We start from the raw sequence: 57,671 nt of genomic DNA, 5'->3' as shown, positions 1-57,671 counted from the left end.
GCTACACCATCAGATGTGGGCGGAGCGCTAAATGCGTAAGCCAAGTTTTTGTTATTGCTGTTATCTCCAGTCACGATAAACTTGGTAGTCCCTACCTTACCACCAGTATAGACCAAAACTTGCGGATCGGCCAAACTGACCTGGCAATCCATTTTAACCGGAGTTCCCCAGCCATTAATACTTCCGTGCATCCATAAATCCGTCACAGTGGTTGTATAGGGTTGATCCCCCGTCCAGGTCACGGTCTTTGCTGCGAGGGCTTTTGCAGGTGAATAGATTGTTGCCGTGGCTTTCTGCATGTTGACCACGACACGGTACTCTCCAGCAGTTTCTATCTTCCAGGAGAATACAGGTTCTCTCATCTTTATACCCACTGCGTTACCATCGTTTAATGCAGCGCTTCCATCGGCAGTAACCACATAATTGGTCTCCCCGTTAAATTCGACCGGAATTTCTAGTTCGCCCGGCTGTAAATTCAATACATAGGCATACTGATCTAGGTTTTCCAATGTTTTAGGCATCTCCACCTTACTTCCGCTAACCGCACTTCCGCTTAAGAACACCTTATCGGCATCAAAAACAACCGTCTTCATTGGGGTTACTGAAATTCTTACGGTTCGTACTTCAGGTGCCTCAAAAGTAGCGCCCCCCTCCCATTGGGCAACCACCCTAAACTCCAGCGTAAAACTCTTATTTGCCGGTATTCCCCATTTTTCGTTTGCCCAATTTTGCAGCTGTTCGGAGGTAAAGCTTCTACTGAATACATCATCATCCTCATAGTTGAATATGGCTGTACCCGTACCAAAATTATTACCCACGACATCCAACATGGTGCTGTAGCTGACCAAATGATCATCTGACTGTGCCCTGGCGGGCTTCCAGTTAAATGTGACAATATCTTTGGTCATATTGACCTCGTCCAGCGTAATGTTTTCTGACGAAGGCTGAAGTTCCATCGTCTCATTGACTTTGGGTATATCTTGAATTTCCTGTTTGCACGATAACTGGCACATTACCATGCATAAGAAAAATAAAGCTTTGTATAAATAATTGATTATTTTCATTGATTTATGTTTTTACTAACATTTGGATAGTTTCATGCGCCTGACTGGCGCAGTCGCTGTTTGTCATCAGATCGGGAAGCTGGCGAAAATTCAAATGTAATTCATACAGCTTCCCGCTACCATTAATTATACCCCGGATTCTGAGGGAATGGTGCTCCTGTATTTGCATCCCTGATCACCTGCGGAATCGGCCACAGGATATTATTGTCCGTGATTTTATCCTTTATTGCATTATTATACTTTTTGACACGCTCCACCAAAGTATTGGTACGCACCAAGGTGAACCTTCTGCTTTCTTCGCCAACTAATTCGCGGATACGCTCATCGAGCAAGAAATCCATAGTCATCTGTGCGCCCGTAATTTCAGACGCTCCAGCTCTTTTCCGTACCTCATTAACGGCTTGCGCAGCTTTATCAGGCATATTTTGCCCCAAATAGGCTTCGGCAAGCAACAGATAGGTTTCGGCTAAACGGAATTTCATACGATCTTTATAACTGCCGGTCAGGCTTAGATTTTCAGTACGGCCATAAAAGAATTTTGTAATTGCTGGAAACAGGCTCTTTGTCGTAAACCAGGTCTGTTCTGTAATATTGGCTTTTTTGCCATTTAGCGAGGCCTCGTTTGCGTTGTTATAATACCAGTTACGCTTAATATTATAGCCTGAATTACGGATATCATTTGCTTCGAAAATGCCGGCCACATTGCCTGTCGCATTGGTACCTGTGGTACCTACCCACCATTTCATCGGTACTAACTGTGCGATTCCGCGACCACCCAGGGTATCAGCCAGTACAAATCCCGTAATGGTCGAGTAATTGGGTATCCACGCCCTCCGGGTCCAGTCATCCGAATTGGTACCACCGCCGATCGTGTTAAACTGGAATTGTAATACCCAGATACTTTCTTTATTGCCACTTTTTCTATTTTGATTATTTTCCAGAAATAAATCGCTGAATACATCGCCCGGTTTGCTGCCATTGACACCGTACCTGCTTTTCATCAGGTTATAATAACCGCTGTTGATGACCGCCAATGCGGCCTTTTCGGCTTCGGCATGATTGCCCTGCAACAGATATATTTCGCTCAGTAAATGGCTCGCGGCCCATTTGGTCAGCTTCCCTTCTTTGACGCCGTCCGGATTGGTAGGTAGGTTATCCACGGCAAACTTCAGATCGTCGACCATGTGCCCGATAACTTCGGCTTTTGGTGTGCGTGTAAAATTAAGCTGAAAATCATACAGAATGGTTTCCACATAAGGTACATCACCGTAGAGATAAACCAAGGTACGGTAAGCATAAGCCCGAAAGAACCGGGCTTCAGCCTGGAAGCGTGCTTTATCTTCCGGTGTATCCCAATTGGTGTTTTTTTCGGAATAAACCAACATGAGGTTTGCCGATGAAATAAGATTATAAGCCCAGTTCCAGTAAGTTCCTACAAAACGTTCGGAGGCAGTCAATGTAAGGTTGGCAAAAGCCGTCAGCGAGCCGTCACTATTGATGGCATCGGCGATATCTGTAGAGACTTGTAAGGCTTCGTATGGACAGGCACCATTGTGAATAAAGGCACCACCTTCGCCATAGGTATTGTATTCTGAGCGGGTGAGGGTATATAGACCAGCGCTCCCCACCTCGAAACCATAGGTGCTGGTATAGGTATTGGATGGCGCCAGTTCAGTTTTCAGTTCTTCCTCCAGAAACTTCTTACAGCCTCCTAAGGAGAACAATACGATAAGCCCCAAACTTGTTGTGATAATATTTTTCATTTTCATGTCCTATTCGATTAGAAGTTTACATTTAAGCCAAACATATACGATCGTGCCGTTGGATAAGAGGCCATCCAGGTGTTGTCGTAATTGAGTACCTCCCTGATATTAGAAATAGTATTGAGATTGTTGACGCTGACGTTTACATCAATACCATTTACACCTACCTTTTTAGCAATTTTGTGTGGCAACTTATAGCCAAAGGTGATGTTCTTTACCTGTACGTAGCTCACCTTTTTATAATAGCCGTGTCCTAATGGATTGAGATAGCCCGGCGAAACGATCGTCGCATTGGGATTCTCCGGCGTCCAATAATTGGCATCGTGTACATAGTTGGTAATTCCAAAAGTCCAGGCACCTAGATTGGCCATGTGATCATCGCGCCATACATCAAAAACACCGGTAACCAAAGCTGATGCATAAAAATTCTTGTAAGCAAACCGGTTGGCTAAAGAAGCTGTGTAGCGTGGATTTTTAGATCCAATGACTACCCTATCGCTGGCTTCTATCTTGCCGTTGCCATCGCGATCGTACAGTTTGGCGGCTCCGGGCGCTGCCCCATCAACAGTAATGGTTTCACCATTCTGCCATACACCGATCATTTTATAATCGTAGAATACTCTCAATGGCTGACCAATAAACCAGTTATTGGCAATATCATCGATACCATCCCCTCTCAACTCGACAATTTTGTCTCTGTTTAAGGAAAATACAGCCGTGGTATTCCACTGGAAATTTTCTCCTTTAACATTCGCTGAATTTAAGGTGACCTCAATCCCTTTATTTTGAGTCGCACCAATATTGTCCCAAATTCGGTTATACCCGTTCATGATCGGTACAGTACGAGTCATCAGCAAATCTTTCGTCTTAGAGAGATAAGCATCAATAGTACCGCCCAATCTATTATTAAACAACTGAAAGTCCAGCCCCAGATTGGTCGAATAGGTGGTCTCCCATTTCAAATTAGGGTTACCCACACCATCTCCGGCTAAATATGCCGTAGTAACTGCAGCACCATCATCTCCCCAAATATATTTGACGTTGGAATATAGGCGGTCTAAAGTGCGGTAGGGAGTGATCGCCTGGTTACCGTTGGCACCGTAAGAAAGACGGATTTTCAGCATATCCAGCCATTTGACGTTATCTTTCAGAAAACGCTCTTCTCCGATTTGCCATGCCGCCGCCGCAACTGGAAAAAATGCGTATTTATTGTTGACACCAAATACCGAGGCTCCATCTGTACGTCCAGTTAAGGTCAATAGATACTTACCTTTATAGGCATAATTTATCCGGCCCATATACGACAGCATGGCTGATTCCGATAAAGAAGCACTGTTGGAAACAAGGCGGCTGGCCGAACCTATCATAAAATATTCGGTATCATCGGTTACAAAACCGGCTCCGCTCTGCGCCGTCGACCAGCTTTTCGTTTTTTGCATACTGAATAAACCCGTCACATCAAAACGATGATCGCCGATCTGCCGCTCGTATTTGAGCAGGTTCTCCCAGGTATAATCGTTATAATTGGAATTGTTGATAGAAGCACTCCCTCCGGCCTGCGTACCTTGATCCCGGCCTTCAAAAGTGTTGCGTCCGTAATAGGTTCCTGTAAATCCATTCCGATAATTATAACCAAAATTTGATCGTAAGGAGAGACCTTCTACAGGTAACAAAATATTGGCATAGCCCGAAAGAAAGAAGTTGTTATTATACCTATCCTGAATCGCATTGACGTTGCGCATCGGATTAACGATCAATGAATACTCCATGGGCTCGGCCACATACTTTCCCGATTCGTCTTTATAGCTACCATAAGGACTTTGTTTAATAGCATGTTCCAAATTTGGCGTAATACCGCCGTCGCTTTTCCGGGTATACTGCAGGCCTATACCAGTTGTTAGCCATTTATTAAAAGTCTGATCCACATTGGTGGTTATATTTAAACGTGACAACTTGGAATTGTACACCACACCTTCTTGATCCAAAGCGGCTAGGGCAGCCATATATTTTGTATTTTCAGTACCTCCCGAGATGCTCAGTTGATGATCCATGGTCAACGCTTTCCGAAAGACATAATCCTGCCAGTTGTGCGTAATGTCTTTCGCGTAATTGCCACGCTCCGTTACGCTGATAATATCACCTGCAATAGGATCCAACAAAGCGCCTGTGTAACCTTGCCTAATACGTGCAATATCTTGCTGGAAGCGGATATATTCATTTGGCCCCATGACGTTGATGCGCTGCATAGGTTCGGCCATACCGATCAAACCTTTATAGTTTACCTGTGCTCTACCCAACGCACCGCGTTTTGTTTGTATCAGAATAACCCCATTGGCCGCACGCGAACCGTAGATAGCCGAAGCGGAGGCATCTTTTAAGATAGAAAGGTTTTCGACATTGTTTGGATCAATATCTGCCAAGGATCCGCTGTAGGGAATACCGTCCAGAATAATCAAAGGACTATTGTTGGCCGATATTGAATTTTCTCCCCTTATCAACAGCGTTTGTGAGGCTCCCGGAGCAGCTTCACCGGTAGTAATGGAGAAGCCCGCCACCTGTCCCACCAAACGATCCATTAGGTTGGAGGTCGATACCATGCTTAGCTGCTCTTTTCCGACGACAGCCAAGCCACCTGTTAAATCTTTTTTCTTGGCTGTACCGTACCCTACGACCACAACTTGATCCAGGACATTATTTCCTGACATCTTCACATTGATGATTCCTGATGGATTGACCTCTAATTCCTGGTTATTGAAACCGATGTAGGTAAATAATAACGTAGCCGTAGGTGCTGCCTGGATGGTATAGTAACCATTTGCATCTGTCTGCACCCCCTTTTTCGCTCCTTTAATCATGACGGAAACACCCTTAAGTCCCTGTCCCGCATCATTGGTCACCTGACCTTTGACCTGCATCTGATCTGTGGCCTGCGAATAAGCGTAATTCGATGCCACCGACAATAGGGTAGCACTCATTATCCAGCTCCTGAGCCAGATATGTATCTTTTGTATCATTGATTTATATTGGTTAGTTAAAATTTACTTTAGTTCTTTACGTTCCCTTTCTCGTAAAGAATATGAGTTTAAAATAAGTCTGCTTCAATAGGCTTGGATATTAAATTTAACTTCTTGTGATAAATAACATCGCATTGCTGCTAATGCATTTACAATGCTGATGGCAAGACTTCGTTTTCGGACTTATTAACGAAGCATAAAACTCAGCCGTACAATGCCAATGTTTTTTGTAAAGTTCGGATTACCCTGCGTGAGCCTAATCACGTGGTCGGGAGGAATTTTCATACACATATTTTGCTTTTTTAAAATTGGTTAAGACAAAACTATAATCATCACCAATTCATAGGGTTCGTTTTTGTACGAAAATGGTTTGATTTTGTACAAAAGGCAAAAACAAGTGTTTTTCGCGCTACAACGGAGATTAAGTGCGCTTTATTATTCGTTTTTTAAACGTATTACATGATCTAAAATAACCGTATCGCTTGGTTGCACATCGATAGCTTCACCCCGACCTCTGTAAATGATATCTCTGAAACTGGCCTGCGAGATACCTTTCGCTTTTATAGGGTGATGACTGATTAAATTTCGTACAAATAAGCCTTTCACATGCTCGGCATATTCGACCACTAAACCCTGTTGTGCTAGCGGACTGATAACCATATTCTCGATAAAAACATTACTTATACGAAGTTTACCTACAGGCATAATCCGTATGGATCGGTGTGAAATTGAATAGAAGTCCTGCCAGTTCTGAAGATAAATAGTTGAAATGTTGTCGATTTCGCCCCGATATATCGAACCACTGACCACATTGACATTTTCTTCGCCCGCTCCCACCCCGGTGTCTGTTAATCCTATATTAATAAAGTCGTCACCACTTTTACCTTTGCAATTTGCAATAAGAATATTTTTACAGCCAAAACGTACGCCCATGCCGTCCTGGTTTAAGATCTGTTTGTCTGCTCCATCAACAGTGACAGCCTGCCTCACGTTAAAAGTAATATCGCTTACCTTACCGTTTGTACAGCGTTCCAATACCAGTCCATGCCCATGATAATCTTTTAATGTAATGCCGCTCACCTCAAATACATCCGTATGCGCCAATATGATGGCGTGGTTTCGCCATCCGCCTTTTTGGTTCTCTCCGGCTTTGCCAGCATCGGTACCATAAGATTGCCCAAATCCACTGGGGTTAAGGGACAAGGTTTTATTATGGTCACCGGTAGCCCTAGGATGATCAGCTCCTTCCAAAAGGACATTTCCTTTTCCAATAATCCGGATGTTTTTTGAGGGCATGATGTCTTTGATTGCCAGTCCGGCATTTGCCGAACGGATAAAATTATCTCGGCATTTATCCGATAACTTAATGGTACAGTTGTTCAATTCGAGTTCAAAATCACTGGGAAGCAAAATGGCCTGATCAATGAGCCAGACACTTTTTTTCGCTACCGCATCATATTTAGGGATGACCACTTTTCCAGTCGTATTTTTCGCCTCGTTTATGGCTTTCTGTATCCGCTCTGACTGGGAACCAGTGCTGTAATTATTGGGACTGATAGAAGTCTCATCGACTTTCTGGGTGACTGCCGCATCCAGATAAATTACGTTACACAAACAAATAAAATAGGTGAGTAGAAGCGCTTTTCTAAAAATTGTTATTTTCATCATCGTTAGGATTTCAATAATATCTCCTTTTACCTTATTTGAAAGGCGTGATCGGTCAATTATTGGCTATTTTTCTTATTTCTTTCCACTGGAGACCCTTTTCTTAAACTCCGAAGGGCTCAGTTCAAACTGTTTTTTAAAACAGACACTAAAATATTTGGCGTTGTTAAACCCGGTTTTGTAGGCAACCTCTGCTACCGTCAAATCAGATTTCTCCAACAGATAAGCACTTCTCTTCAGGCGCATATTTAGAATAAATTCTTTGATCGACATCCCCACAATATCATGTATTTTTTGATAGAGAATGGTTCTGCCCACATTCATATCAGCCACAAAATCTTCTACAGAATAACTGGCATTGTCAATGTTTTCTTCAATGACCTGAATGGCTTTGACCAGTAGCTCCTCGTCCATGGAGGTGACTGTAACATTGGAGGGATCTACCTGAATATGTTTGCTGTATTTTTCTTTCAGTTCCTGCTGATTCCTTAAAATGGTTTCTATTTGCTGCAGGAGATAGTCGACATGAAAGGGTTTATCAATAAACACATTTGCGCCATATTCCAATGCTTTTATTTTATTCTGATTATCATCTCCCGTACCTGAAATCATGATAATAGGAATATGGCTAGTCTTAAAATTTTGTCGAAGGCTGCGGCAGACTTCCAAACCACTGCGATTTGGCATGATCAGATCGGTAATAATGAGTTGTGGATATATTTTTTCAGCCTTAATTAAGCCTTCTTCTCCGTCACTTGCAGTGTATACATTATATTTTTCGGCCAGACGCTGCTCTAGATAGACCCGAAGCTGTTGGTCATCTTCAATCAGCAGGATATTATCTGTTTTTTTTAGGGAGATAGTCCCTCTTTCAGGCGCTGCAATATCCTGTGTGATAATCTCGTCAATTTCAGAAACGGTATAATCATATACGTTAGACTGCATATCTCCTGAACTGGCCTGCTTTTTTAAAGGTAAGGAAATGGTAAAAGAAATTTTATCGGCCTTATTGACCATCCATATTTTGCCATCCAACACATCCACCAGTTCTTTTACAATGGCAAGCCCAAGTCCTGAACTTTCTTCAAAAGTTGGCCGGTGAGATGATAAGCGGTTGAAAGAAGTATAAAGCGTCGCGATCTGCTCTTCCGAAAAACAATCACCTGTATTTATAACTTCGATGGAGATATATTCGATTTCCGTCGGGTTTAAGGATGAAAAGCGTTCCTTTTCTTCCCCCGTAGCAGGATAGATACGTACACCCACATATCCATTATCGGGTGTATATTTTAAAGCATTAGAAAACAGATTAGTCAATATTTTTTCGATGATATCGTAATCAAAAGCGACATATAAATTGTCCCTATACGCGGAAATATTGGTTTCAACGCCTTTTTTATTGGCATAGAGCTCAAATAGGCTAAATATATCTCTTACAAAATTGATAAAATCGCCAATTTGCGGATTGAGCGTAATTTTTTGGCTTTCGATTTCGCGAAAGCGCAGCAATTGGCTAATCATCCGTTGTATTCTGAATACATTCCGCTCTATTAAATCCATGTAAACCAAAGCTGTGTCATTGGCCGCAATCGTTTCTTTGAGTTGCTTTAGCGGCTGTAATACCAAGGTTAGCGGTGTTTTTAAATCGTGTGAGATATTGGTAAAAAAGTCGGTGCGCGCCTGGTTCAGCGCTTGCATATTCTGTTCTTTTAAGCGCTCGAGCGCCAGCCGCTCCTTAAACACTCTTTTATCGCTATAATATCGCATAATAAAAAAGAGCAAGGCAAACACAATTGCTGCATAGAAACAATAGGCCCACCAAGACAAGAAAAATGGTGGATCTACGTGAATGTACAATCGCGATATTTGATCGCCCCACTGTCCGTCATTGTTGGAAGCCTTGATTTCGAAGGTGTAATCGCCACCCGGAAGATTAAGAAACTGTACGGATTTCTGGTTGGCATGACTAATTTGCCAGTCTTCGCCAAGTCCCAACATCCGATAAGCAAACTGGTTCTTATCTGCTGATAGATAACTATTTGCCGAAAACTTAATTTCGACATTAGACTGGCTACTGGAAAGCCTTATCTTATCTCCTTTTTTATTGGAAAGGCTACCAATATCTTTTGCTAAAATTGATGAACCATCATCTGGTTTCACGAGTTTATTATTGACCAGAAATCCGGTAAAAAAAACCTTTGGTTTTTGCGGATTTTTATTGAGGTATGCAGGATCGAAAAGTAAAAACCCATTGGTACCACCAAATAGCATTTCACCCTTGGAAGTTTTGTAAGCGGCATGAATATAAAATGAGCCAATGTTGTTTTCCTGATAGAATCGGGATTTTTCAAATTTTCGGGATTTCCTATTGAAACAAAAAAGACCTTCACTGGTGCTTAACCAGACATTTTTCGTGGCATCATCTTCTAATATACCAAATACCATTTTTGCCGGGAACCCGTTATTTGCACTAAAATTGATATACGTTCCGTCTTTTTTGAGCACGTTTACTCCTTTTCCTAAGGTGCCCAGCCATACTTCGCCAGTTGCAGTCACGGTATAGCTGCACAGGTAATTTGCAGAATAGGAGACATCTTTGACCATATATTGCTTCAATACCTTTAACGTATGAGGATCGGCGACAAAAAATCCTTGATGACTAACTAAACAGAGCTGATTTTGGTTATTCACATATAGTGCTTCGACTTCCAGATTGATTTTTTTGCCCTGCGCATCAAGGACGTTCACCATCTCTATAGAACCCAGTGGCTTCTTGCGATATAAAAATGATTTATCGGGGTCTGTCATCCACCAGGTACCTTCTTTATCATTTACAAAATCATAAACGGTCAACGGTTGTTGGCTTTCCGGCGACCGGAAATTAAAACTGCTGAAACGCTGATTATTCACATCATAATCGCCAATACCACCGTTATAGGCGGAAATCAATAGACTTTTGCTCGCTCCGTCAAATTTCAGACGTTTAATCATTTGGGGAGTTGACGAATTACCCGCAGATTGTTCGGGCCGAATAAACTGATCTTTTTTTCTATTCCAGTAATTCAGGCTTCCCCCTTCGGTTCCGATCCATATATTTCCCAGATGATCTTCCTGAAAACTACTGACAATGGGGTGATTTAGACCTCCTGGACTGGGCTTAAAGTAACGCACTCTGGAATCGTAAAGCGAGCAATAGGCTATCTTACCACCGTAAGTGCCTATCCAGGCTCCCTGGTCGGGATCAGGATAAATTGTCCATATTGAGTTATTAGGTAATGAATAGGCATCGTTCAGGTTCATCCGTAAGGCACTGCTGCTTTCAGTCGCGGGATCATAAAAAAATAATCCGGCCTGTGTAGCCACCCAGATTACGCCGGTTTGGTCCAGATAAAGTTTTTTGGTTAAAACAGATGAATTTCCCGCTACGCTTACTGGGATGTTCTGCTTAAACACACCTGCCCAATCCGTCACATGGATTCCTCCACGCGGTGTTAGAAAGTAATATAAGTTCCGGTAGGCCACTACATCGTTCACTTGGTTTGCCGTGCCACCAAGATCTGCAAACCGGACCAAGCTTTTCTTAGCCATTTCTACCTTGTGCACGATCGCGCCTTGGGTTAAAAACACATCATCTTTGGCTGTCAATATATTTTGAAAAGGCTTATTTTTGGGTAACAAAAAGCTTTCAATATGTCCATTTTGTGGATTATAGCGAAGTACACTATTGTCCGACAGCATATAAACCTGACCATCGCTATGTACACAAACCGAACGGATCATTCCGGAAACCACCACATGAAAAGAAAACCGTTCGTAATCAAATTTTAATAAGCCCTGTCCCGAAGCTAAAAATAAATTTCCTTTTTTATCCCGGATTAAAGAACCATAGCCCCATTTCTGTTTTGGTCTTTTTGCAGAAACGATATCGTTTAACTGATAGAAGCTATTACCATCGTACATGAAAAGTGCATCGGGCCCAGTGTACCAGACACGTCCTAAACTGTCTTTTGCAATGCTTTGTATACCGCCGTAATACGAAGTTTCGGGCATCAGATGAAACCTGTATCTCGAAAGATCAATACCGAGAACAGATTGCCCAAAAAAAACGATAAAACAAATGATCAGACTGTATTTTTTCATTTACCGATGCTACTAAAGCTGTTTAGATTAATCCAAGATTTTTGCCATGCCATGCTGTTGTCAACGCCGAGCTATTTTTTTTGACAATATTTCTTTTAAGCTACGATTCTCTTTTTATTACGCAAAGAGCTGCGTTAAAATTTCGGCATAAGCTCCTTTTGCGCCGCTCATATCCATTTGAAGCCCAGGGGTCAATTTATTTAAAAACAGGTGTTGGGGACAAACTTATCTTCTTTTGCTGATTGTTTTTGAGTTCAAAGATCACGAGCTCATTTTGACCAGAAATTATATATTCCGAAGGGATTAAAATCGACTGTTGTTTTTCTTCTTCCCAGTAAGACCCCAAATATTTTTGATTTAACCAGACTTCACCCATTCCCCAACCTGTCATATTGAGATATTTGTTTCCGGATGAATTGAGATCAAAACAACCTTGGTAAAAACCGGGACCGCCATTCGATTTACTTTGTTCAAAAACTAGATTCTTCAGTGGATAATTACGTACATCTAAGGGGATCATTTTCCAGTTTTGAAGTTCGTTTCCCCCTAGACTGACAGAGCCAAACAATCCTTTTGAATTGTCTGTAATTTCTGGCCCATAGGTAATCCGCCCAATGTTCTCCACATAAAGTCGGAGTATGTGTTTGCCGGGATTTGCTTTGATCGTTAACGTCTTCCCCTGATCAGTTAGAGTACCCTGTAACTTACCGTCCAAATAGACCACGGCATAATCACGCACATTTTCCAATTCCAGATCTTCGCTTTCAGCATCCGTATTTATCTCAGTCTGATAAAGTACATAGCCAAATTCGATGTCCAAATCGTTAAAAGATAATGCCCTTTCTGCCTCGACAGTTTTTTTATAAACCTGTGATATGGAGGCTTTGCTTTCTACACTAATTTCCTGTGCCATCAGCGTTTGACCTAAAAGAAACGCCATCATCGGAAATACAACTGTTTTTAACATCGTTTAAACCTTTCTTATTTTGTTAAAAATGATTGAATAAAATTCTCATCCACGGCCACTTGCGGCGAAAATTGCGCGCTTTTCACATAGTTATCCATACTGTACAACAATTGTTGCGTGGCCGGACGGTTATCCATATCGGTTTTGGTATCCAATGCCAGTACCAGCAGTTTTCCACCGTTCAGTTTGGCTTCGAAACCTATACCTAGCTTTTGGTTGTTATCATAACTGTCAATGACCTGTATAAAGGGACGCAGTTGTTGTGGTGCATCTTGCATTTCGATTACTTTTGCATGGTTCAAGATATCCCACCACTGCCAATCTGTATGGTAAGAAGTGAGGAAATCATTAAACATGGCCTGTTCATGATGGACCAGGTTGCCGATCGTCATCGGTGCCCAAGCAAACATAATGGGGTTCCAAAAATGATTGTGAAACAGTGATTTCCGTCCTTTTACCTTATCAGGTGAAAGATAAAGCACCACTGTTTTCCCCTGAGCTAACTGCGTTTTTGCAACATCATCGTAAACTTCAGTATACAACACGTTATCTGTAGACTGCATCAGATCTTGATGTTTGGGATATACCCAGATGTCCCAGCTATTTTTAATCGTGTCATTTACTGCGAGATGAACAGTAACCTTTTGGCTACTGATATTTTTTAGCGGAATTGCGAATTCACCGACCGACGATACATTTTCGTTGGCAATGGTTTGCTTTTTCAGCATTCCCTTTTTCAATACGTTGCCAGCGGTATCGGTCAGCCACCATTTAATTTTTGCGTTTTCAAGTGCGGAATTGCTAAAGTTATACACTTCGGCTTTCCCCTTAAATGTTTCGGTATTGAAGTAACTACTTTTGTCGTAACGCAATAAGGCGACAGTTGGAGCGCAAAACTCCCTGAATTTTTCGGCGGTCACCAATCCTTTCGAATCCCAAAAAGGGTCGAAAATTCCTACGGGAGCATAGCCTTGTCCCGGAAAATCGTTCATCGACAACAGCTGAAAACCTGCCGATTTACCCGAGCGCAATAGGGCTTCGATCACGGCTTTGTATTCCAGCACAGTAAGTGCTCCAGAAGCCCTAAAGAAGTCTTTTGCCTGATCCAGCATGCCATTTTTTTGCAACAGGTCCCGAAATACCTCAAAATTGCGTGCTTCTACGGGGCTGTTGGCATATTTCTTTATCTCATCAAAATTTGGGTAGATACAACGTTGTCCCGACTCGTGCGATATAACGGGCACATCGACATCAGATTCCACATTCTTGTCCCAGTCGGTACCCGGTTGACCTTCGTAAACCTTTACAGCCCCTTTATTGGTCTGCTGGGACACATAATATTGATCGGATTTAACCCGGGTTCGTGCTGTAGAACCGCTATACAAATGGCGAGGATCAGTTTTTCTACCTTCGGCGGTCAATTCCTCGATAAAGTCGAAGTTGCCAGTAATTTCATTGCCGTTGCAGTACAGAACAAAAGAAGGATGGTTGCCGTATTCTTTTAAAATAGCTTTTATTTCCCGGCGGAAGAAGTTATATCTGGCTTCGTCGGGTTCGGCATCTCTGCCCCACATAGGCATTTCCACCTCAAAATATATTCCGTGTTTGTCTGCCATACGAAAGGCCGCCGCAGGCGGACACCAGGAATGGAAACGTAAATGGTTCATGCCGTGGTCCTTCATCAGCATCATAATTCGTTCCCATGAGGCATCATCAAGCGGAGCATGTCCCGTTTTTGGAAATACCGCATTTTCGACATTGCCCCTTAAATGGATAGGGTGGTTATTCAGCACTACATGATTTTTTCCCTGTTTTACTTCACGCATACCAAAGGTGGTCGATTTTTCATGCTGATAGCTATTTTTACCGTCGGAAGTATTCAGTTGGCAGCTAATCCGATAAAGATTGGGATTAAACTCATCCCACAGTTTAATGTGTTTACCTAAAGGGATATCAGCCTCTACAAAAGTTACCGAATCGCTACTTACCAATGCAACTTCATGTTTAAGGCTGTATTTTGTCCCGGCGATAGCAAAAGAAACCTTGCCCTTTACCTGTTTTTTAGTCGCATTGTTTACACGTAATTTTACTTTTATGGACTGATCAGTGATATTTGGGTATACCTGAAGGTCTTCTACATAAACTGGATCGATGGCCATCAGTTTCATGTCGCCCAAGATACCGTTCCAGTTAATCTGCGTAAATTCGGTATGTGCATGGTTCCATTTGTGCGTGTTATACTGAAACCGATTATCGATACATATGGTAATACGGTGTGTTTTTCCTGGCTTTACAAATGAGCTCAGGTCGTGGTTGTGGGGTACGCTCACATAATCGACGCTGCTGACTTCTTTGGTATCCACAAAAATTGAACTTAACCAGTGGGTACGTTCAAAATATAGAAATATTTTTTTGCCCTTCCAGTTAGCAGGGATTTCGATATCACGCTGGTACCATGCCGGCCCCATGTATTCGTATTTTCGGGTCAGACGATCGATATATTTATAGGGATTTTGATATCCTATCTGATAATCATCGGTAATTCCCGGAAGTTTAATTGTCTCTTGTAAAATGTGATTATAGCGTGGGGACAGCGACCCTCTGCGAAAATCCATCACATCGGTCTGAAAGCCCCAGGTCCCCGATAAATCGATGGCATCTTGTGCTTTTAACAAGGTTGCTTGCACGAAGAGTCCCAGTACGCATATTATTTTAACATATTTGTATATACTTATCTTGTATTCGTTCATTTTGTATTTCGATTATTTAGTACTTTCATTCTCTTCAGTAACCTATTCTTGCGCGCCAGGCCATATAGTTATTGCTTTGTGAAATCGTCTTTAAGGACTGTTTTCGAAGTGTCAGGATTGAAGTTTTTACTTATTCTCATAATATTCCTTCATCAAAAACCAGGCTTTTTTTCGGTAACCTTGATCAGAGACCAATCCTTTGCGGTTCCAGCCATCTTGGTTGGTCGGATGAAAACGGAATGGCGAACGGAAATCAAATAGTACCCAGGGTGAAGTTCCGCGCAGGTTTGGGATATGCTTAAACATTTCCAGGTTATTTTTATACAAAGTCTCTTGGTAATCTTCACTCCATGAACTGACAACATCCTTTTCGCCCGTTTTGCCATACAAAGCCTCGCCTCCAAATTCAGAAATAATTAAAGGCTGGCCTTTTGCCACATCCCATATGGCTTTATCGGGAGAAACTGGCCAGGAGTGGTACCAGCCTAAATATTTGTTGACAGCTACGACGTCCAATTCTTTAGTAAAAGGATCGTCCATGACAAAGGTCTGTTTCTCCTTATTAAAACGAACCAGATCAAAAGCAGCGATTATAAGCCGGCTAGTGTCAATGGCTCTACATGTTGCAATCAAATGCCTGATAAAAGCATTTCGGGGTTCGGACGGCTGGGTTTCGTTGGCTACCCCCCAAAAGGCGAGCGCGCAACGATTTTTGTCACGATCGACCATTTCACGCATCATTTTGCCTGCTTTCTCTTTGGTCGATTCATTTTCAAAGTCGATGCCTTGCCATATGGGAATCTCTTCCCACAACAGGAAACCCATTTTTTCGGCCATTCGCACGATATATTCATTTTGCGGATAATGCGCCAGGCGAATCATATTACAACCCAAGGCTTTCGCTTCCGAAAGCAGTACCACCGCATCTGCTTGTGAAAAAGCACGGCCTTTCCGTTGGGGTATCTCCTCGTGAAATGAAATGGACTTAAGGAAAATAGGCTGGCCATTCAGAAAGATATCTTCTCCCTTAACCCAAATATTACGAAAGCCTATCTCCTCCTTGATTTGGTCTTCTTGGGTTGAAATCTTCACACTATACAGCTTAGGTGCGGCAGGCGACCAACGTTTAATTTCCGTTGCTATAAATGAAGTTTTTACTTCTCCCTGAGCATCTGTTTTAAGGGTTTGTTTGAGTTGTAGTTCGGGTATCTCAATGGTTACAGGAGAATAAGCTAACTTTTCCGAAAGTTTTACGTTAGCGTTGATTTTATCGGCTTTGGTTTTGTCCAATTGAATAAAATAATCGTCGATAAAAACTTTTGGCGTGCTGACTAGAAAGACATCGCGGGTGATGCCGCCATAGTTCCACCAATCGAAGGCCATGGCCGGAATGGCATCTGCTCGACGGGTATTATTGACCTCAACGGCCAAAAAATTATCATTTTCTTTGGCAACATCCGTTATTTCAACCTGAAATGGGGTGAAACCACCCTCATGCTGTGCAATCTCTTTCCCATTGAGGTATATACGACAGCGGTAGCTTACAGCAGCAAAATACAAAAACAGCCTTTCTTTACTTTCCTTCACGAGATTAAACTTGCGCCCATACCAGATGGTACCTTCATAGTATTTAAGTTCGGGCAGCTGACTATTCCAATCCGAAGGCACATTTAAACGGAGCCCATTCTCGAAGGAATATTCGTAAAAATCGGTCTTGTTTTCCGGCTTTTTATTTAGATAGATTTTGTTTTTTCTGCCCTGGTTATATAAATCTATAATCGCATCCCATTTTCCATTTAATGATTGCACGCGCCTACCATACACATTGGTCATATTTGGCTGTGCAATCAGATCAAAGGTTATCAGATTAAAGAATATAAACAATACCAAAGAGAGATTGATCAGTTTTATCATAATTGGTGTACTTCTTAATAAAATTTGCTATTTTACCTGCAAGGCTGACAACTTTGTCCAGCCCTGAGCCGTTAAATCTTCTTCCAGTGCAAGCTGAATTGCCGGTTTATTTTCCTTTGCCGTATCAACAATGGCGACTGCCCAGCTGTAATTTCCGGTAGGTAAATCTATTTTGGCATTAAGTTCATAACTTGCAGCAGCATCCTTCAACCATTTAGACGGTTCGCTCTGATGATCTACAAAAACCTTCTTCACATTCCCTTTGGCATCTAAAAGCGCAAAAGCGACTTTATATTTGAAATTCCATTGCGGAATATTGTTGGGTAAATAGCCCCAACCCCTATTTTGCCAACGATGAGAAATTAGCGCTACCGAACCGGACTTGATATCCTGAGGCAAATTGATTTGGTCCGGATATACACGGTAGCCCCCTTCCGTATTAAACCGTTGAACCAGATCAAAGGACTTAAACCAGGATTCCGTTTCTCCACCTGCTCTAAAATCCATCATATTGACATGGGCCTCGGCCGACAGGTCGAACTCTCCTTTCCTTACATCCTCATCGTGCCCTTCTCTATATTTCCCGCTCGGGTCTGTCCAATAACGGTGTTTACCTGGAGCGATAATCCAACCGCCCTCCATAATGATCGGACGTTTAAAATTCCATTTTTTGGCAAAATTCTTTTCCCAGTCCTGGTAATAGCCGGTCATACCAAAAGCATCTTGGCGCAGACTATATCCTTTATCAATAGCTTTGTCCAATAAGCGTTCACTGTTTGGGTTCACAGGCCCCCAACTTTCGGGATGCCCCACCAAACGATGGTAGTTAATAACCAGAGGTACCTTGGTAAATGTGTTAGCATACAAACTGGTTACCCAATCCAAAGTTTCTTCTTTTATTTTCTCAGTGCTTTCTGGAGTTGCTTTATTGGGGTCTTCATAGACTACGTAATGCGCTTCACCCCATTTTCCCAATCCATAGGCGTCAATAAAAGAGATCTTTTCAGGATCATTAAATTCTTTGGCCAAGGCTGTGATAAATTTGCTGTAGTATTTTCTAAATACGGTATCCTGCGGATAGGGTGTTTTCCTATCGGGATGTTTTTCATTTTCCAAATAATATTTGGCACCATGGTCAAATACAAATTTGGGGGTATTTTGACCTTGGTCGCGACCGTCAACCACAATACGCAGTGCAATGGGCAGTCCTCTCATTTCCGCACCTTTAATGAGCTTTCCTATTTTAGAGTTTGGATCATCCCAGGCATAAACACCATCACTGGGATTCAGAGAAGACCAGCTGGTGCGTACATAACAAGCCGAAGCATAATCGATAACCTTTACCTTTTTGCCCAATGCTGGAACAAAGTATTCGATATCCCAATATGTATCGTCTGCGTTGCGGGGTGCATACATTACCCAGCCATTTAAAGGGTTGCGCAAGACCGAATGATCATCGTATTTTGGCTTCAATAAGACATACCCTAAGTTGCTGGAACCGCCTCGGCCTTTATTTTTTTGAGTAAAGCCAAGTAACGGAGAGGTACAAAATAAGAGGATAAAAACATTTTTGATTATCCTATTTGATATTAGCTGTTTGTTTATCATTTGGTATCTGAACATATTCTTAAGTCTATTGCCCTTTGGTTACTGTATTCACGTTTCATCAGCGGCTTTATAGTTTATAAATTATTGGTCTTAATTAAATCAAATTGATTTACTGGAATACGACACAAAAATAGCCGCAGCAGGTCTCCGCTATGGTATTGATTTGTTCAGAAATGGTTCGTTTTTGTACAGAATTAGGTGTAATGGCTCTAAACTAGCTGGGATCAGAGAAATCCATCCCTTGAGGAGACTAAGGGTTAAATGCAGGGAAACGTAAAAAGCCCGAATTCTCGGGCTTTTAAAATATAGATTCTATTATTTTTTTATTTGATAGCATTGAAAAGTTCCATCACTATTTTTCGTACGGATCTTCCAAACTGTTACTTTAATTTCTGTAAGCGCTCCTTTGCCGATGGAACGATATCATCGTTTTTGTCATAATTATCAATCACACTTTTCAATGTACTCTTCGCCTGGAAAGTATTGCCTTTGCGCGCATAGGCATCTGCTAGTAAAATGAAACTCTTGGCCACCCAGTATTCTTGTGCCTGCCTGTTGTTGATCACATCAAAGGCTGTTTCCAGCGTTTTATCATATTCTTTGTTCTCATACTGCAATAACGCCACGCGGTACCGTGCCTCTGCACCTACCGCCGATTGGCTCTTCAGCGCAGCCAGGTTGAACTCCTTCATAGCGGATGCTATATTCTTTTCTTTCAATAAAGCTTTTCCACTGTACAAATGTGCCTTAGCAATTTCTTCTTCGGTTGCTCCGCTATAATTCTTGATCAGGCTCGCGTACTTGGCCATTTGTTCCATATCACCGAGTTCGAAATAACAAATCATCAGGTTTGTCACTGCGTAGCCATAGTTCTTTTTATATTCTTCATTGAGCTCTAATTTTTTGAGGTGTACAATAGCCTCATTATATTCTTTGAGGTCCAGGTACAGCGCAGCCACTGTGAGCAGGGTATTCTCGGAATACTTACTTGTCCAGTCATTTAGGATGATATTCAGATCATGCAGTGCTTCCTGCGGATGCCCTGTACGGTACGAACTCACCCCACGGATGTAACGAGCGAATTTTTCTTGTTTGGGCTTCGGAAATTTGTCAAAATAGGCGTTGATCGCTTCCACAGCCGCTCCGTATTCTCCCCGGGCAAACAGGGAATGAGCTGCCTGGAAAGCCATGTCATCCTGCTCCGCAGGACTCAGATTGCCAACATTGGTTTCGACAGCGTAACGAATATAGCTCGAAGCATCCCCCTGATCGAGGTAGATGTTTTCGATAAAACGCATTGCCTGCTCGGCCTCAGCGGTTCTAGCATATTTCTCCACTACCGTCTGGAAAGTGGCCTTCGCTGCTTCGGGCTCATCGTTGTTGTACTGCACAAGCCCTATGGTCATTAAAGCACGGGGAATATAACTGCTACGGGGGTACTTTTCGATCATCCCTTGCAGACCTTTAAGTGCATTATCATAATCCCCCATTGTGAAATAGGTATAGGGGATTTCAAAAGCTGCGTCATCGGCATAGTTCGAAGATGGAAATTGTTTCAGAACGGACCGTAGGGTACTGAGCTTGGTTTCATTATCACCCTGCAAACCAAAGATCACACCGCGCTGGAAGAAGGCATAATCCTGATTAGGAGCCTTGCCATTGATCAGCTGATCATAGTATTTGTTTGCCCGACTGTAGTTGCGCAAGCACAGGTACGAATCGCCCAGACGTGCAATGACGTCGTACCGTATATTTTGATCCACCGTACTTCCCCCAGCAGCTAGAAAGCGTTCAAAATAATCGGCTGCCAGTTCAAAACGGTTATTTCGATAAGCCGCATAAGCTAAGCCATAATTGGCATAATTATATACGTCGCTGTTCCTTGCGGCAGGCAAACCCAGGAACCGGGAGAAGTTTTCTACCGCTTCTCCGAATTTGCGGACTTCATACATTGCCTCCGCTTTCCAGTAGGTGGCGAGAGCTGCCATTTCGGCATTGATCGGAAACTTTTCCGATCGCATAAACATAGATATGCTATTTTCGAAAGCGCGCTCGTTGTAAAACTCAAGTCCGCGGTAGTAAGTTACCTTTTGATAGATCGCATCGACTTCCCGGCCGCGCTCCTTTAACGATTCCAGCATGCTGACCCCAGCATGGAAGTTGGTTGTCCCCCGCAGGATTTCAGCCGATAGTGTTTCCGGACTTTCCTGTCTTTTTACACCCGGATCGATAGGTTTTACTTCCTGGGCGATATACTTCTCTAGGACTTTTTGTGCAGCTTGAGTGGAGTCCATGGCGAGCAGGACTTTAGCATAATTAAATAGCGCGTCGGCTTTCACTTGCCGGTCGAGATCCAGTTTTGTCGCTTTGACAAAGGCATTGCGTGCGGCTTGCTTATCACCGCTTTCCAGGGCGATGTGTGCCAACGTCATGACCGCTCCCTGATAAAAGGCGTCCGAAGGTTTAATCGACTCCAACATACCACTCGCTCTTTTATACTCACCGGCTCCATAAGCCAGATAGCCGATTCGGTAATTATCGATATTACTTTGCGAAGCGTCCGGATGGCGTTTCATCAGTTCATGGTAGTAAGCCTGCTTATATTTTTGCTGTGCTAAAAAAGTAGTGGTTGCGATCTGACGTAGCTCCGTCTCGATAGCGTCGCGGTTGATACGTTGCATATCCGGGCTCCGGCGCACCTTGACGGCATCGGCTAGCATAGGCCGGTAGTCACGTACAACATCGATGGAATCCATAGTTTGAACCTGTCCCCTACTTCCCTGCTCAATATGTTGCTGCTCTTTCTTATCTTGCTGTTCTTTCTTATCCTTCTGCTGTTTCTGAACTTCCTGCCCATACCCTGTAGCCAGCAAAGCCGAAAGCGTCCCCGTAAACAGGTATTTCAGGTAGTTGTGGCCGATTCTTTCTTTCAATATCATTGTTCGTCCGTATTTTTTGAGTTTTCCAAACGTTTTTTTGCCGAGGAGGCAATAGTGTAATCTTAACCTAATCAGTATAGCCAAAACTAAAGAATTCCAACCACATTAGGTAAATCGCAAAGAAAAAACTTATCCATCTCATTTCCGCGATTTAAAATAAAGGATCCCCTATTGTCCTGCTCCCTATAAAAAACTGACTTAATACAATAATGGAGCCAAGAAGAGAATAGGGGATAAATTAGAAATGGGCTCCTTGTTCCATTAGTTTCATCGAAAAGTGCGCTATTGAAGAATAGTGCTTAAAAAAGCCACATCGAGGAATATGGCTTTTCAACTTATATATTTTGAGGAATTGCTCCTATTGATAAGAATGGATAGACTTGGACACCTGCCAGATGCCGTTCTCGTAAACCAAGGTCACCAGATCAGTCATGCTAAAGCTGTCAAATTTCAATACAATTTTTGCAATCATATAATCTGCAGATTTTTCGACTATCCTGATATTGGTTTTACAGTTCATAATTTCTCCCCGCTGTTTTCTTAAAGATTCAATTACTGCCCGGCGTCCGTAAGTATGCAAATTGGAAGCCTGAATCTTTTGATTGAAATCTTGGGAAAATAACTGCTCTAGGCCTGCAGATCCTCCGGCTGTCGTTACCGCAACATAATGCTGCAAAGCAAAGTCTGCTGTGGAGAGATTAATGCTAACTTTTTCTGGTTTTGATACCGGTCTTTCAATTGCTATAGCAAATGACGATAAAGCAATTAAAGCTGCTGCTGTGAATGATTTTACGAATACTTTCATAATGTCTTTTGTTCTATTGTGTTAGTTTATATATCCTTACTTTTCGATTCAAAACTACGCTTCAATAGGTCACTAGCCTATGGACTTTAGACCAACGATCGTCGGAACTCGGTGAATAGCGGAAATGAAAAGGTAAGTTTTCATTTGCTATCCCGAAAAGTTTCTATACTAAGGCGTAAATAAAGAATGCAAGAACTATTTTAGCAGCTGCATGCCAAATACTATACCAGTGGGTATAATAAGCATATTTACGCTTACCAGCTCCCATAAGGGCATTTTTTAGATCTTCTTCTAAAAAATGAAATGTGCGCATACGAACAGTTTCGAAATAGATTGTCCGCATGCGCACACCGCATAGATAGCCATACAAAAGATTAATTATTCGTTGATTGTTGACCTATTTGGTTTTCTTTATCGGCATTTCATCTAGACTTTCTAAACTGAAGAAAACACCTTAACGTATTGAAAACAAAAAATAATGTTACCATAACAACTGAGAAAGTATCGGGATGATTTATAGTAGCATCTAAGCTATAAAGACCGGCAATGCTGATAAATATTGAAAAGATAATATCCATTTTGAGACTCAATCTCCTTTTGATTATATAAAAAGAATTTAACACTACTTTTACACTGATTGTGATATAAATAACAGCTAATAGTGCTGTAAATGCTAAGGGCCAAATCGATGAAAAATTATTAGGATCTATGCAAAAAACAAGTTGAAATAAAGCGATAAATAATAACATAAAAAAAAGTAACGTAACCTTTTCATTCGGTAAGGGCAAAAGCAAAAGTAGTATTATCGTAATGATATTAATTAGACCCCGATATTGTATGAGTTTTCTCTCTAAATAATTGTAGATCTCCATAAGTGTATATGTTAATATTCAAAGCTACCCCTCTTTTAAGATCAAAAATTTGACAAAAGGCAAAAAAAAGCCACATCTCTCGATGTGGCTCTACAACATATATATACTTGTTTGAAATGGCTCTTATTTATACGAATTGATAGATTTGGAAACTTTCCATTCTTTACCGTCGCGGATCAAAGTCACCAGGTCAGTCTTCGTAAAATCTTCAAATTTCAAAGTCACCCTGGCAACCATATAATCGGCAGACTCTTCGAGAATGTCAGTACTTACTGTACAGTTTAGCTTCTCGCCCTTTTGTTTTTTCAAAGATTTAACCACGTCCCCACGGCTATTGCTTTTTAAATTGGAAGCCTGGATCTTTTGGCTGAAATCTTCAGCAAATAGCTGCTCTACACCTGCTGATTCTCCTTCAGTCGTTACTGCAACATAATGGGTTAAGGCGAAATCTGCTGTTGACAGGTTAACATTTGTTTTTGCTGCTTTTGAGCCGGGTCCCTCAGCTGCCATAGCAAATGTGGATACTGCGATTAGGGCTGCTGCTGCGATTGTTTTTACTAGCGTTTTCATAATGTCTTTTGTTTATATTATCGTTTTATCTTCTTATTTGTTGACTCAAAACTAGGATTCTCTATGCCTCTAGGCTAACGGATTTAGATCAACACCCAACAAAACTCGGTGGATGGCAGAAATCGAAAGGTGAAAGTCAGTATACATAAAGAACTTATCCATTTTATTAGCAGCGTGCCAAATACTATACCAGTTGTCCATAGAGTTTAATTATGCCCTTTATGGCACCATAAAGCCCAACTGGTGTATTTTTCAAAAGAAGGGAATGTACGGATGCGAACAGTTTATAGTGATATTGTTCACATGCGTACATCTTATTAAATAAAAACTTCACACAGTTTCTTGCTTTTAATACCATCCAGAAAACTACTAGATAGCCTTGCAGATGTTTAATACATTATCGATGGATAGTATGGACGATAGAACAAAATCCATTTTTTAGAACTACATTCTACTTAACATGCTTTAGTAGGCAATTATGATAGTTCAAGATATTATGGAGACCAACAATATGTGGAGGTCCTATTGTATTCCATTCTGTACATACTGACAAACCGCCCCCTGGCGAAGATGAATAACTAAGGAGTTTTCATTTTTTACTTAACTATAAATTGATCAACCAATTAGATATTTCCATATTTTGGGCACGAACATTCTCCGTCCGCAAGCGAACAATATTGTTACAAGAATTCGCCTATCGTATTACAGTAAGCTGGTGGATACTTGCCGGCGCAGGAGTCATCGCTCTGCTAATCGCCATTCTCACACTATGTACAAGAGCAATAGCTGCCGCTCGAGCTAATCCTGTCAAAAGTTTAAAAGTGGAATAGACTTAAAGTGCTGGCATTGCTCGCTGTTTCCCATAAAACAATGAAGGACAATTAAAAAAGTAAGATATTAACCCTTAAGTCTTAAAATCGGGCTGTGGCATGAATAAGGTGGGTATAAAGCAGGATATTAATTGTAAAGCAAGTCTCTTTAAATAAACGTACAATATACATTTATATTAAAAAACAATCGTATCTTTATTTCTATAAATCTTTAGATTGACTGTTACCTTCACAAAAAGTCGTTTTTAAGATAATAACCTATGATGGATGAGGAATCGATAACTTTATCTGATATCGGAAATACTATATAAATATAGCTACTAACATGCCTAGTTTCACCAGACTCCTATATTCTCGTCAGGCCTTTTTCCTGGGATTGATTCTTATTTTTGTCCACAATAGTCTGCTAACTTTTGCACAATTCCGCAAGGATATAAACAAAGGTTTGTCCAACAGCTCTGTGAAATCTATCTTTCAGGATAGTCAGGGCTTTATGTGGTTTGGTACCTTCGACGGATTAAACAGATTCGACGGTTATAACATAAAAACATATAGAAATCAGTTAAATAACGACAACAGCATTCCGCATAATTATATCTATTGTATAGCAGAAGACCACAACAAAAAATTATGGATAGGAACTGGGCAAGGTATTGGAATTTACGACCGAAATTTTGACACCTTCTCCCGCTTAGATTACATAGATCAAAAATCAAAAAAAACATACCACCTCAATGCAGATACGAAATCTATTCAAATAGATATCGATAATAATATTTATATAGGTACAAACGGCTGGGGGCTATTTTACAAAAGCAATAAAGAAGCATACGCCAGACAGATCTCTTTTAAAGATTATAAATCTAACCTTTCCACCTTATACTACCATGTATCCGCTACGCATATCGATGCAACAGGCCAGTTATGGGTTTTTATAGAGGGTAGTGGGCTTTATACCTTCAATAAAAAAACATTACAGCTCTATCTTGTATCAAAAGCAATGACAAGCGCAACAAGTATGGTCAGCACAAATAACGGTGATCTTTTTATCAGCAACTATCAGGGGTTATATGTTTGGAAGATTAAAGACCGCCTACTTTCATCCTTACATCAACAGGTGCTTAAATCAAGCCAGATCAATAAACTGACGCTGGAAGGACAACATAAACTTTGGTTAGCTACACAAAACAATGGTGTTTTTATCATTAACCTTTCTGATGGAAAAGTGGAAAATAATAGAGATATCCAGGCCGTTCAGTCTTCACTAAACAGCAATATCATTTATGCAGTCTACATTGACTACCAACGTAAGATATGGATCGGTACCGGAAAGAGTGGTGTAGAAACTATTGATTACAATGGCTATAAATTCAACTATTTACAACAGAAACGTTATGGGGGATTTAATTTGCATCAAAAATTTATACGTTCTTTCGGAGAATATGACGGCAAGATCTGGATAGGTACCGAAGGAAATGGTCTCTATATATGGGATGCTAAGACCAGTCAGGTTCAATCTTTTCAAAAACAACCACAGCAATTACCAGACAATACTGTCAACAATATATTGACTGGAAATAATAATGATCTGTGGATAGCTACCGAAGGGGGTATCGCACGATACACCAAGGAATCAGGTTTTAAATACTATGCTTGCAGTAGCTCTAGTGGATATCTAAACAACAGTGTACAAGTACTTTTTAAGGATCAGGATAAAAAAATCTGGGCAGCGACATTTTCCGAAGGAAGAGTATATACCTATAATTCGACAGTCGACCGATTTGAAGTCTTCAGCGAAGATATCTATGATATCAATTGTATGATTGACGATTCAAAAGGTAATATCTGGATGGGGAATTACAATGAAATCATACAGGTTAACAAACGGACAAAAAAAAGCGCCAGATATATCATTGGAAAACCTGTTCGTGCCATTCACATTGGAAAAAATAACAACCTCTGGTTGGGAACAGAAGGCAAAGGACTGTTGTCATTTGATATACGTTCAAAAAAAATTGTCGAGAACTACTCCACCAATGAGGGATTGAGCAACAATGCTATACTTAATATTCTCGAAGATAACAAAGGAAGATTGTGGTTAAGTACCTTTAATGGCCTTTCGAAGTTCGATCCCTCCACTAGAAAATTTGTGAGGTACGAAGAGACCGACGGTCTCCAAAGCAACGAGTTTTCCTATGGAGCCGCTTTTAAGCTCAAAGACGGGCATCTTATTTTTGGAGGAAACAATGGCTTTAATATTTTCAACCCAGATAGCATCAACCTGAAAATTTATGAACCGGCTTTAGCGATTACGAACCTGAAAATTAACAATAGAAAGGTTGCTGATTTAACCGAGCTGGTCACGATTGGAAAAGAGAATACCATTCAGAAACTAACTCTTCCCTACAATCAATCAACATTCTCCCTGGAATTTGTAGCCCTCGAGTTTGATTCTCCACAAAAGATAAAATACAGATATCGATTAGAAGGTTTAGACAAAGTATGGAATGATGCTGGGGCTACCCGATCAATAAACTATAATGGCCTCCATGAGGGAAACTATATCCTACACGTTCAATCTACCAACTCCGAGGGCAATTGGACAAATAAACAGATCAAACTAGAAGTTGAGATTCTTCCACCTTGGTATAGAAGCTGGTGGGCCTATTTGTTCTATATCTCCGCTATTGCCTATCTTGGACTATGGTATCTACGCTATCGGAAAAAGCAAATCGCACTAAATTACGAGATACAGCTTTCAAAATTTACGATTCAAAAAGAAAGAGAGCTTAATGAGAAAAGGCATGCATTTTTCACAAATATATCACATGAATTTAGAACTCCGCTCACTTTAATTATTAATCCGATTAAAGATATTTTAAAGGCCAATAAGGAAGCAGAAGACAGATCTTCCCTTCAGGTGGTCCATAGAAATGCCAAAAGACTATTGAGTTTGGTGGATCAACTACTCGTATTCCGAAAAACCGAAGACGGTGCTGAACATCTCAAAACTAGCATTTTTGATATTCAAGGCTTTATCAAGGAAATATTTTTATATTTTTCTGCACAGGCAAAATTGCAAAAGATAGACTACCAGTTCTACCAAAATACAGATCCGATCTTTGTTAATGCCGATAAAGAAAAAATTGAAATCATCTTATGCAATCTCATATCAAACGCTTTTAAATTTACACCCACAAATGGAGCTATCCATATTTCCCTATCGCAACAAGGGAAAGAAATAATCATCCAGATCAAGGATTCGGGAAAAGGTATTCCCAATCATCTTGGAGATAGGATATTTGACAAATATTTTTCCGACCCACTTAATGGTCCAAAAAAACAAACAGGATTCGGTATTGGTATGTACCTTGCTAAAACTTTTGTTGAAATGCACGCTGGAACAATACGTTATAGCAGTTCAGCAATCGCGGGAACAACATTCGACCTCGCTTTGCCTATTTTGGCGCAACAAACCCTAGCTGAAGAACCATTGGCCGATCTCAATCACAGCGGCGAATCGGGGATTCAAATACTATACGATTCACAAATATTGGAGCCAACTATTCCCCAATTCCCAACCTCCATATCCAGCAAACAATTCAGTATTTTATTAGTTGACGACGACGACGCCATACGAAGCTATCTTGCCGACATTTTTAAGGTAGAATATACGGTTTATAGTGCCCACGATGGTGCTCAAGCACTTGATATGATCCAAGAAAAACAGCCCGACCTGGTGATAAGTGATATTATAATGGAAGAAATGGATGGACTGTCACTTTGCAAAGCGATAAAGTCCAATGCTTTGCTGAATCATATCCAAGTGATCCTACTCACTTCAAGCACCTCTGATAGCACCAAATTGGCCGGAATACAATATGGTGCCGATGACTATATTCATAAACCTTTTGATTCTGAAATACTGCTGCTCCGCGTCAGAACATTACTACAGAACAAAAAGAACTTACAGGATTTCTTCTTTAATGCGATCACTTTGCAGTCCAACGAACTAAAGATTTCAATTACAGATAAACTATTGATAGAACGGTGCATAGAACTTATTGAAGAAAATCTACTGGAAGAACTGACTGTAATAAGCCTTGCCGAAAAGGCAGGAATGAGCCATTCAACGCTCTATAAAAAAATTAAATCGATTTCAGGAAAATCGATCAATGAATTCATCAGGTCGGTACGGCTCAAAAAAGCAGCAGAAATGCTGATATTGACAGACTCAAAAATTAATGAAGTTGCCAACTTAACAGGATTTTATGACCAGCGTTACTTTAGACAGCAGTTCAGCAAATTATTTGGACATACGCCATCCGAATATGTCAAAAAGTACCGAAAAGCATTTCAGAATGAATTCCATGTCGATCGTCCATAGTTGGAATTACAGGAATTGTAATGCCTCAAGTCCTTCCGCCAAAATAATAGAAATAAAAGCAATAACTGCTAGGAGCTTCTGATTATTCGATAGGTTTTATAACAAATGAAAATGAATAATCTTTATAGGGCAGCGTATATTCCTTAATCGGCCATGCTCCCCAGCTGTTTATACCGCCAACCCCCATTTGCCGGAAGTCGATATTGATCTGTGTTTGCTTTCTTTTGACCAGATCGGCAGCATGACGCTGCCGCCGTTTAGGGCCATCATCCAAATCCCGGTCAAAATAGTGCAGAGCACTCATACTAAATGTGGAATCCGCTGTGAACAGCAAGCCTCGGCCATGTTTATTTTTCAATTCCATCCACCTGACATCGGTCTTATTACCTGTCTCCTGAGGCATCACATAAGGGAAATACTGTTGATCGACCGTTTGCTGATAGAATCCGATATGTGACGAAAAATTACGGTCTATATAGTTCTCCACTGGTCCCCTGCCGTAGTAATTGATTTCATCAAAGCCCGGTGGCGTGATCCATTGCATACCGAAACGAGGCAAGACCGCGACGTTTTTTGAGGTATCGGCTTTGAATACCTGGGAAATGCGCATTTCACCCGATTGATTAATACAATATACCATTTCTAACTGCCCATATACTTGAGGCATTTTATACGTCGCATGTATGTAGGCCAGATTATCGACAAATTCTGATTTAATTTCCAATAGGTCAATTGAATCGGTAACCTGCTTCCAAGATTTGAGCTTTTCAGGTGTATTTGCACCAAAATCATTATCATTTGGTGCCCGCCAGAAATTAGCCTTAAACAAAGATTGTTCATCGATAAAATCCTGTCCCTTGTAGTTATATTTTGTCAGCCACCCTGATTTAAGGTCAAACTCAATCAGTAGCTGCTTTGCAGCGACTATAAGATTTCCTTTTTTTCGTTCCGTATTTATTTTCCCATTCGCTAAAATTGTCGTGTTGGGCTGGAAAACTCCTCCCAGGGACAGTTGCTCAGTTGCAACAATATGTCGTATGGGAAGTAAGGCATCGGCCTTTTTCAACCGATAAGTCAGATTCAAAAATTTTTCTCCCGGCAAATCTGTTTCATAGGGAATAGATATTTTAACTGACTCTTGTGGCAATACTTTCAAATTATTGATCAAACCAGATTGCACATTCTTTCCATCAACAACAAGCTCCCATTGAAGTTCAACATTTTCAAGTCCAGTGAAAAAACGTTCATTGTAAATCTGTACTGTTTTGTCGCTCAAGAGAACGCTATGAATGTCCTGGTAGACTTTCTTCATCTCCCAAGCATGAGGATAAGGTGTTCTATTCGCATAAAAAATTCCCTTGGAAGCATAGTTCCAATCCGTAATAGCCTCTTTAGGTTCATAATCACCGCCATAGGTATAAACCGTATCGCCTTTAGCATTGATCTTAATAAAACATTGATCGACAAAATCCCAGATATATCCGCCTTGAAATATTCCTTTATTTGCCCGAATGATATCCCAATAATCCTTAAAGTTGCCCAGCGAGTTTCCCATAGCATGTGCATACTCACATTGAATAAAAGGACGCTGAGGTTTAGGATTTCGTGCCGCATAATTTTTCATCGCTGATGGACTTGCATACATCGGCACAATAAGATCTGTATTCCAGTCAAACCTTAATTCACCGTAATTGTTTACCGCTCTTTCATATTGTACGGGCCTACTTTGATCCAGCTCTTTCATACGGAGATAAGTCCGATAGAAGTTGTAACCATTCCCCGCTTCATTACCCATACTCCAAATAATGACACTAGGATGATTTCGGTCGCGCTGTATAAGACGTTCGGCACGTGCAACATGTGCCTTTTCCCATGTCGGTCTATTCGCCATCGTATAAGACAGATCATAGCCCATACCATGAGACTCAATATTAGCCTCATCAACAACATAAAGACCATATTGATCACAGAGCTGCAACCAATATTCTGTATTGGGATAATGACTGGTACGTACCGAATTAATATTGAATTTTTTCATTAACTGCACATCACGCAACATCGCTTCCTTCGAAATCACATGTCCAGTTACCGGGTCCGTTTCATGTCTGTTTATTCCCTTAATAAGTATAGCTTTTCCATTAACGAGCAGCTGCCCATCTTTGATCTCAACTCTACGGAAGCCCACACGTTGCGGAATAACCTCAATTATTTTCCCCTTATAATCTTTTAAGGTAACAATTACCTGATATAAATTTGGCCGCTCGGCAGACCATAAAGCAGGTCTATCAATGTGCATCGCCATATTCATTTCCTGCCCTCTCAGTTGTGTAGATTCCCTTGTGATAAGCCTGTCATTTCTATACAGCGCAATCTCTGCAGTGAGATCGCTCTTACTAACTTGATTTAAGATCAGCCTTGTCTTTAAAATCCCTTGATCAAATGAATCGTTGACTGTGGGCGACAATTGAATATCGCTTACATGTATCGGCTCTCTTACCGTCAGATAACAGTCGCGTGTTATCCCGCTTAAACGCCACATATCTTGATCTTCCAAATAATTCGCTACTCCCCAGCGCATCACACGCATGGTAATCAGATTTTTTCCTTTTCTCAAGTACTTTGTCACTTCAAACTCGGAAGGTAGTTTGCTATCTTCTCCGTAGCCGACATACTGACCATTTACCCAAACAGATAAATTCGATTTGGCCGCACCAATATGGAGAATAACAGGTCTTCCATTCCAATTTTCAGGTATGGCCACTTGTCGACGGTAAACAGCTGTCGGATTGAAATTCATCGGGACTACCGGGGGATTTGGTTTTCCGATCAAATAAGTAAATTCAAATCCTGAGGTTGTATACATCGGAAAACCATAGCCATTGAGCTCCCAGTTTGCAGGCACCTGAAAATTGTCCCAGTTTCGATCATCATAAGTCAATGCTTCAAAGTTAGCAGGCAACTCTGAAGGACTATTTGCCCATTTAAATTTCCAAGAACCATTCAAACTCATATAGGCCGAAGATTCGCGCCAATCAATGTTACTGATTTCAGTTGCATTTGGAAAAGTGACAAAATCCGTATGCATGGGAAGCCTATTTTCTTCGGTAATCGTTTCATCCAACCAGGGAATGCCTTTTCGGACGACAGTATCCTGCTGATACTTTTTACTTTCCTCATGTGTTAATGTAACACTGGACTGCGCATGCAGCAATGCGAAGACAAAACTAGACAACAGCAGCAACACAGATTTAGTCACTATTTGCATTTTTTATATTTTTTATGAATAGATAATCAATTCGAAAAAGCATCCAAATCCCATTGATCCTTCCAATTTATCTGTACTTTTCCATTCTCAAGATCAATAGGTAGCCAGATATACCGACTATCCTTAAGATCTTTGGGGTTCCAGCGGTCCGCCATGAAAATAAAAGAATCCTTTTTTCCAGCAATAGGAAGTACATATGTGGACTGGCCTCCAAAGGTTAAAGCCGAATTTGGTCCCTTCATCGGATCCCCAAGAGATTTCCAAGGGCCAAAAAGGTCATCAGCGACATGGATCTCCGCACGATTTGGTGCCCATCCGGTACATCCGCTGGTTATCAGGTAATACTTATCTCTATGTTTGAACAATGCTGGTGCTTCCCTATGATTCCGAAAGAGTAAGGAATCTTTCGCTGTCACATGGAGATAATCATCAGTCAATTGAACCATGCGTAAGGCATAGTTTTCGTCGGATGAATAGATTTGATAGGCCTTACCATCAGTGTCTACAAATAAGCCCATGTCCCTTGACATATTGGTGTTGGGCCTAAAACTATGGACAAATTGAAATGGACCAATAGGAGACTCACTTATGGCGACGGCTGCCCTTGCTGCTGCATACCCCTGTCCTTTCAACTCCAGATGAAACCACATCACATATTTCTTCAGTTGCTCATGGTAGATAACCTTGGGCCGTTCCATGATACAGCCCCAAGCAATATCACTTGTGGAATCCACACTCGGCACCAACGCTAGCCCTTCAAACTTCCACTTATGCAAATCATTGGATGAATAAACATTCACTCCCTGTGACGTCGTTCCGCCTCTTTTTTCACCGTACCAATAATAAGTTCCATTTTGATAGAGCACTCCTCCTCCATGTGCATTGATCACGTCGCCGGATTGGTCCTTCCATAGTTCTCCTGGTTTAAAACTTCCAATCACTTCGGATTTCTTTTTTTGGTAAACCCTTACATAATCAATTTCATATTTTGCAGGAAGTAGGTTGGGATCTATCTTGCCACCATTGATACCGCCGAGTGCCAAATTTAAAAGCAGATAATGGGGTTGGGTAAAAGGATTGAATCCAGTACCATCCCGATTGACCAACTGGTCCATGGAAACGCGGATCATTTCTATATCATCTACATAAAGCGCAACTGCCTCTTCATCCCAAACCATTCGCCAAATGTGGAACTGTTCGGCCCAAGCTTTCCCACCGAGATCTTTGACCGCTTTTGTCTTACCAAACCAATGGGCTTTCCAACGCTGGTCGGTGCCGGTCGCAATATTAGCCAATATGTTACCGCGGTAATACTCCATGATATCAATCTCACCATTGGATGGCCATTCTTTGCTTGTACCTAAGGTCCAGAATGCAGGCCATAGGCCTTCACCTACAGGTATACGCGCCCGGATCTCAAAAATCCCATATTTCCAGCTTTGCTTTCCCAACGTATTGATCGAAGCCGACGTATATTTTATGTTTTTACGGCTGGTAATCCAATCCTTACTACCCTTTAGAAATCCAGGATGATCACGCTGTTCCTTTTTGGCTTCAATAATCAACAATCCATTTCGACAATATGCATTATCCCTCTGATACCATTGTTCCTCGCGGTTACGTTTAAAACCCAGTTCGTAGCTCCATTTATTGGTATCGAGAGCACCAGTATAATTAAATTCATCCGACCAGACTAATTCATATTTCGATGGGATGGGCTGTTGACCGCTTGCAGCAAAATAACTTGACAGCAAACTAAGACAGATAAATAAAAGTTTTTTCATTATTCATTTTAGTTTCTTTGAGCTAATATCTTTTTGATTATCTATAACAAAAATATCCCCCTTTTTTATAGAAATCGAGGGGGATATTGAGTAAAAAAGAGGGATATATTCGTATTTGTGTAATAATGAGATGACACATATCCTATTTAATCTTTCCTAAAGACCAGTTGGAGCAGTTCCACTGACGAGTGACCATCCGGGATTTTGATAAATAACGGAATTTTCTGCCGTTCCATCATCCGAAGCCAACTGAAAATGTTCTGTAGCAATCGGCGAAAGGTAATGTGCCATGGCGAATTTCACGCCTGCATAAGACAATGCATTGCTTCGGATTTCCAACGGTCTGAGGTATTCACTCCTTGCAGGATCTGAAACGACAGACTTATCGTTGGTCGCGCCATAAATTAACTGACCCGATGTATACCAATCTTTCATCGGTCCCCAGAGTTTAAAGCCTTCAAAATGATCCGCTGTTGTTATCAGTTGGTCCATCGCGCGCCAGCGCTTGAGATCCATCCAACGTAAACCTTCTGCCATGAGTTCGCTTCTGCGTTCGCGACGTATATTATACAACGTAGGCGATATAAACTGTCCGGCAGAATAAGCCCCCCAATCTTTCTTCTCCTTATCCATCTGTGTTGCTGCAATGGTCGCATTGAAATCTGGATTGACCTTTGCCCGTGTACGCAAAGAGCGCCAATAGGCTTGTGCCTTCGTATCTAAATTCTGATTCTTTTCATAGCAGGCTTCCATATAATTCAGGTAAGCTTCCGTCGCTCTGAAAGTAATGCTACCGGTAAATCCCTGTCCGTTGAGGGTTTGCAGACCATCGTAAGAAATACCTTTACGAATCGTATAACCTGTTGTGTAACGCCGTTCCCAATCGGTATCGTACACAGTCGGCGTGGGCTCTATAAGTGTATAATGTGTACCTTGACCAATATTGACCAATACATTCTTTTGACCAGGTTCTTTTAAAAATAATTGCAAGCGACCATCACGATTTTTTCGAACATCCGCAATATAATTATCTCCTGCATAGCCACTGCCCGAAGCGTAAATAGGCAGTCCATTAGACATAAGAAAACTTTCTACGAGTCCACGGGTCAATCCGACTGCATAATTTCCGCGCTGTGCATAAACGGGTACATTGTGAGTTACCAGACTTTGATTATATTGGCGCCACAGCAATACCTCACCATAACTGGACATATCCACAGCACCGAACATACTGAAATAAGGATTTTCATTGTTGGCAGATTCTATAATTCCTGTATTATTTTCCAATTGAACATTGTCAGCAACAGCAGAAGCCGATTCCATCGCCTGGGTCAAAAAATAATCGATTTCTCCAGCAATACTTCCTGTCGGAAATGCGTAGTTGCTATTATATGATTTTGCTGCACCCGGCCAGTCTGGTCCTTTCGGAACAAATGCCGTCCCACTAAAATATTTGAGCCAAGTACCTTCATACAAAGCAACCCGTGATTTGAATAGCTGAGCAACATTTTTTGATATCCGCTGTTTTTTACCGTCAGGAGAATTTTGGTTCAGCAATGTGATGGCTGAGTCCAGGTCTGAAAGAATAAAACGTGCAACTTCGTTTCTTGGCGATCGCTTGCTGGCTTCTACTAAAATATTTTTGTCCTTATCCGACATCACATTGCGGATAATCGGAAAATCGCCCAAAGCTTGCAATTTTCCAAAATACACGTAGGCTCTTAAAAAATAAGCTTCACCGATATAATGCGAGATATTACTTGAATTTCCCAAAATGCGATTTTCCTTCCATTTTGGGACAACAGTATTTATAAAATAATTCATTTGATAAATACTTGAAAAATCCCAGTCGCCGCCACTTGACCCAACGCGCCATTGGCCTGGAATAAATTTGTTATCCAGGTTAGGAATGGCCATATTGTCTGTGTTTCCATCAATGCCGAAAGTACCGAATGACCAGTTTCCATGTGAAGGAAATAGCCCCGCATATTGATTTACCGTATAGGCAGCCAATTGTGACTCCTCATCCAGATAAGCTTCGGGTATAATGGACGATGGAGGAGCAATATCCAAGTATTTATTGCAGGAAACTAGACTTATCAGAGCAACAACCCCCAGTTGCATCAATCTAAAAATATTATTGTTGAATTTCATAATTAATCGACTTAAAATGTAACACTTAAACCTGCAGACCAAACCTTAGTCAATGGATAGACAGTTCCATTGCTTCCACCATCGATAGTTTCGGGATCAAACATACCTGCTACGCTAGAACCTGTCCAGATATTTTCTCCTGACACGTATACACGTAAACGCTCCACACAAAAACGTTTGGTTGTCGTTTTTGGTAAAGTATAGCCCAATTGAATATTTTTTATACGGATATAGGCCGCGTTCTGCAAAAATCGTGTCTGTGGCTGTTGGTTTTTGGAGGTACCAAAAACGGGACGAGCATAGTAAGCATCAAGATTTTCACCCAACGGATTGTCTGCCGTACGGAAATAATCAAGATGATCTACTAAGCCCGTGGACCACCACTTTGAAGTCGCTCCCCAAAAATAGTAGCCCCCTTGCCAGTAGTCACGTTTCATGACACCTTGCATGAAAATACTAAAGTCAAAATTTTTGTAATCCGCATTGAGATTCAATCCAAAGGAATAACGCGGTGTACTGTTTCCAATCACACGACGATCTCCTGGGTCAGCCTCGGTGTTGCTTCCACCATCTATTTTTCCATCGCCATTAAGATCCGCATACATGATATCTCCGCCACTCCATTGCGTTCCTAAGGCATTTTGCCCTCCATTAGGCAATGTTGCCAAATGTTGACTCATCTGTTCTTCGGACTGTGCTATTCCTATTGTTTGATAGCCCCATATCTCACCCAATTTTTGACCTTCTCGATAAGTTGACAATGAACCTATTGCATTGGGATATCTTGTTACTGTTGTAGAATAATCTGACAAAAGGAACTTTGCTCCATATGCAAAACCACTCGCTGTACGATCGTTCCAGCCTAAGGTAGCTTCAAACCCTCTTGTTTTTAAATCCGTATTATTGGTTTGGGGAACAGTAGTGCCCAACGTAATTGGCAACTGCGGAGCGGGCCCTACCATATCAAATGTTTTTCGTTCGAAGACCTCAAAAGATCCAGAAAGTCGATTATTTAAAAAGGCAAAATCGACTCCTAAGTTCTTGGTATTGATGGATTCCCAGGTCAACAAAGCACTTACCAGACCTGGAGCCGAAGCCGAATTTGGTCGCGCGTTATTAATCAGCCAAGCACCGTTGGCGGTTCCCGTTGGTTGCGTAACATAGGTCGGATACCAGACATCGGTATTTTGATTTCCCAACTCTCCATAAGAAGCTCTCAGTTTTAACAGGTTGATAAATGGAGCCGACTCTTTAAGGAAGTTTTCCTTGGCGATGTTCCATCCCGCAGAAACGGAAGGAAACCAACCCCAGCGGCTATCGCTGCGGAAACGTGATGAGCCATCATAGCGTAAATTTGCTTCTAGCAGATATTTTTCAGCATAATTGTAATTCAATCGACCAAAGAAACCTGCTGTAGCCCATTTTTGATATTCACCGGACACAGAAGGTACAACAGGTTTTCCATTGATATCTGTTCCGGAGGTCAAGTTCAATACCGGTTGATCTGGGATAATTATCCCATCACGTTGTACACCAAGATTGCGATAAGCTGTATGTTCAATCTGTCCACCGACCATAACCTTGAAATGATGGTCACCCCAGCTCTTATCGTAATCTGAAAAAATATTGATGTTATAGTAGTTTTCTTTTAAACCAAATTCGTACACATTTGACGAGTTTTTATACAGATAGGGATCGCCATTCACGTCATGGTTGTAAAGGCGCTGCGAGTCCCAATGACGGAATTGTGTCGTGGTTCTATAGTTAAAATTACCCGTCGTGCGCCATCCTTTAATTGGTTCTAGTATCAGTTGTAATTGTTGGTAGATATAGTCCTTACTTGATTTGTCCTGGCCCCCTTCTTTCATGGCAAGTGCAGGTGAGGGAGAACTGAATAGGTATCCATTCGGATCATAAAGTGGTAAGGTCGGCCATCCCTGTCTACCCAGATCGTCATAAAAGCTACTAGTTAATGCCGCAGGACGATCGTAGTCTTCACGCACCAATCGCGCGTTGTAATTAACCTGAAAGATCTCAGATACTTTAGAATTGATTTTAGCGGCAACCGAATAACGATCATAATGATCCGTATTAAAGGCCATTAACCCTTGCTGTTTCATTAAATTACCTGAGAGGTAATAGGTTGTTTTTTCAGTCCCTCCATTGAGGCTAAGGTTATGTTCATGGGCAAAAGCCTGATCACGATACATCACATCAAACCAATCGTTATTGTCGTTGCCATAGGCATATCCTTCAGCCCAATACAACTTATTATTAGGATCGACAATGGTCGAATTTTTTAGTGTTCCATTTTGGTAATCCAAGATACGTTGGAGATGCTCAGCTGAGAAATGCGGCGATCCCCCTGCATTGACTTCTGCCTGATTGAAGTATTGAGCAAAGGTATAGGAATCCATCATCTTAGGCATCAATGTGGGAGCATTCATTCGAAAGCTATTGTTATAATTTACCGAGGTACGTCCTGCCTTCCCAGATTTTGTGGTGACCAAAATAACGCCAAAAGCAGCTCTAGAGCCATAAATTGATGCAGCACCCGCATCTTTTAATACAGACACACTTTCGATATCTTGAGGATTTAGTGCGGCCAATGATCCTTCTGAGCCATCAATTAGAATTAATGGCGCCGACGATGAAGTTCCAATTGTACCTGTTCCTCTAATATTGATTGATGGATTAGTTTCCATGGTTCCCGAATTTTGGGAAATATTTAGACCAGGTGCCAATCCTTGTAGTGCTTGAATAGCATTCCTTACAGGCCTATTTTCCAATTGTTTGGCATCCACAACTGCAACAGAACCGGTCAGGTTTGTTTTTTTCTGGGACCCAAAACCAACCACGACCACTTCATCTAAAACATCCCCATCCGAAATATTTAGCTGTACATTAAGTTCATAGTTTCCCTTGCTGGTCTCTTTTAGCTGGTTGAATTCAAAACGCTGCTTGGCATAACCAATAAAGGTAAATTCTAAAGCCGTAACTGTGGTAGCGCTTAGGATATATTTTCCCTGCTTATCTGTTTGCGTTTGTATTGTAGAGCCGATACTTTTAATGGTTACCCCTGCCAATGGCTTGCTATTTTCGGTGACCTGCCCCCGTATAATTATTGACTGTGCATAAGCCTGCTGTAAGCCTAATAGTAAAAAGCAAATACAACATAGCCAGCACTGGTGTAATAATGTTTTCCTTTTCATAAGTAAAAACTGTTTAGTAATTAAATAATATTTTGATGAAGAGTATCATTGCAATATCAGATGGAAATATTGCGTTTCATAGGGAATTCAAGGATCAAATAATCCACATTTCACTGGTAAATTCATCATAATTAAAGTTGGTTATTTAGCTCTTTTGAGCTTTACCGGCTTACTTTTCTCGCACATATTATTTAATGCACTTAACAGAAACTATTATTGTAATCAGGCAAACGCTCTTGGTTATTAAAAACATAGTCAATACAATAAAATGTCGTATTGACACTTGCAATATTATCAAAAACGTTACATAGAAAAGGGGGTAAAATCTTCTTTTTTTAAGGGGTAAATTCGTCAAATTAGGCTCTTTGACAGCATGAGCGTATATTTCGGTTTAGACTGACAGGTTATTTGATAGATGATGAGCATCAAACCATAGTATAAAGAAAACTCGGTGAATGATTGAAAATAGAGTATAAAATATCAAACAAAAAAGCGGATAACATAATTGCTATCCGCTTTATCACAAATACTCACGGTTATGAGTCTACCCCAATTACAAATCATTCAACCACTTGTTGACCTCATCCTGAGTTTTACCAGTTTTCTTTTGAAGTTTACCGACCAGTTCGTCTTCTTTACCTTCGGCATATAAGAGATCATCGTCAGTTAGATCTGCGTATTGTTGTTTTACTTTACCTTTGATTTCATTCCAACGGCCTTTCCATGTCAATTCACTCATAATATTTTTCCTTTCTTTGTTTAATATTAGAACACTGTCACTTTAACAATCGTTTAAAAAATAATGTTATAAAATGTTAATTTTCCAGCATGATTGCATTCTGCATGGCGAAGGATTTGCATATGATTATTTACGTTGACAATTAGCTGTCCATGCCTTACCATCTTTGGTATATCCGATTGTCAATTTACCAGCATCAATTCGTATAACGCCTGTACCAGCGGAACCAATGTTGACCAAAACATTATCTTTCTTTTCGAAATCTACACCGTTCAGATTAGGAATCCCATTTCCAAAAGCGAAATTATAAGTATCCCCAACTTTCGTAACTGTAACTGTTCCTTCGGCAGCGGCAACATCATTCTCATTGTTACTTAAATCGTCAAAGGCAATATTGCCCTCATATTTCCCGATAAAAAGATCATTGTCCGAAGGATCGTCATCTTTACTACAAGAAGTAAAACCGATGACTACGGTTAAAATTAGCATACCTAATCCTAATGTTTGAATTAATTTTCTCATACGTTGATGTGTTAATGTGAATAAACATTTTTATAAAGCTGAGTAAAATTCAAACTTTATGCCATTTCATACATAACGATGAACACATAGGTATCCGCCCTTCAATAAAGGGTATAAATACACAACGAGGGTATTTATACAAAAAATAGTTGCTTTTTTAATCTTATCACGAATAACGATGAATTTTAGTAGTTTTGGGCAATACAACCATTACGTCTTTATTGATTATGAAATTGTTTTCCGTATTTCTATTTTTTGCTCATCTTACAGTCCTGTACTATACAAAATATAGGAACGAAAGAAAAAAATTCCCTCTATATCAATACATCTATTCCAGCTCGGACTTCGCTGGCTATATCAACCGAAGATGCAAGTCAATATTCCATTGAGGCGACAGAGAAATCGAACAGCAGTCTAAAGCTCCAAACCGAAACTCAGAATATCAAGATGGAAAAGAATAAAAAATATAGCTTGAATATTGCTGAAAAAGAAAGTATAAATATCATCAATCAATCAGACCAACTAGCTAAAATTCAATTAAGGGTATTTAATCATAGCTCCAAAATCATTCAGAAAACAGATCAGATTAAATAAGATACTATCAAAATTTTCCTCACTTGGACTGCACGGGCTTTATCGCTATATTCATTTATTCCAAGCCTACACTATGGAAATCAATTATGTGCCTCATAAAAACCCAATCACCTTATCTGGCTAAGGAAACAGTAGTATAATGTTTTTTTTTTACTTTGTCCTATTTTATATAACCTCCTCTATATAGTTTGTTCTTCGTATCATCTCAATAACTTCAAAATTGGCTCCTAAATGCTATTCATGTAAAAAGCCACATCTTTCAATGAGGCTCCTATTTATATATTTAGTTGAAAAAGCTCTTATTTCAATTTTTCCTTAGCAAAGGATGCAATTTATCGTAGTCACCCCAATCACCGAAACCTGCAAAATTAAGTTTTTCACTCCATGAAACCATCGTTTTGCAGTCAAAACAAATCTTAGCAACTCCAATACATTGTTTATTTTTATAAAAAACGAGGATATCCCTAAACTCATGTATACATGAACTTTCAACATTGTCCTTTCGAACCTTTAAAAAAAATAAAGAGTCTATAGGTCTATAAAGGGACTTATCAACTAAATTGCTCGCATATCCAATTTCCTTCAAATGGGACAACAATGAAATATTGACCTGATTATCCGACAATACAGATAACAAAAGTTGTTCTTTTTCAGATTTATTATTTTTGTCTTCCAATTCACCTATTTTAAACAGATCAATATCGATTGAATAATGTTCTAGTGAATCAAAAGCAGCCAATTTGGAGATTCGATTGTCGTCTTTACTTCCATTTGCAGAATCGGTGCGCTCCATGCAACCTTGAAACCCCGTAAAACTAAAAGTTAGGCTTCCTACTATAAAAAATAGTATTCTTTTCATATCGATAAAGGTTACACTGATGTTCAATTTCTAAAAATAGACAATTACACTCTTAATAATATCTCATATTACCGAAAACTAATAATTTAATCTGTCACTCTGAACATTGCAGGGATAGCTTAATCATACTCTTGTTTAATCGCGATTCCTATTTACTGTAAAGTCATTCCTTATGCACAGATTCTAAAGATTAATTCTGTATCAATTAAATCAGTATCGAAAAACCTTATTTTAGCTGCATCTTTAATCAAAATGCGCCAAAGTACGATGGATATTTTTTCAAAAAACAGTATTGATATCTTCTATGATGTAACGAATAGCGAGTTTGAGTATTTAAAAAACTTCTTTCATTATAAAAAATATAAGAAAGGAGATTTTATCATCAAGCAAGATGAGCTTGTTACCGAAGTATATTTTATTGTATCTGGGCTCGTCAAATTATTTTACTCCGACAGGCAGGCGAAAGAGTTTATAATATCATTTGCCTTCGAAAACTGGTGGGAAACCGACTTTTCAGCATTTTACAATCAATCTAAAGCTGTTTTAAATCTTCAGTGTATTGAAAGTACCACAGTATACGGTTTACATTATGCCGATTATTTACAGATGCTGGATAGCTGCCCGCAATTAATTAGGTACTTTCATAACAAATCTATAAATGGCCACATTGCCAATCAAAAAAGAATATTATCACTGCTTGAACTATCTCCGAGGATTAAATATGAACAGTTTATAAGCGCCTACCCACAATTAGTACAAAGAATTCCCAAATCTATATTGTCCTCCTATCTGGGCGTCTCACGCGAGACGTTAAGCAGATTATATAACAATAGAGATAAAAAGTGATTTGAATCACAGCAATCATTCAAACGGGAATGAGACTTTTGTATCAGAAACATTCAGGCAATAGTTTTAAACAATTAAAAGATGGAAAAACAGACAATTAATCCCTGGACTTGGCAAGAAGCCCGAAATTATGCCCAGGCAGTTGAAGTAAAAAACGTAACCGGAACCTTATATGTCTCCGGTCAAACCGCAATAGACAAACTTGGCGTATCGAGCATAGCTAATATGCGGTCACAATTAACTGATGCAATACAGAATACCGAAAAAGTAATTCAACAAGCTGGTTATGAACTGGAAAATATCGTACGCTTAAATATTTATACCACCTCGACAGCCGAACTCTTTGAAAATTTTGATATCCTTCAAAACTGGATTACCAAAAATAGAATCAAACAGTCCTCCACAGTATTGGAAGTCAAAGCATTATTTGAAACACTAAAGGTTGAACTCGAAGCAACTGTAGTTAAATAAGAATAACTTTTGCACAATAGAAAAAACAAAAAATTATAATTTAGATACAACTAAGGCAAGAGAAAACGATGCGGGCTTCCAATCTGCCCTATGCACAAAAACGTTTATAGAAGCATATAGGCGTATAAGTTACGGACCTGGACAAATAACAAATATTGCGCAATCGTGTGCGCTTAAACAAAAAGGGAATAGATTTGCTCAACTATCCATTGTTTACTAATATTGTCCATTAATCATGTACAAAACGCAAACAATAGAGGAGAGAGAACTGCTGCAAGAGCTACAGGAGGGAAACGCCATAGCTTTTCAGAAACTCTATAACAATTATTTTGCACTATTATACCTTCATGCAACCCGTAAACTACAAGATCGCGAGGCTGCTAAAGATATAGTACATGACTTATTTACTTCAATTTGGCAAAACAGGTATACGCTCTCAATCCATGGAGAAATATCCGCCTATCTTTATAGTGCCATACGATATCGTGTAATCGACTATATGGCCAAAGAACAGTCGAGAACCAGCTATCTGGCGTCCTTACCTCCAGTCACTGCACATCACACCGGAGATACTGACCATTCCCTACGGGAGAAATTACTCCGGGAACAAATAGAAAACGTACTTCACAAGCTATCTCCACGTGTGAGGGAGGTTTTCGAACTTAGTAGAAAGCACTATCTCAGTCACAAAGATATCGCCAAAAGGCTCAATCTATCAGAACATAGCGTCCGCAGTTATATGAAAGAAGCTTTACGCCTTCTTCGCAGTAAATTAGGAAGCTTACTATGGATAGGCTTCCTATTTTTTTGCAAAAATTTTTAATTCCCCCCCCCTCCCCCCTCCGTTCGTCCGTCATATAGAAGTAACCAAATTATTGCATCATGACGAACCAAAGGAATTCAGATGGATCTTCTTTGCTAAAGAAATACCTGGAAGGAAAATGTACAGCACAAGAAAAAGCATTGGTTGAAGAATGGTACCTCAACCTCGGTGATCATAAAGTTCCAGCGGACAATGAGATGATTGCTGATCTAGCGGAACTGCAAAAGAGATTAAAACGAATAACTGCAAATCAACCTTATGCTAAGGGTTATATCATAGCTCTTGCAGCAGCTATCCTTGCCTTTTTTACAATTGGAGTAATTATATATTCACAACGGAATAATGATCAGCAAAACAAACATGAGCTTTTTGTGGACGATATCACACCCGGTAGCAACAAAGCGCTGTTGTCAATCGATGGTCAACCAGCAATTGCACTAGATGGAAAAAATGGCGGTATTGTTTCAAAAGATAATTCGGTAGGATATAACAACGGAACTACAATCACTGAAACAGAACATGTTAAAACAATTACACTTTCGACGCCAGCAGCGGGACAATTTGAGGTGATACTTTCAGATGGAACCAAAGCATGGTTGAATGCATTATCGTCCATCACTTATCCAGCAACTTTTACCGGTCACGAAAGACAGATTCAACTGACCGGCGAAGTTTACCTAGAGGTCGCTAAAAATGCACAGAAACCATTCGTCATCCATACAGCACAACAGCGGATTGAAGTTCTGGGTACAAGTTTTAATGTTAACACCTATAACGACAATGGCTACACCTATACGACATTAGTCAATGGAAGTCTACGTGTGACGGATACAAAGACAAGACATCAAGTCCTCTTAAGTCCGGGCCAACAGGCAATTGTTAATGGAAAGGACGCTATCGAAGTTTCCACCAACGGTATTGAAGATAGCTACACTTGGAAGGATGGTCTTTATGTGCTACATGAAGAGACTTTAAGTCAATATGCGCTAAAAATCGAACGTTGGTATGATGTTGAAGTCGACATGGGGCCTTATGGCAATCGGAGGTTCTCAGCGATTATTCCCAGAGATGCCAAATTATCAGAAGTATTACAAGCTATTGAATTAAAGTCAAATGTAAAATTCTCAAGAGAAGGAAGGAGGATTGTAGCGATGCGATAATATGCAAAAAAAAGAGCTCATTCTTCGAAAATTCGAGAAGGACTTCAGAACCAATTATAATGAGTTTGTCCCATCAATACCTGGGATAAAAACCTATAACCGCCAATGCAAAATTGACATACATAGCTTCTTCTTCCAAAAGCTATTTATGCGCCAACATGCACTGTTTATTAAACTTAAAAGAATATGAAAAAAGATAATCCAAGGCATTATTACCGATACCTGAAATCTTACAAGACACATCTGTCTATGAAACTAACCTTTGTTCTACTGTTAGCTTCCATTATGGTTGCTATGGGAAACGTTCGTGCACAACGCATCAATCTCAATCAGAATAAGGCCCAGCTGAAAAATATACTGATTGAGATCAGCAGACAGTCTGGCTACACGTTTATTTACGACGAGAATGACCTAAAAAATATAAAACCAATTACAATCAATGCAAATAACAAAACAATAACGACTTTATTGGATGAGCTCCTCTCCGAAGAATCTTTAGGTTATCAGATAAAAGGCCGGTCGATTGCCATTGAGCGTAAAACCATTGCACAGGCTGTTATTAAAAATACCGATGACAGAATTCAAAAAAGAACAATAACCGGTCGTGTGACAAATGAAAATGGACAGGCGCTTCCCGGGATCAATATTCTTATCAAAGGAAGTACGGTCGGTACAAGCACCAACGCAAAGGGAGAATTTTCTCTTCTCGTTCCAGAAGCGAATAGCTTATTAGTTATCAGTTCCGTTGGATATGCAACAGCAGAAATACCCACACAAGGAAAAAATGAAGTCAATGTTGTCCTAAAAGCAGCAAACAGTAACCTCGAAGAAGTCGTTGTTGTCGGATTTGGTACACAAAAGAAGGAGAATCTAACGGGAGCGGTCTCAACAGTGAGTGCTAAACGCCTTGCAGACCGCCCAATTGCAAATCTAGGGCAAGGCTTACAGGGGTTAGTACCGAATTTAAACATTACTTCCGCAAATGGTAAACCGGGAACGGGATCCCAATTCAACATACGCGGCACCGGATCAATTAATGGCGGCACAGCGGGTCCACTGATCTTGGTGGACGGTGTACAACGTGATCCGAATTCTATTGATCCTTCGGATGTGGAAAATGTAACGGTGCTAAAAGATGCCGCCGCAGCAGCTATTTATGGCGGTAGAGCGGCTTATGGTGTTATCTTGATTCAGACAAAGAACCCCAAAAGTCAAAATCCTCAAATCAATTACTCCGGTGAATATACTATCTCCAGACCGACCAAAATGGCGAAATATATCAATTCGATTGATTACATCAGAATGCATCGCGAAGCAAATCGCAACGGACAAGACGGTGGAACTACAGCAACGGAATCCTTTACAGAGCAAGATTCCATTCTTGCTAATGCCTATTTCAACGATCCTGCCAACAACCTACCTGTTTATGTAGATCCGGCCAATCCTGCAAAGTATCGTTATGTGGGAAATACAGACTGGATCAAAGAGCAATATCCAGGCTGGGCCCCTATGCAGCGACACAATCTCTCGTTACAGGGTGGCCGTGGTGCAACATCAGTAATCACCTCCCTAGGTTATCTCCAGCAAAAAGGATTATTTAAAGAGGCCGGTCAAAAATATCAACGCCTGAATCCATCCATGAAAGTCAATTCCGAAATTACTGATTGGCTAACCTTAACAGGAAACTTTGCGCTCACACATATCGACGATAAAGAAACAGCAGGTGTAGTCACAGGAGGGACATCATCCGGATGGATCTCCGGCGACTTAAGGCCTACCATGCCTATTCGACATCCCGACGGAAACTTTTCAGGACAGGGAAGCTTTACCAATCCTTTTGCTGTAGCCGCTAACAACGGAAAACGAAAAAGATATTCCAATGACTTATGGCTAACCGGAGGAGTGAAAATCAAACCTATCGAACATGTTTCGGTCGTCGCTGATTATACCTGGAATGCTTATAACAACTTTCTGCAAAGCCATCAGATTCCGTTTAAGGAATATGGTGTAAATGGAATTTTGCTGGGTACGTTTCCTTGGACGAATCCTTCATCCGTATCAGAAACTACTGACAACCATAATTATTTTGCCTTAAATGCTTTTGCAACCTACGAAAACACCTTTGCCGAAAAGCATTATTTTAAAGCAATGGCCGGTATTAATCGCGAAAGCAGTCGATATAAACGATTAGGCATATTTGCAAACAATCTCGTAGACCCCACCAAACCCGCAATAAATCTAAACAACGATCCCCGGCCAAGTGTGACTGGAGCAGAGAATGAGTGGGCGCTCTTTGGAACAGTATTCAGACTGAATTACATTTTTGACAAGAAATATCTATTGGAAATAAACGGACGCTATGACGGATCTTCCCGTTTTTCCGCAGATAAAAGATATGTCTTCACGCCTTCTGTTTCGGCTGGCTGGAGAATTTCCGAAGAAAATTTTATGGCGGGAATCAAGAATGTTGTCAACGATTTAAAATTTAGAGGATCCTACGGTGAATTGCCTAATCAGGGCTTTAATAGCGATGATTTATATTCCGCATCTAATTTCTATCCTTACTTGCCAACGATGCCAGTGAATAATAGTGTCGGTTATATTTTTGGCAATCAGACTGGGGTGAGCGTAGGTGCCCCTGGACTTGTCAGCACAAATTTTACTTGGGAAAAATCCGCTACAACAAACTTCGGACTTGATTTCGCCTTACTTAAAAATCGTCTGACAGGTAGTTTTGATATTTATGAAAGACGAACAAGAGATATGCTGGTTGCAGGCGTTCCACTCCCTGCAGTATTGGGAACTGCTGCACCAAGCCAAAATGCAGGTACATTGGTGACTAAAGGTTGGGAACTTAGCGTAGGCTGGAATGACCGCATAGGTGATGATCTTTCCTATGACGTAATGCTTTCACTAGCAGATAACCATGCCAAGTTAACCAAATACCCGCTCAATACGACCAAAATATTCAACAATTGGTATGAAGGTAAATTGGATGGTGAAATCTGGGGATTTGAAACACAAGGATATTTCCAAAGCCAAGAGGAAATCGATGCGGCACCAAAACAGACCCAAGTCTGGGGTGGAACCTGGAGACCCGGAGATATACGTTATGCAGATCTGAATAATGATGGTAAAATAGACTTTGGCAACAATACGGTAGATAATCCAGGAGATCGAAAAATCATCGGTAACTCTACGCCTCGCTATTCCTTTGGACTTAATATGGGCTTAAATTATAAGAACTTTGATTTTTCGGCTTTCTTACAAGGTATTGGCAAGCGGGATACCTGGATCAGTAATAGTGCTTTCTGGGGATTCACCAGCGAATGGAACGTTCCTTTTATTTATGCAACAGATTACTGGACACCACAAAACAGAGATGCATATTTTCCGAGATTACGCTTTGGCAATGGAGGAAACTCGCAACAGCAGACAAAATACATCCAAAATGCAGCTTATCTACGGGTAAAACAGCTTACCCTCGGTTATTCATTACCAAAAAATTGGACAGAGAAAGCCAAACTCGGACGTGCTCGTATCTATGTCTCAGGACAGAATCTGCTCACATTTACGAGCTTATTTGATGCCTTCGATCCCGAAGTGCTCAATTTTCAAGACGCTCCACAAAGTAAATCGGTAGCATTTGGATTACAACTTGGATTTTAATTGATAAGATTTTAGATTATGAAAATTTTAAAAACACTACTCATACTTGGTTCACTGGCTTTTATTGCTTCTTGTAAAAAAGACAGCTATCTGGACAGATTACCTTTGTCCTCTATCACCGAACCAACGTTCTTTAAGAACGAAAATGACCTGATGCTCTATGCCAATCAGTTTTATACCTCCCTCCCTGCCCAAAACTTTATCCAAGACAATCAGTCTGATGATAAAGTCCCCAGCAGTATTAACACCTTTTTGGCAGGACAATATGTAGTTCCCAATACCGATGCCAATTATAATTGGACAAACATCCGCAACGTAAATTATTTCTTACAGCGGTACAATAATGCCGACGCAAGTCCTGCTATTAAAAATCAATATGCGGGAGAAGTTCGCTTTTTCCGTGCACTCTTTTATTGGGGGCTTTCCAAGCGTTATGGTGACGTCGCTTGGTACAGCAAAGATTTGACCGAAACAAGTGAAGAACTATATGCTCCAAGGACACCGCGTAACATCGTCATGGACTCTATCTTAGCAGATCTAAATTTCGCTCTTGAAAATATTCCTGCCGATAACGTAGCCGCTGGACGCCTCCACAAATACGCTGCTGCCGCCCTAAAAGCTAGAATATGCTTGTGGGAAGGAACCCGAAGAAAATATTTTGGTATCGAAGGAAGCGAAAAATATCTTCGCGAAGCACTCAGTGCGTCCGAACTTATTATGGACTCAAATAAATATTCGTTATACTCCACCGGTAATCCAGCAACGGATTACTACAACCTCTTTATCCAACAGGAACTCAATGGAAATACCGAATCTATTCTCGGAAGACGCTACCTCCAAAGCATCCTAATGAATGGTATCAGCAGAACTTTAGGTGAAGCTGGAACAGGATACAGTAAGGATTTCGTCCAGAACTACTTGTGTTCTGATGGGTTACCTACAGCGCTTAGTACCAAATATAAAGGCGACAACAGTCCTGAGGATGAATTTGCCGACCGAGACCCACGGGCTAAACAGACCATCGCAACCAAGGGCTTTGTCTTACTGCAAAATAGCGACGGCTCCAAAGATATTATTGATCTACCGAGAATTGGAACAAATACCGCCAATACTGGATATCAATTAATCAAAGGCAGAAGCGCAGACCCAGCGATGTGGCAAGCCAATCAATCGACATTAGACTTCTTCATCTTCCGCTATGCTGAAATACTGTTGATCTATGCCGAAGCGAAAGCGGAATTGGGTGATATCCAACAGGCCGATATTAACAAGAGTATCAATCTGCTAAGAAGACGAGTGGGTATGCCGGATATGGTCATTGCGTCCCTAAAAAGAGACCCAAATTCAGCATTTCCGGAAGTACCGATCCTGATCGACGAAATTAGAAGAGAACGAAGGGTCGAACTCGCCGATGAAGGGTTTAGGTTTGACGATCTATTACGCTGGAAAGCTGGAAAGAGAATCGAACGGCCCGAAACAATATTGGGCATGAAACTTACACCAACCTTGAGAGCCAAATATCCAGCAACTCAAGTAAGTGGTATAACTGTCAATAGCGATCTCTATATTCGGATCTATACCGCCCTGGAAAAAAGAATATGGAATGATAAAATGTATTTATTCCCGATTCCTTTAGAGGAAATAAGTTTAAATCCGGCCTTAGGACAAAATACTGGATGGCAATAATTATGATGAAAATGCAGAAATATATATTAATGATCAACTTCTTTTTGTTGGGCTTCCTTTGTGAAGCTCAACAAAAAGAAGTTGTTCCTTCTCCAGCCCATGTAGCATGGGCAGAAGCAGAGATCGGTGTGATTTTTCACTTTGATGTCGTGAACTATGTACCTAACTACAATTGGCAGCAATGGGGCTCTCACCCTCCAGCTTCGGTCTTTAATCCTAGCAAATTAGACACAGATCAATGGATCCAAGCAGCCAAAGCTGCTGGCGCAAAATATGCGGTTCTCGTTGCAAAGCATTGTTCGGGCTTCAGCTTATGGCCAACTAAAGCACACGACTACAACATCAGCAAATCACCCTGGAAAGACGGAAAAGGCGATATTGTAAAGGACTTTATCCAGTCTTGCCAAAAATATGGCATCAAACCGGGTATCTATGCCAGCGCTTCAGCCAATGGATATTTACATGTAAACAATCCGGGCAAGGTTCAACCTGGAGGTCCTCTTACCCAGCAGCAATACAATGAAGTTGTGAAAACGCAGCTATCCGAATTATGGTCGAATTATGGTAAGCTTTTTGAAATCTGGTTTGATGGCGGCGTATTACCCATAAAAGATGGCGGGCCAGATATTGCTCCGCTGCTAAAAAAATTACAGCCTGATGCAGTGGTTTTCCAAGGTCCAAGTGATGCCAAAAATCTAATCCGATGGATAGGAAACGAAGAAGGCAGGGCCCCATATCCCAATTGGAGCCGTTCAGATTTCACAACTTCGGCTACAGGGACTATTGTTATTGACGGCTTGAATGGCGATCCCAATGGTTCAATATGGTGTCCTGGAGAAGCCGATTTCCCAATGCGTACAGGCTGGCAAGGTGGTTGGTTTTGGAAGGAAAATGAACAGAGACTTCTTTCGGTGGATCAGCTGGTAGATGCATACTATACCAGTGTAGGTAGAAACTCCAACATGCTGCTCGGCATTGTAGTCGATACGAGCGGTTTGGTACCAAAAGAAGATGCTGATAGATTGGCAGAGTTTGGTAAGGAATTGTCTAAAGCTACATCACATCCAATCGCATCTATTAAAAATATAGCAGAAAAAGAATTTACCTTGGAGCTGAATACAAATCAGGCAGTTAATCAAGTTATTTTTGCCGAAATGATACAGAAAGGAGAACGTATTCGAAAATACCGAATAGATGCCTGGATCGACAATCATTGGATAGAAATAGCGGCAGGTGAATCCGTCGGGAATAAAAGGATACATAAGTTTAAAGAGATTAAAACATCTAAAATTAGGTTAAATATCATTGAATCAACAGGCACTCCACTAATTAAAAATTTTGCAGTTTATAATATTTAAAAGCGAGCGAACACCCAATAGATATCCTATGAATCTCCAAATGCAAAATGGTCTGATGTACATCAGGCCATTTTTTCGCTATAATAAATTCCGTTCTAGCGATTTATAGAATATTTTTTTTCTAACAAAACGCAAAAACCGATCTAGTGTAGTAGAAAAATAACTACAATCTAATAAAATTTAATTTTGAAAAAACTTAACTACAAGATTTTTGGTTTACTTTTGAGACAGATATATAATATTATGAAAATGAAATTTTACCTGCCACTTCTAGCATTGACTTTGACTGCTTTTATCAGCTGTAATAAGAATAAGGATGATATCGACAATCCCAAGAACCAGTCTGTGGTCATCGACAATAATTCAAGTCAATTAAATGCACGTTTAGATCACCAAAATGCGGGCTTATTACCATTAGCTAACCTGATGGCGACGGGTAAACGGGCGGCCAATAACGCAACAGTCACCGCAACTCAAAATCCAGACTTTTCTCTTGCTCTTGTCGCACAGATTGCCCCTCCTGATTATGAAGGAAATAAACTACGGGCGACCCATGTAGCTGTTTCCGGCAATTACGCTTATGTAAGCTACAATACCGAAGGGGATCGTTATCTTGGAGGCGTAGATGTCATCGACATTGCCGACATCAATAATCCTCGCCTTATCGTGAATGCTAAATTACCGAATATCGATATTAGTTCTTTGGCGGTTGACGGGAGTAATTTATTGTTGGCAGGCGCAGCAGATGAAGGTGTATTGGCAAATATAAAATCTCCTGCGGTGCTTATTGTTTTACCTCTTCAGAACGGCCTTCCTACGGACGCTTATCGCTATACAGGTTTACCTAGTTATGTGGCAACCGATGTAGCAGTTAATAGCGAAAGTCATTATGCTGTTTCGGGTAACTCAGGTTCAGTTTCTAAGATCAACAAGTCTTCTGGAGCAATTGAAAAATCGGTAAATATTGCTGATCTATTATCCGTTAGAACCTACCAAAATCAGGTTTATGTACTTTCGGGAACACAGGGGATAAAAGTTGTGTCAAACAACCTTGATCCAGTTAAAACAATCAATGTAAGTCAAAATCCAACTTCGGCAAAGCGCACAATCGATTTTTATAGCAACTATCTTTTAGCTTCTGAGGGCGCACAAGGATTGGGGATATATAATATTAACACAGGAGCATTGGATAAACGTGTAAGTATTCCAATAAGCCCAGATGATAGCAGCATAGATCCGGAAGATGTTGTCACCAATGCCGTATCAGCAAACGACAAGCGTGTATTTGTTGCCAATGGTGGTGCGGGTATCGCAGCTTATCAATTCGATACTCAAAACAACTTTTCCTATATTGGAAGCGCAAGCTTTAATGCCATTGACGCCAGTTCAAGCAATTTTGTTATCAGTAGGGATAACTATGTATTTGTTGCAACTGGAAAAGGTGGCCTAAAAATTTTAAAGCTTATCGAGCTGAAACCCACTACTCCAACCTGTAATGGTACTTATCCAGCTTTCACGGGCAGCACACAGGGAGATCTTAATGTAAACAATGAAGCGAGCTACTCGGATACAAAAACATTTGCCTCAAATGTCAATATCAACCGTAATTTTAACTGGTGTGGAACCCTTAATATCAACGGAAATTCTGTCAACATAAACAGTGGTGTATTCAATATGTATGGTTCCATTGCTTTGAAGCAGAACATCAACGTTAATACTACAATGAACTTAGTTGGTTCGGGTGTTATCGGCGGAACCTTTACTGTTAATGGAAATGGTATCTTCAGTATAATGGGTTCACTTTCTCAGGGAACGGTCGGGTCTAAGGCAACCTCGTTTATCAATGGTAAGATGATCATTGACGGTGAAGTAGTCGTCTATGGCAACCTGACGATCAACGGTAGCGGAAAAGTAGAATTTGCCAACAATAAGTCGAAATTAATTGTCTATGGAAGTCTTACCAACTGGGGTAGTGTAAGCAACGGAACCATTACACAAGTCAAATAAGACATTTTCAATGCATTAAATAACCTCAAAAGGGCCTGATTAATTTCAGGTCCTTTTGTCATAATAAGACTTTCCCTTAGCTTTAGACCTCATTTATTCCGAGCCTGACCCGTAACATCTGATACCTATACAGTCAATTCTTCAACGGATGTGTTTCAACCAACTATTTCATCCGCTTATTTTCTGAGGACGAAGGCCAATTTCTTTATGCCAAATTTAATCGATTATTAGACGTTAGTATTTATAAAAAAGTCTACAGTTAAAACAGTACCTAAGCTATGATAAGGAAGTTAACTTAAAGGGACTTGATACGGACTTAATAGGGAGCTAATAGGGACCTCATTCGGATGAAAGCGTATAAAGTACGAATAATCTACGGTTCATATAAGCTTAAAACATGTAGATGGGCACAACCTGTCTACTGCCTGTCTCCTAAAAGAAGGGGTATTGGTAAAAAAAAAGCCACATCGAACGATGTGGCTTTAAACATATTTCGTTAAAACCGCAGACTGAGCTGTACGGCAAAATTGCGCGGCATCTGAGCCACGATGACCCCTTGTCCTGCAAAATATTCGCTATTGGTCAGATTATTCATCCGCACAGCGAATCGATATTTGTCTCTTTCTAGAAAAACTGATGTATTGACGAGCGTATATGCCGGGAAGGTGAATCGACCTGTCGCTTCCTGATCCACGGTAATCTGCTCACCGACGCGGTTAACTCCCACTCCTATCCCCAATCCATGAAGCACTCTATTTTGAAATACATAACTAAGCCATGAGTTAAAGACATTTCCCGGTCCAGCCGATGCGGGTCTTCGTCCTTCAACAGAAGCATCCGCTTTCTGGAATTTACTATCATTGTACGTATATCCGGCCATAACATTAAGCCCTCTTACAGGATTGGCGATCAACTCGAATTCAACACCTTTACTACGCTGCTCACCATCTTGTATAGTGACAAGAGCAGATTGCCCATCCTGCGTAACCTCGATATCTCTGCTCATATTATTCACGGTTATATCATAATAAGAAGCTGTCATGTTGAAGCGATTTTTCCATAGATTGGCTTTTATCCCAGCTTCCCATTGTCCGGCCATCTGAGGTTTTAAAACATTACTATAACCTACGATGCCTTTGTTGTCTACAGGAGCAACATTGCTAAATCCATTCATGTAATTGGCATAAGCCGAAAGCTGCTCTTTGACGAACTGATAAACCATACCGAATTTAGGTGATAATGCGGTTTGTTTATATTCACCGTCACGTACGTTGGTGTTCAGATTTAATTGTCCTCTTGAATCAAAATGGTCTACGCGTAGACTTAATAGTGTTGTCCAGCGATCGGTCAAGTAGACTACATCTGAAATATATGCACCATATACATTATTGGAGGCATAAGTTCGAATCATACTGCCTTTTGATTTCTGAATACTGGCTGTTGCCAATTCTCTGGAAATAAAACCATAACCGCTTGTCAGATTCTGGGCATTTACAGTATCGTATTTCACAATAGGTGAATGGTTGTTGCGCAATGATTGATTTAGATAATCAATCCCAATAAGCAGTTTATTTTTGATACTTCCCAATTGAAATGTGCCATTGAGATTATGCTGTATGCTTGTAGAAGCGGCCTCAGAATTGTTCCATTGTATATTACGTTCAAGCAATGCATCGCTGGAATTCCCTCTGATAAACTGATATTGATAAAGTCCTTCAGTTTTTCGAAAATTTCTAGAAATAATAGTTTGTGAAGACCAGGAGTCAGATATGCGGTAATTTATCTCACCTTTAATATTAATTGCCGGAGCTTTCAGTGTCATGTCATTATTGGAGTAAGACCTTGTCCAGTCAAAACCTAATTCTTTAGGTGTTCTCGCAAAAAACTGACGATTTCTGCTCAAAAAGATAATCGGGGTATTGGTACCTTCGTAATTATAGATTTGTGCACCAAGATTAAATGTAAGACGGTCACTGACCTGATAGCTAAAAGTTGGTGCAACAAAAAATGATTTTCTGAATTCGGAGTCTCTGAATCCATTCTGGTACTGATAGGCACTATTCAATCGAAAAAGCGTCTTTCTATTCCGATCCACAGGACCATAAACGTCGGCTGTAAGTCTATTTAAATTAAAACTGCCAAATGTATAGGCTACTTCACCGCCAAAGTAATCGCGCGGTTTCTTAGTCGTCACATTGATTAATCCCCCAAAGGATGTCACAGCACCTCCATACAAAGTTCCCGCAGGACCTTTAATAACCTCTAACCGTTCGATATCAGCCGGATCAATTTCTCCATTGGTCGTAGCCGGCACACCGTCCACCATGGAAACTTTAGTTGGAAATCCCCGCAAACTGTAATAAAAACTACCGTCACCACTACCACGCCCCGGACTGCCTTGCATTTTGATCATACCCGGTACGTTGCGCAAAGCATCCGAAAGATCCGTCGTCAATTGTTCCTTCAGAATCGTCTGGTTGATACTGGTATAGGCTTGTGGATTTTCCATATAAGACAAAGGCATCTTAGCAATCATACTGGTATCCTGATCCAGAAATTTGTTTCTCTTATACCCATATACGGTCACCCCATCCAAATTATTCATTTTCTTGATAACATAAATAACAGGAAGGCTTGCCATCTCTTCGTTAATTTGGATGTTTTCCCGAATGATTTCTACATCATTAACAGCGGCTTGAAGAATGTACTGTCCGGGAGGCACATCGCTAAAATAAAACTCTCCCGATGCATTGGTCCTCGTCTGAAAGGCGGTATTTAAGAGCCTTAATAACGCATCTTTTGCAGGAATGCTTTCAGACATCATAATCTTTCCTTTAACCCTATCCGGTTTTTGCGCCATGGCAACAAAGGATAAAAGGCAACATAAGAAAATTGATAAAATTGACTTCATATCAAAAAAATAAAAAACATTAATAATATATGTACAACAATAAATATTTACACGAAACGAAAACACAGGACAATAAGATTCCCCATACTGTCAAAAAACAGCACCTTAAGTATTCGATAATTATTTTACGACTATCTGATACGGCCTATATAGATACCACTTCCGCCAAGGGCTTCTGTTGTTGCTTTGAAAACCTGGTCATCGTCCTGTTCAAAAAAATGATAAGTCCCATCTTTTGCACCGAAATTTGCAAAATATTGTTTACCATCTAACTCTCCCACTGGATAGATCGTACCATAGTGATCCAAAAGTGGGGTATTTTT

32 protein-coding genes (2 of these 32 cut by a window edge) are annotated in these 57,671 nt (G+C 40.6%); 10 read left to right on the top strand and 22 right to left on the bottom strand.

The features are described 5' to 3' along the window. From B3C94_RS14235 to B3C94_RS14175, 13 genes are all read right to left on the bottom strand, one after another. Window positions 1-1,064, bottom strand: partial view of a SusE domain-containing protein gene (locus B3C94_RS14235; RefSeq protein WP_293904774.1) — the 5' portion only. The gene continues 151 nt to the left of window position 1, outside the view; the window shows 1,064 of its 1,215 coding nt (coding positions 1-1,064); its start codon is at window positions 1,062-1,064; the stop codon falls past the left edge of the window. A 122-nt stretch (window positions 1,065-1,186) separates the two neighbouring features. Beyond that, window positions 1,187-2,827: a RagB/SusD family nutrient uptake outer membrane protein gene (locus B3C94_RS14230; RefSeq protein ID WP_293904772.1), complete on the bottom strand. Its 1,641-nt coding sequence runs from the start codon at window positions 2,825-2,827 to the stop codon at window positions 1,187-1,189. Between the two features lie 17 nt (window positions 2,828-2,844). Continuing rightward, window positions 2,845-5,841 carry a SusC/RagA family TonB-linked outer membrane protein gene (locus B3C94_RS14225; RefSeq protein WP_293904770.1) on the bottom strand — a complete coding sequence of 999 codons (2,997 nt, stop codon included), beginning with the start codon at window positions 5,839-5,841 and terminating at the stop codon, window positions 2,845-2,847. A 435-nt stretch (window positions 5,842-6,276) separates the two neighbouring features. Further along, entirely contained in the window at window positions 6,277-7,509 is a 1,233-nt protein-coding gene (locus B3C94_RS14220; RefSeq protein ID WP_293904768.1) for a glycosyl hydrolase family 28 protein, read from the bottom strand. A 72-nt stretch (window positions 7,510-7,581) separates the two neighbouring features. Further along, the gene (locus B3C94_RS14215) at window positions 7,582-11,646 is read right to left on the bottom strand and encodes a hybrid sensor histidine kinase/response regulator transcription factor (protein WP_293904766.1); all 4,065 of its coding nucleotides are present in this window, start codon (window positions 11,644-11,646) and stop codon (window positions 7,582-7,584) included. 196 nt (window positions 11,647-11,842) lie between these two features. Further along, window positions 11,843-12,613, bottom strand: coding sequence for a hypothetical protein (locus tag B3C94_RS14210; protein WP_293904764.1), 771 nt, complete (start codon window positions 12,611-12,613; stop codon window positions 11,843-11,845). Window positions 12,614-12,627: 14 nt separating this feature from the next. Next, window positions 12,628-15,363 (bottom strand): sugar-binding domain-containing protein, encoded by a 2,736-nt coding sequence (locus B3C94_RS14205; protein ID WP_293904762.1) that lies wholly within the window; start codon window positions 15,361-15,363, stop codon window positions 12,628-12,630. Window positions 15,364-15,489: 126 nt separating this feature from the next. Next, window positions 15,490-17,277, bottom strand: coding sequence for a glycoside hydrolase family 2 protein (locus B3C94_RS14200; RefSeq protein ID WP_293904760.1), 1,788 nt, complete (start codon window positions 17,275-17,277; stop codon window positions 15,490-15,492). A 27-nt stretch (window positions 17,278-17,304) separates the two neighbouring features. Continuing rightward, window positions 17,305-18,750, bottom strand: a complete 1,446-nt coding sequence (locus B3C94_RS14195) for a DUF4832 domain-containing protein (RefSeq protein ID WP_293904758.1) — start codon at window positions 18,748-18,750, stop codon at window positions 17,305-17,307. A gap of 515 nt (window positions 18,751-19,265) precedes the next feature. Further along, complete coding sequence (locus tag B3C94_RS14190; protein ID WP_293904756.1) at window positions 19,266-21,824, bottom strand: tetratricopeptide repeat protein; 2,559 nt, start codon at window positions 21,822-21,824, stop codon at window positions 19,266-19,268. 358 nt (window positions 21,825-22,182) lie between these two features. Continuing rightward, on the bottom strand, window positions 22,183-22,629 hold the full coding sequence (locus B3C94_RS14185; RefSeq protein ID WP_293904754.1) for a nuclear transport factor 2 family protein: 447 nt from the start codon (window positions 22,627-22,629) through the stop codon (window positions 22,183-22,185). Window positions 22,630-22,792: 163 nt separating this feature from the next. Beyond that, window positions 22,793-22,972: a hypothetical protein gene (locus B3C94_RS14180; protein WP_293904752.1), complete on the bottom strand. Its 180-nt coding sequence runs from the start codon at window positions 22,970-22,972 to the stop codon at window positions 22,793-22,795. Between the two features lie 652 nt (window positions 22,973-23,624). Further along, window positions 23,625-24,071 (bottom strand): nuclear transport factor 2 family protein, encoded by a 447-nt coding sequence (locus B3C94_RS14175; protein ID WP_293904750.1) that lies wholly within the window; start codon window positions 24,069-24,071, stop codon window positions 23,625-23,627. 1,155 nt (window positions 24,072-25,226) lie between these two features. Here B3C94_RS14175 and B3C94_RS14170 point away from each other — a divergent pair. Beyond that, a complete protein-coding gene (locus tag B3C94_RS14170; protein ID WP_293904748.1) occupies window positions 25,227-29,288 on the top strand; it encodes a two-component regulator propeller domain-containing protein in 4,062 nt (1,353 codons plus the stop codon). Between the two features lie 82 nt (window positions 29,289-29,370). On the opposite strand, the gene B3C94_RS14165 is transcribed toward B3C94_RS14170, so the two are convergent. The 6 genes from B3C94_RS14165 to B3C94_RS14140 form a co-directional block, all read right to left on the bottom strand. Further along, on the bottom strand, window positions 29,371-32,553 hold the full coding sequence (locus tag B3C94_RS14165; RefSeq protein WP_293904746.1) for a glycoside hydrolase family 2 TIM barrel-domain containing protein: 3,183 nt from the start codon (window positions 32,551-32,553) through the stop codon (window positions 29,371-29,373). 26 nt (window positions 32,554-32,579) lie between these two features. Then, the gene (locus B3C94_RS14160; RefSeq protein WP_293904744.1) at window positions 32,580-34,337 is read right to left on the bottom strand and encodes a family 43 glycosylhydrolase; all 1,758 of its coding nucleotides are present in this window, start codon (window positions 34,335-34,337) and stop codon (window positions 32,580-32,582) included. Window positions 34,338-34,493: 156 nt separating this feature from the next. Further along, a complete protein-coding gene (locus tag B3C94_RS14155; RefSeq protein WP_293904742.1) occupies window positions 34,494-36,491 on the bottom strand; it encodes a RagB/SusD family nutrient uptake outer membrane protein in 1,998 nt (665 codons plus the stop codon). Window positions 36,492-36,502: 11 nt separating this feature from the next. Beyond that, window positions 36,503-39,703, bottom strand: coding sequence for a SusC/RagA family TonB-linked outer membrane protein (locus tag B3C94_RS14150; RefSeq protein ID WP_293904740.1), 3,201 nt, complete (start codon window positions 39,701-39,703; stop codon window positions 36,503-36,505). Between the two features lie 553 nt (window positions 39,704-40,256). Next, window positions 40,257-40,442, bottom strand: coding sequence for a CsbD family protein (locus B3C94_RS14145; protein WP_046672091.1), 186 nt, complete (start codon window positions 40,440-40,442; stop codon window positions 40,257-40,259). A 126-nt stretch (window positions 40,443-40,568) separates the two neighbouring features. Then, window positions 40,569-40,964 carry a hypothetical protein gene (locus B3C94_RS14140; protein WP_293904735.1) on the bottom strand — a complete coding sequence of 132 codons (396 nt, stop codon included), beginning with the start codon at window positions 40,962-40,964 and terminating at the stop codon, window positions 40,569-40,571. A gap of 447 nt (window positions 40,965-41,411) precedes the next feature. Between B3C94_RS14140 and B3C94_RS14135 the strand changes: the two genes are divergently transcribed. Then, entirely contained in the window at window positions 41,412-41,558 is a 147-nt protein-coding gene (locus B3C94_RS14135; protein ID WP_293904733.1) for a hypothetical protein, read from the top strand. Between the two features lie 304 nt (window positions 41,559-41,862). Here the strand turns inward: B3C94_RS14135 and B3C94_RS14130 are convergent, their stop codons facing one another. Further along, window positions 41,863-42,417, bottom strand: coding sequence for a hypothetical protein (locus tag B3C94_RS14130; RefSeq protein ID WP_293904731.1), 555 nt, complete (start codon window positions 42,415-42,417; stop codon window positions 41,863-41,865). A gap of 267 nt (window positions 42,418-42,684) precedes the next feature. Here B3C94_RS14130 and B3C94_RS14125 point away from each other — a divergent pair, with 267 nt between their 5' ends. The 8 genes from B3C94_RS14125 (at window position 42,685) to B3C94_RS14090 (ending at window position 54,437) form a co-directional block, all read left to right on the top strand. Then, entirely contained in the window at window positions 42,685-43,263 is a 579-nt protein-coding gene (locus B3C94_RS14125; RefSeq protein WP_293904729.1) for a Crp/Fnr family transcriptional regulator, read from the top strand. An 81-nt stretch (window positions 43,264-43,344) separates the two neighbouring features. Continuing rightward, entirely contained in the window at window positions 43,345-43,734 is a 390-nt protein-coding gene (locus tag B3C94_RS14120; RefSeq protein ID WP_293904727.1) for a RidA family protein, read from the top strand. Between the two features lie 235 nt (window positions 43,735-43,969). Beyond that, window positions 43,970-44,557 (top strand): RNA polymerase sigma factor, encoded by a 588-nt coding sequence (locus B3C94_RS14115; RefSeq protein ID WP_293904725.1) that lies wholly within the window; start codon window positions 43,970-43,972, stop codon window positions 44,555-44,557. Window positions 44,558-44,616: 59 nt separating this feature from the next. Further along, window positions 44,617-45,717 carry a FecR family protein gene (locus B3C94_RS14110; protein ID WP_293904723.1) on the top strand — a complete coding sequence of 367 codons (1,101 nt, stop codon included), beginning with the start codon at window positions 44,617-44,619 and terminating at the stop codon, window positions 45,715-45,717. A 186-nt stretch (window positions 45,718-45,903) separates the two neighbouring features. Beyond that, window positions 45,904-49,386 (top strand): TonB-dependent receptor, encoded by a 3,483-nt coding sequence (locus B3C94_RS14105; protein WP_293904721.1) that lies wholly within the window; start codon window positions 45,904-45,906, stop codon window positions 49,384-49,386. An 18-nt stretch (window positions 49,387-49,404) separates the two neighbouring features. Beyond that, window positions 49,405-51,072, top strand: coding sequence for a RagB/SusD family nutrient uptake outer membrane protein (locus tag B3C94_RS14100; RefSeq protein ID WP_293904719.1), 1,668 nt, complete (start codon window positions 49,405-49,407; stop codon window positions 51,070-51,072). 11 nt (window positions 51,073-51,083) lie between these two features. Next, window positions 51,084-52,430, top strand: a complete 1,347-nt coding sequence (locus B3C94_RS14095) for an alpha-L-fucosidase (protein ID WP_293904717.1) — start codon at window positions 51,084-51,086, stop codon at window positions 52,428-52,430. A 243-nt stretch (window positions 52,431-52,673) separates the two neighbouring features. Further along, window positions 52,674-54,437: a hypothetical protein gene (locus B3C94_RS14090; RefSeq protein ID WP_293904715.1), complete on the top strand. Its 1,764-nt coding sequence runs from the start codon at window positions 52,674-52,676 to the stop codon at window positions 54,435-54,437. 496 nt (window positions 54,438-54,933) lie between these two features. Here the strand turns inward: B3C94_RS14090 and B3C94_RS14085 are convergent, their stop codons facing one another. Then, window positions 54,934-57,348, bottom strand: a complete 2,415-nt coding sequence (locus B3C94_RS14085) for a TonB-dependent receptor (RefSeq protein WP_293904713.1) — start codon at window positions 57,346-57,348, stop codon at window positions 54,934-54,936. A gap of 131 nt (window positions 57,349-57,479) precedes the next feature. Continuing rightward, window positions 57,480-57,671: the 3' portion of a hypothetical protein gene (locus B3C94_RS14080; protein WP_293904711.1), read on the bottom strand. Its footprint extends 1,026 nt past the window's final position; only the last 192 of its 1,218 coding nucleotides appear in the window; the start codon falls outside the window, past its right edge — the gene reads right to left on this strand; its stop codon occupies window positions 57,480-57,482.

The organism is Sphingobacterium sp. UBA5670, assembly GCF_002420705.1.
Taxonomy (GTDB): Bacteria; Bacteroidota; Bacteroidia; order Sphingobacteriales; family Sphingobacteriaceae; genus Sphingobacterium.
The sequence above is the reverse complement of the archived record's forward strand: the minus strand, read 5'-3'. Positions and strand labels throughout refer to the sequence as shown.

What these genes read in the sequence shown, in the direction of transcription:
- B3C94_RS14230 (WP_293904772.1), bottom strand. Translation starts at nt 2,827, where the DNA reads ATGAAAAATATTATCACAACAAGTTTGGGGCTTATCGTATTGTTCTCC.
- B3C94_RS14225 (WP_293904770.1), bottom strand. Translation starts at nt 5,841, where the DNA reads ATGATACAAAAGATACATATCTGGCTCAGGAGCTGGATAATGAGTGCT.
- B3C94_RS14220 (WP_293904768.1), bottom strand. Translation starts at nt 7,509, where the DNA reads ATGATGAAAATAACAATTTTTAGAAAAGCGCTTCTACTCACCTATTTT.
- B3C94_RS14215 (WP_293904766.1), bottom strand. Translation starts at nt 11,646, where the DNA reads ATGAAAAAATACAGTCTGATCATTTGTTTTATCGTTTTTTTTGGGCAA.
- B3C94_RS14210 (WP_293904764.1), bottom strand. Translation starts at nt 12,613, where the DNA reads ATGTTAAAAACAGTTGTATTTCCGATGATGGCGTTTCTTTTAGGTCAA.
- B3C94_RS14205 (WP_293904762.1), bottom strand. Translation starts at nt 15,363, where the DNA reads ATGAACGAATACAAGATAAGTATATACAAATATGTTAAAATAATATGC.
- B3C94_RS14200 (WP_293904760.1), bottom strand. Translation starts at nt 17,277, where the DNA reads ATGATAAAACTGATCAATCTCTCTTTGGTATTGTTTATATTCTTTAAT.
- B3C94_RS14190 (WP_293904756.1), bottom strand. Translation starts at nt 21,824, where the DNA reads ATGATATTGAAAGAAAGAATCGGCCACAACTACCTGAAATACCTGTTT.
- B3C94_RS14185 (WP_293904754.1), bottom strand. Translation starts at nt 22,629, where the DNA reads ATGAAAGTATTCGTAAAATCATTCACAGCAGCAGCTTTAATTGCTTTA.
- B3C94_RS14180 (WP_293904752.1), bottom strand. Translation starts at nt 22,972, where the DNA reads ATGCGGACAATCTATTTCGAAACTGTTCGTATGCGCACATTTCATTTT.
- B3C94_RS14175 (WP_293904750.1), bottom strand. Translation starts at nt 24,071, where the DNA reads ATGAAAACGCTAGTAAAAACAATCGCAGCAGCAGCCCTAATCGCAGTA.
- B3C94_RS14170 (WP_293904748.1), top strand. Translation starts at nt 25,227, where the DNA reads ATGCCTAGTTTCACCAGACTCCTATATTCTCGTCAGGCCTTTTTCCTG.
- B3C94_RS14165 (WP_293904746.1), bottom strand. Translation starts at nt 32,553, where the DNA reads ATGCAAATAGTGACTAAATCTGTGTTGCTGCTGTTGTCTAGTTTTGTC.
- B3C94_RS14160 (WP_293904744.1), bottom strand. Translation starts at nt 34,337, where the DNA reads ATGAAAAAACTTTTATTTATCTGTCTTAGTTTGCTGTCAAGTTATTTT.
- B3C94_RS14155 (WP_293904742.1), bottom strand. Translation starts at nt 36,491, where the DNA reads ATGAAATTCAACAATAATATTTTTAGATTGATGCAACTGGGGGTTGTT.
- B3C94_RS14150 (WP_293904740.1), bottom strand. Translation starts at nt 39,703, where the DNA reads ATGAAAAGGAAAACATTATTACACCAGTGCTGGCTATGTTGTATTTGC.
- B3C94_RS14145 (WP_046672091.1), bottom strand. Translation starts at nt 40,442, where the DNA reads ATGAGTGAATTGACATGGAAAGGCCGTTGGAATGAAATCAAAGGTAAA.
- B3C94_RS14140 (WP_293904735.1), bottom strand. Translation starts at nt 40,964, where the DNA reads ATGAGAAAATTAATTCAAACATTAGGATTAGGTATGCTAATTTTAACC.
- B3C94_RS14135 (WP_293904733.1), top strand. Translation starts at nt 41,412, where the DNA reads ATGGAAAAGAATAAAAAATATAGCTTGAATATTGCTGAAAAAGAAAGT.
- B3C94_RS14130 (WP_293904731.1), bottom strand. Translation starts at nt 42,417, where the DNA reads ATGAAAAGAATACTATTTTTTATAGTAGGAAGCCTAACTTTTAGTTTT.
- B3C94_RS14125 (WP_293904729.1), top strand. Translation starts at nt 42,685, where the DNA reads ATGGATATTTTTTCAAAAAACAGTATTGATATCTTCTATGATGTAACG.
- B3C94_RS14120 (WP_293904727.1), top strand. Translation starts at nt 43,345, where the DNA reads ATGGAAAAACAGACAATTAATCCCTGGACTTGGCAAGAAGCCCGAAAT.
- B3C94_RS14115 (WP_293904725.1), top strand. Translation starts at nt 43,970, where the DNA reads ATGTACAAAACGCAAACAATAGAGGAGAGAGAACTGCTGCAAGAGCTA.
- B3C94_RS14110 (WP_293904723.1), top strand. Translation starts at nt 44,617, where the DNA reads ATGACGAACCAAAGGAATTCAGATGGATCTTCTTTGCTAAAGAAATAC.
- B3C94_RS14105 (WP_293904721.1), top strand. Translation starts at nt 45,904, where the DNA reads ATGAAAAAAGATAATCCAAGGCATTATTACCGATACCTGAAATCTTAC.
- B3C94_RS14100 (WP_293904719.1), top strand. Translation starts at nt 49,405, where the DNA reads ATGAAAATTTTAAAAACACTACTCATACTTGGTTCACTGGCTTTTATT.
- B3C94_RS14095 (WP_293904717.1), top strand. Translation starts at nt 51,084, where the DNA reads ATGCAGAAATATATATTAATGATCAACTTCTTTTTGTTGGGCTTCCTT.
- B3C94_RS14090 (WP_293904715.1), top strand. Translation starts at nt 52,674, where the DNA reads ATGAAAATGAAATTTTACCTGCCACTTCTAGCATTGACTTTGACTGCT.
- B3C94_RS14085 (WP_293904713.1), bottom strand. Translation starts at nt 57,348, where the DNA reads ATGAAGTCAATTTTATCAATTTTCTTATGTTGCCTTTTATCCTTTGTT.